The following is a 56,485-nucleotide window of genomic DNA, read 5'->3' as shown; positions in this document are numbered from 1 at the left end:
CGACACGCGGGCCCTACTTCGCGGCGGCGTCGCGGCGTGCGGCGACCTTGCTCGGCAGCGACCACAGTTCGATGAATCCCTTGGCCATGGTCTGGTCGAAGGAGTCGCCGGTGTCGTAGGTGGCGAGGTTGAAGTCGTACAGGCTGGTCGTGCTCGAGCGTCCCGTGACGACGGCGGTGCCGGCGTGCATTTTCAAGCGGATGTCGCCGGTCACGTATTTCTGCGTGTCCTCGATGAACACGTCGAGGCTCTTCTTCAAGCCGGAGAACCAGAGTCCGTCGTAAACGAGTTCTGCCCATTTGCTCTCGACGCCGCGCTTGTAACGGGCTACGTCACGCTCGAGGGTCATGTTCTCGAGTTCTTCATGCGCGGCGATGAGCGCTATTCCGGCGGGGGCTTCGTAGATTTCACGGCTCTTGATGCCGACCAGACGGTCTTCGACGATGTCGATGCGGCCGACACCCTGGTCACCGGCGAGACGGTTCATGAGCTGGATCATCTGCAGCGGACTGACCTTCTTGCCGTCAATAGCGACGGGCACGCCCTGCTCGAAGGAGATGACAACCTCGGTCGGGGCGCGGGTGACCGAGGGGTCCTGGGTGTAGGTGTAGAGGTCTTCGATCGGCGCGTTCCACGGGTCTTCGAGGAATCCGGTTTCGACGGCGCGACCCCAGACGTTCTGGTCGATGGAGTACGGGCTCTTCTTGGACTGCGCGATGGGCAGGTCGTGCTTGGCGGCATATTCGATGGCCTTGTCGCGGGTCAGTTCGAAGTCGCGCACCGGGGCAAGCGAGGTCAGCTCGGGGGCGAGGGCCGCGACGGCCGCTTCGAACCGAACCTGGTCGTTGCCCTTGCCGGTGCAGCCGTGAGCGACGCTGTCGGCGCCGAGTTCGATGGCGGTGGAGGCGAGGTACTTGGCGATCAGCGGACGGCTGATGGCCGAGACCAGCGGGTATCGCTTCTGGTACAGAGCGTTCGCCTTGAGCGTCGGCACGATGTAGTCGTTCGCGAACTCGTCCTTGGCGTCGATGACGATGGATTCGACGGCTCCGCAGTCCAGGGCGCGCTGACGGATCACGTCCATGTCTTCGCCCTCCTGTCCGACGTCGACGGCGAGGGCTACGACCTCTTTGCCGGTGGCATCCTTGAGCCAGCCGATGCCGACCGAGGTATCCAGCCCGCCCGAGTATGCGAGTACAACGCGTTCCGCCATGGNGCTACGACCTCTTTGCCGGTGGCATCCTTGAGCCAGCCGATGCCGACCGAGGTATCCAGCCCGCCCGAGTATGCGAGTACAACGCGTTCCGCCATGGTTCTCCCTAAATCTTGATCTGTCTAAAGTTTACGTGTTGCGCCGCAGCCCCCGGTCGCCCGCCTGCACTGCGGACGGGGCCCAGGCCCCGTCCACGGGCCCAGTTTATAAACTGGGCCCCGGGACGGGGCCTGGGCCCCGTCCCAAAGGCGAGGGGTCGGTCAGGCGGCGTTTTGCGCGAGCAGCCAGACCAGCAGCGCCTTCTGGGCGTGCAGGCGGTTCTCCGCCTCGTCCCAGATAATGCTCTGCGGGCCGTCGATGACCTCGGCGGTGACCTCGTAGCCGCGGTCGGCCGGCAGGCAGTGCATGAAGTGCGCGCCCGGCTTGGCCAGGCCCATGAGCTCGGCATCGACCCGGTACTGACCGAGGTCGCCGAGCCGCGCGGCCTTCTCCTCTTCTTTGCCCATCGACACCCAGGTGTCGGTGATGACCACATCGACGCCCGCGACAGCCTCACGCGGGTCGGTGAAGAGGGCGACCGAGCCGCCGGTGCGGGCGGCGATGGCCGTCGCATCCGCTACCACCTGGTCGGTCGGCGTGTAACCGACCGGTGAGGCGATGCGCACGTGCATGCCGGCAGTGGCACCGGCGAGCAGGTAGGACTGGCCCATGTTGCAGGCGCCGTCGCCGAGAAAGGCGAGGTTCTGGCCCGCCAGGTCGCCACGGTGTTCGCGAATCGTGAGCAGGTCGGCGAGCAGCTGGCAGGGGTGGAAGTCGTCGCTGAGCGCGTTGACGACGGGCACCGTGGTGCCGAGCGCCATTTCTTCGAGCCCGGCCTGGCCGTAGGTGCGCCAGACGATCGCGGCGACCTGGCGTTCGAGCACGCGGGCGGTGTCGGAGGCGGTTTCCTTGCCGCCGAGCTGGCTGTTCGCGGTGCTGATGATGAGCGGGCTGCCTCCGAGGTCGGCGATGCCGACGGCGAAGGAGACCCGGGTGCGGGTGGAGGACTTGTCGAAAATGACCGCGACGGTCTGCGGGCCAGCGAGCGGGCGCACCGCGAATCGGTCTCGCTTCAGCTCCAGGGCCAGATCGAGAATCTCGGCCTGTTCGGCCGGGGAGATATCGTCGTCGCGCAGGAAATGGCGGGTCACGGTGTCACTTTCGGTTGTCGTTGTTCAGTTGCAGAGCGGATGCCGCTCCACCGTCTTAAAATCACACGCGCCGGCGTAAAACCGGCGCAAAGTGGGATTCGTCCAGCCTAGAGGCTGGCGAGGGCGCGCCCGAACCGCACTTGGAAGTCGGCGATTTCGGCGTCGCCCACGATGAGCGGCGGGGCGATGCGAATGCTGGTCTCGTTGGCGGCGTTCACGATGAGTCCGTTGGCCAGGGCGGCCGCACCGAGCTTCAACGCGACCGGTTCGGCCAGGCCGACGCCGAGCAGCAGGCCGCGTCCGCGAACCTCCTCGATCAGCGGCGAGTGGAAGCCGAGGATGATCTCGCGCAACTGCTGGCCTCGCCGGAAGGCGTTCGCGGCGAGGTCGTCGCGTTCGATCACGCCGAGCACGGCGTTTGCTGTCGCGGTGACGAGCGGGTTGCCGGCGAAGGTCGAGCCGTGCTGGCCTCGCCGAAACAGGTCGGAGGCCCAGCCGAAGGTGACCAGCGCACCAATGGGAACACCGCCACCCATCCCCTTGGCGATGGTGACGGCATCCGGAAGAATCTCAGCGTGGTTGTAGGCGAACCAAGCGCCGGTGCGGGCGATGCCGGTCTGGATCTCATCGATGATCAACAGAACGCCGTGTTCGGTGCAGAGTTCGCGGGCGCGTTTGAGAAAGCCGTCGGGCAAGTCGATGACGCCGGCCTCGCCCTTGACCGGTTCCAAGAACAGGGCGGCGACGGTGTTGTCGATCGTCGCTTCGAGGGCCTTGATCGTGCTGTCGATGTGTTCGACCCCGCCGGGAACCGGTTCGAACGCCTCCCGCATGTGTGGCTTGCCCGAGAGCGCGAGTGCGCCCATGGTGCGACCGTGAAAGGAGTCGTGCAGCGAGATGATGCGGTTGCGATGGCCCGTGTTATTCAGCCGGGCCAGTTTGAACGCGGCCTCGTTGGCCTCGGCGCCGGAGTTGCAAAAGTAGACGCGACCTTCGTCGCCAGCGCCGGTGATGCGCTTGAGGCGTTCGGCCAGTTCAACCTGCGGCGGCGTGGCGAAATAGTTGGAGACGTGGCTGATGGTGCTGATCTGCTTCGTGACCGCCGCGACGACCTCGGGGTGGGCGTGACCGAGCGAGTTCACGGCGATTCCGGCCAGAAAGTCGAGGTACTGGGTGCCCAACTCGTCCCAGACGTAGCAGCCTTCACCGCGCACGAGCATCGCCAGTGGCGGGCTGAACGTGCGCATCATCGAATCGGCGAACCGGTTCTGCCAGGGTTGGTCGGTCATGCGGGTACTACCTCCGTGCCAATGCCGCTTCCAGTGAAAATTTCGAGCAGGATCGAGTGCGGCACTCGCCCGTCGATGATCGCGGCCTTGGCGACTCCGCCGTCGACAGCGTCGAGGCAGGCCGTCATCTTGGGAATCATGCCCGATTCCAGCTCGGGCAGCAGGCCACGCAGCTCGAGAACGTCGATGATCGATACGAGCGAATCCCGGTTCGGCCAGTCGCGGTAGAGCCCCGCAACGTCGGTGAGAATCACGAGTTTGGCCGCGCCGAGGGCGATCGCGAGTGCGGCAGCAGCAGCGTCGGCGTTGACGTTCAGGGATTGACCCGGGACATCCGCGTCTGGGGAGATCGATGACACCACCGGAATGCGGCCGGCCGCGAGCTGCGCGAGCACGGCTTCGGGGTCGACGCCGACGACGTCACCGACGAGTCCGAGGTCGACCTCGACGCCGTCGATGACGACGCCACGACGCCGTCCGCGAAACAGACCAGCGTCCTCACCGCTGAGCCCGGCGGCGAGCGGACCGTGCTGGTTGATGTGGCTGACCAGGTCGCGGTTGATCTGGCCGGTGAGCACCATGCGCACGACGTCCATCGCCTCTGGGGTGGTCACCCGGTAGCCGCCGCGAAACTCGCTCTCGATGCCGAGGCGTTTCAACATGGCCGAAATCTGCGGGCCGCCGCCGTGCACGACGACCGGACGGATGCCCGCGTAGCGCAGGTAGACCATGTCTTCGGCGAAGGCACGCTGCAGGTCTTCGCTCACCATGGCATTACCGCCGAACTTCACGACGATGATCTGGTCGTGAAAGCGTTTGAGCCACGGCAAGGCTTCGATCAGCGTTGCCGCTTTAACGGATGCTTCGGCCTGGCTGGTCTCGTCGGGCTTGGTTATGGGTGTCTCGGTCATGGTCAGCTCGAGTACGCGCTGTTCTCTTCGACGTAGTCGTGGGTGAGATCGTTGGTCCACAGGGTGGCCGTTTCGTCCCCCGCGTGGAGGTCGATCAGCACGGTGACCGAGCGCTTCGTGAGGTCGACGAGGTCGCGCGGCTGGTCGGGCTCCCCCGCGGTACACACCTGCACACCGTTGATGGCGACGTCGATGCCGTACGGGTCGAAGGCGGCGTCCTTGACCGGGACGGTTCCGGCTGCGGCGAGCACGCGGCCCCAGTTCGGGTCGTTGCCGAAGATGGCCGACTTGAACAGGTTGCTGCGGGAGACGGCGCGGGCCACCGTGACGGCTTCGTCTTCGGAGACCGCGTTGGTGACAGTGATCGCCACGTCGTGCGCGGCGCCCTCGGCGTCGCCCTGCAGCTGAAGGGTGAGGTCGCGGCAGATCTCGACGAGCGCTGCGGTGAATTCGGCCAGGTCGGCGCTAACGCCGCTGGCCCCGGAGCAGAGCAGGCTCACGGTGTCATTGGTCGACATGCAGCCGTCCGAGTCGAGGCGGTCGAAGGTCACTCGCGTGGCCGAGTGCAGCGCAGTGTCGAGCTCGGCCGAGTCGAGCACGGCGTCGGTCGTGATGACGACGAGCATGGTGGCCAGTCCGGGCGCGAGCATACCGGCCCCCTTGGCCATGGCGCCGATGCTCCAGCCGGCCGGGGAAATGTGCGCGGCCTGCTTCGGCCGGGTGTCGGTGGTCATGATGGCCTGCGCGGCCAGGAGGCCGGCGGCGGGGGTGGTGGCGGCATCCGTTTTGATGGCGAGGGTCGCGTCCCAGACGCCCGCGGTGACGAGGTCGAGGTTGAGCTGCTCGCCGATCAGGCCGGTGGAGCAGACCAGAACGTCGCCGGAGGAGAGGTCGAGCCGCTTCGCGACCGCTTCGGCGGTGGCGTGCGTGGTCTGAAAGCCGATGCTGCCGGTGTAGCAGTTGGCCCCGCCGGAGTTGAGCACGATCGCGCTGACCTGGCCATCGCTCATGACTTGGGTGCTCCAGATGACGGGGTTGGCCTGGCAGCGGTTGCTCGTGAACACGGTCGCGGCGTTCTGCAGCGGGCCGAGGTTCTGCACGAGGGCGAGGTCGAGCCCACCGGACTTCTTCAGGCCGGCAGTGACGCCGGCGGCAGCAAAACCGGCGGGAAGGGTGACACTCACGGAGCAACTCCATTCATGGTCAAACCGAGTGTTTCGGTCAGACCGAGGGCAATATTGGCGGATTGGATGGCAGCGCCGGCGGTGCCCTTGACGAGATTGTCGATCGCGGTGATGGTGACGACCCGGCCGGCTGCTTCGTCGACGGCCAGTCCGATCAGTGCGGTGTTGGCGCCGAGTACGTCGGCCGTGCGCGGAAAATGTCCGTCGGGCAACAGGTGCACGAACGGTTCGTCGGCGTAGGCGTCCTCCCAGGCGGCGCGCACGGCGGCGGCGCTCGTTCCCGGCACGAGTCGAGCGGTCGCCGTGGCGAGGATTCCGCGGGACATCGGCACGATCACCGGGGTGAAAGAGATGGTGGCGTCGGGGGACGAAGTGGATGCTGCGTTGGTCGGGTCGGCGGGGCCCACCGCCGCGGCCCAGCGCAGCGACTGCGCGATCTCCGGAATGTGCCGGTGCGTGCCGCCGACCGCGTACGGGTTAGCTGAACCCAGGATCTCGGCCGCGAGGTTCGGCAGCTTAAGGCTCTTGCCGGCGCCGCTCGGGCCGACGGCGAGCACGGCCACGAGGTCCTGCGCTTCGATCACGCCCGCGTGGATTCCGGGGGCCAGGGCGAGGGTGACGGTGCTGGCGTTGCAGCCGGGAGCGGCGATGCGGCGAGCGCCGACGAGCCGGTCGCGCTGTTTGCCGGCGCCGATGGGCAATTCCGGGACACCATAGGTCCAGGCGCCAAAGTAGTCGCCGCCATAGAAGGCCGCCCAGTCGTCGGAATTTTCCAGGCGGTGGTCGGCGCCGCAGTCCACCACGAGGGTGTCGGCGGGGAGGTGGGCGGTGATCTCGCCGGACTTGCCATGCGGCAGGGCGACGAAGACGACGTCGTGGCCGCTGAGATTCTGCGGCGTCGTGTCGACCAGGGTGAGGTGGGCGAGGGAACGCAGCGAGGGTTGAACGTCGATCAAGCGCTGCCCGGCGTTGCTGTGCGCGGTGACCGTGCGCACCTCGAATTCGGGGTGTCCGGCGAGCAGCCGCAGCAGTTCGCCGCCCGCATACCCGCTCGCGCCCGCCACTGCCACCGAAAAAACCATGTGTTAAACCTAGCGCGGCCCTGGCCGCCCCGTTTCCGCGCCGGGCGCGGCGTCATGCGCGGGTCGGGGCGCATCCGCGTGCTGCGCCGCACCCCACCGCGCACGGCTCGTGGCACCCGGTCGGCTCGTGGCACCCGCCCGGCTCGTGGCCCGAGTTCGGGAAGCTCGCACGTGGTCAAACCAGTGCCACGTTCCCCAACACGTGCCGCGAGGAACGGATGCACCTCCTGCACATCACCCCTTGGCACGAATACTCCACAGATCGTCTCCAGGTCACGGCTCACCCTCGTGCCCGCGGCACACTGGCCACATGCGCGAGATCTTTGAGACCTGTGAGGCCCTGCACGATGGTCTGATCCCGGCGGAGGCACTGCGCGCCTCGGGCATGAACTCCCATGCCGTGGATTCACTTCTCAAACGCGGCGAGCTCGTGCGGGTGCGACGGGGGTGCGACGGGGGTGGTATGTCCTCGGCCCGCGCTGGGAGGAGATCGGTGCAGATGGTCGATACCGCCTCCTCGTTCGGGCGACAGCGGCCCAGGCCAAACGTGACTTGATGTATTCGCACCATTCCGCCGCCGCACTGCACGGACTGCCGCTGATTGGCCAGTGGCCCCAGGGCGTGCATGCCATCGATCCCGACACCGCCGGTGGCAGCAGCTCGAGGCTCCTCACGACTCACCGAGGGCCGGTCGACCCATCCCCCGTGATCATCGACGGCATCCGAGTAACGAGCCTGTCGCGCACTCTGATCGATGTGGCCGCGACGTCGAGCTTTCTAGTCGGAGTCACGATGATCGACCACGTTCTACATTGTGAAGCAGCCCGGATGGCCGCCGCCCAACGGTCCGGGAGTGTTGGGGCACCACCGATCACTCATGCAACCCTACTGACCGAGCTGGATGGGGTGCAGCCGAGAAATGGGCACCGGGCGGCCGAGAGGGCCATCGCATTTGCCGATGGGCTCTCAGCTAACCCCGGCGAGTCGCTCGGGCGCGTGCGGTTCGAGGAATTGGGCTTCGCGATTCCCGAATTGCAAGTGCGTTTCGACGTGGGCGGGCGCACCTGCTACGTGGACTACTTCTGGCGAGGGGTGCGCAAGATCGGCGAGTTCGATGGCCACATCAAGTACACCCGTGCGGCAGTTATGGCCGGTCGCGACACCGTACAGGTTGTCGTCGACGAAAAGGACCGGGAGAGCGTTCTACGGCCGGAGGTCAACAGCTTGGACCGGTGGGGATGGAAGCTCGCGCTCTCGCCGCAGGCGTTTTATCGCTTCCTGATGGACAAGGGTGTGCCGCGAGCACCCACAAGACGCGACAGGTGACGACGGCACGCGCCTGACTCACGAGAGGGCTCGTGGCACTCGTTGGGGAAGCCCGCACGTGTTCAAACCAGTGCCAACTTCTCAAACACGTGCCACGAGAGGCGGATGCCGCGCAGCCGGTCCCGATAGGGCGACTCGCGGCATCCGCTGCCCGCGGGCGGCACAGACACAGGCACCAGCGCTACTCGCGCAGGGTGGCTCCGAACTGGTCGGCGGCCAGGGCCACGCCGGCCAGACGGGCGGCGCTCGCCTCGGCGGCGGTCAGCGTGCGCTCCTCGCCGCGAAAACGAAGCGCGAAGGTGAGCGACTTGTGGCCGGGTTCAACACCGGCACCCCGGTAGTCGTCGACCAACACGATGCTCTCGAGCAGCCCACCGGCCCCCTCGGCGACGGCCGAGCGCAGGGCCGCAGCCGGTACGGAGGCCGCGACGACGAGCGAGAGGTCCTGCGTGGCGGCGGGCATCGTGCCAATGGGCGTGACCGTGAGATCCCCGTCGGACTGCCCGAAGACGAGTCCCAAGTTGATCTCGGCGACAGCGACGACTGCGGGCAGGTCGTAATCGTCGGCGACTGTGGGAAGCAGCTCGCCGGCGAATCCGACCGACACCGTCGAAGCCGCGGCAGTCGCAGCGCCGGGCACGGTCACGAACAGCTCGGCCGTGCGGCCGGGGTGCATCGCCGGGTGCAGGCCCTGGCGCACCTCGATGCGAACCCCGGCAGCCAGAGCCACCTGCTGCACGGCGGCCAGCGCCGACTGCCAGCCGGCAGCAACGGCGGGCTGGTTCGGCTGGTGCCGCACGTCGTTGCCGACGAGAACGAAGCCGACCAGTAGCGGCTGCGGAACGATTCCCGCGTTCAGGGCCGCCTCCACCTCAGCGCTCGGGCGCTCTCCCCCAGCCGGAAGCACGGGCGTGCCATAGGTCACTCCGGGTTCGGGCCGAAAAACCAGTCCCTGCTCGTAGATGGCGAGATCCACGAGGCCGCGCGAGCGGTTGCGGTGTGCGATCTGCAGCAGGCCCGGCAGCATCGTGGTGCGCAGGAACGGCGCCTCCCCGTCAAGCGGGTTGGCGACCTTCATCTGCGGCACCGAAACCGAACCCGCCCCCGAACCCGCCAGAGCGGATGCCGCACCCGCGTCGGTAACGCCGGCGTCAGCATCCGCTTCGCCAGCTGGCACAGAAACAGACGCCGCACCGGCCGAAGCAGCGGCGGGCGCAACGGCCACGCCAAACAGGTTGTTCGCCGCTTCCGACACGAACGGATAGGTCAAAACCTCGGTGTGACCGGTGGCCGCGAGGGTCTGCGCGACCGTGCGGCGCAGTGTCTGCGTGCGGGTCAGGCCGCGGCCGGGCGGCGCGACGGGCAGCACGGAGGGAATGCGGTCGTAGCCGACGATGCGGGCGACTTCCTCGGCGAGCGTCCACTTGTCGGTGAGGTCGGGGCGCCAGCTCGGCGGGGTGACCTGCAGGTCACCATCGGCCTCAACCAGCGAGGTGCCGATCTGAACGAGGGCATCGCGTACTTCGTCATCGGTGTAGGCAAGGCCGATGAGGCCGGACACGAACCCGGTCGGCAGCAGAATCGGCTCGGGGGCCGGTGCCACGTCGTAGACCGAGCCGAGGTCGTCGGCGACTCCCCCGGCGAGGTCCACGAGCAGCTGTACGACGCGGGCGGCGGCAACGGCGGCCACGCGGGGGTCGACGCCGCGTTCGAACCGTTTGCTCGCCTCGCTCGGCAGCTTGTGACGGCGGGCCGAGCGCGCGATCGACACCGGGTCGAAGTTGGCGGCCTCGACGAGTACGTTGACGGTCGTCGAGGTGATCTCGGTGCTCGCCCCGCCCATCACGCCGGCCAAGCCAATCGGCCCGGATTCGTCGGTGATCAGCAGATCTTCGACGTTGAGCGTGCGGCTGACTGCGTCGAGCGTTGTAAATTTCTCACCGGCGGTCGCGCGACGCACGATGATGCCGCCGGCCAACTTGTCGAGGTCGTAGCCGTGCAGCGGCTGGCCGAGCTCGAACATCACGTAGTTGGTCACGTCTACCACGAGGGAAATGGAACGGATGCCGACCAGCCCCAGCCGGGCGATCATCCAGGCCGGAGTCGGCCGGGTCGGGTCGACGCCGCGCACAACGCGGGTCACGAAGACGGTAGAGCCGATCCGGTCCCGAATCGGAGCCTGATCGTCGATGGTGACCGGGAAGCGGGTGACCGGGGCCACGACGGTGAGAGCGAGGGCAGGGTCGCGAAACGCCACGCCGGTGGCGTGCGAGTATTCGCGGGCGACGCCGCGAATGGAGAAAGCGTAGCCGCGGTCGGGGGTGACGTTGATTTCGACGGCGCTGTCATCCAGGCCGAGCAGGGGAATAGCATCCGTTCCCACCGCGGCGTCGATGCCGAGGTTCTTCAGCAGCAGAATGCCGTCGTGCTCGTCGCCGAGGCCGAGTTCACGGGCCGACGCGATCATGCCGTCGGAGACGTGGCCGTAGGTCTTGCGGGCCGCGATCGGAAATGGGCCGGGCAGCGAGGCGCCGGGCAGGGTCACGACGACCTTGTCGCCGACGGCGAAGTTGTGGGCGCCACAGATGATGCCGTGAACGGCTGGGGCGCCGTCAGCGGCGAGTTCACCGTCGGGGGCAACCCGCACCTGGCACCAGTTGATGGTTTTGCCGTTGGTCTGCTCTTCGCCGACGAATTCGAGTACTTCGCCGACCACGATGGGGCCGGAGACCGCGATTCGGTGAATGTCTTCCTCTTCGAGGCCGACGCTCACGAGGGCAGCATGGACGTCTTCCGGCGTGGTGCCGGGCGCGAGGTCGACGTATTCGCCGAGCCAGCTCAGTGGTACGCGCATTAGAGGTTCATTCCGAACTGCTGGCTGAACCGGATATCGCCCTCGACCATGTCGTGCATGTCCTTTACGTCATTTCTAAACATCACAGCTCGTTCTACACCCACGCCGAACGCAAACCCGGAGTACACCTCGGGGTCGATCCCGGCCGAGCGCAGCACGTTGGCGTGCACCATGCCGCAGCCGCCCCACTCGATCCAGCGTGCGCCGTCCTTGAAGGTGGGGTGCCAGACGTCGAGCTCCGCGCTCGGTTCGGTGAAGGGGAAATAGTTGGGACGCAGCCGCACCTTGGCCTCCGGGCCGAACAAGGCCTGCACGAAGTGGTCGAGCGTGCCGCGCAGGTTGGCCATGGTGAGGCCCTTGTCGATGGCGATACCCTCGATCTGGTGGAACACCGGCGTGTGGGTGGCGTCGAGCTCGTCGGTGCGAAACACGCGTCCGGGCGCGACCACGTAGACGGGCAGTTCGCGGCTGAGCAACGCGCGCAGCTGCACCGGCGAGGTCTGCGTGCGCAAAACGAGGTGGGCATCCGTCGGTTCGACGAAGAAGGTGTCCTGCATGGCGCGGGCCGGGTGGTCCTCGTCGAAGTTGAGGCCGTCGAAGTTGAACCATTCGCTCTCGAGCTCCGGCCCTTCGGCGACTTCCCAGCCCATGGCCACGAACACGTCGGCGGCCCGTTCCATGAGGAGCGACGTGGGATGCCGCGCCCCGGCTTTCCAAGCGGATGCTGCTGCGGTCACGTCCACCGTTTCAGCCAGGAGCCAAGCGGCTGCTTCCGCCGTGCCGATCTCGTCTTCGCGAGCGGTCAGCGCTTTGGTGACGGCGCCGCGGGCCTGGCCGACGAGCTTGCCGGCAGCGGCTTTCTGGTTGCCGGGCACGCTGCGCATGAGGGCATTGAGCTTCGACAGCGGAGAGGACTCCCCTGCGTGCTCGCTGCGTACGAGCTTGAGCGCGGCGGTCGTAACGGCTTCGGCGATGGCGGCCAGTGCGGCGTCAACCGCGGCGTTGACGGCGGCGTTGGAGATCAACGGCGCAGCTGGTTCAGATGCTGGTGGATCTACTGGTGTGGTGGGCTCTGGGGGAACGCTGGGAACAGACACAAGGCCCAAGTTTAGTGCGTACTGCGCGCGGGCCCGCCCGAGGCGGCGCCGGGGCGGCGCCGGGGCGGGCATCCGCGCGCCGCGCGACCGGAGAGCTAAGCGGCCTCGTTGACCAGTTCCTGTGCCTTGATGTTCTTTGCGGGACCACGCTTGGTACGCACCTCGATGAACTTGGCGAGGCCGGCAAGGAGCAGACAGAGCGAGATGTAAATGGCCGCGACCACGATGGTCGATGGAATGATGGGCGACCCGATCTGCGACTGGGTGCCGTACATCTTGGCCAGGTACAACAGCTCCTGGTAGGTGACAATGAAGCCGAGGGCGGTGTCCTTGAGCACGACAACGAGCTGCGACACGATAACCGGCGCCATGGCACGCAGGGCCTGCGGCAGCAGAATCATGCGCATGACCTGGGTCTTGGTCATGCCGATCGCGTAGGCAGCCTCGGCCTGACCCTTGGGCAGCGATTCGATGCCGGCCCGAAAGACCTCAGACAGCACGGAGCCGTTGTAGAGCGTGAGCCCAGTGACGACAGCGATAAACGGTGTGACGAACGTGTAGCCGAGCGGCGGAAGGCCGTAGTACATGATCATGATGAGGATCAGCAGCGGAACAGCTCGGAACAATTCAACGAAAACGTACGTGGGCGCGCTGATCCATTTATGCTTCGATACCCGGCCGACCAAAAGGAGCAGGCCGAGCGTCAGGCTGAGCACGGCAGCGAGACCGAAGGCCTTCAGCGTGGCCACCGTGGCTTCTACAATTTTGCCCTGCGCGTACGGAAGGGTAAAGATGTTCCACTTTTGCGCGGTGAACTGGTCGGTCTCAATGAAGCGGTAAACGATGAAACCGAAGATGCCGAGCACAACGATCAGGGTCAAGACCCCGATGTAGCGGTGGCGCACGCGTGCGCGGGGGCCGGGAGCGTCAAACAGCACGTTACTCATCGGAGCACCTTCAAACGGTTTTCCAGCACCCGCTGAACGAACGACAAAACGGCCACGAGCAGAATGAAGATCAACGCGACCCAGAGCAGCACCACGATGGCGGGTTCACCGCGCTCCGAGAGGTTCGCGCGAATGTAGCCGGCCTCGGCGACGGAGAATCCAGCCGCGACCGTGGTGTTCTTGAGCAGGGCGATGAAGACGCTCATCATGGGCGGAATCACGGCGCGAAATGCCTGCGGCAGCAGAATATGCGACATGCTCTGGCCGAAGGTGAGTCCGATGGCCCGTGCGGCTTCCGCTTGGCCGAGCGGAACGGTGTTGATGCCGGCGCGCAGCGTCTCGGCAACATAGGTGGCGGTGTACAGGCCCAGGGCGAAGATGGCCAGGGTGGTGTAACTGACGGTAGGAAGATCAAGTTTGGGGTACCCGAAGGCGAAGAAAAACATGATCAGGGTCAGCGGGGTGTTGCGCACGAGGTTGACGTAGCCGGTGCCGACCCACCGCATGGGGGCGACGGGGGAAACGCGCATGGCGCCGACGATGGTTCCGAGAATCAGGGCGAAGAGGGCGGCCCAGAGGAACACCTGCAGCGTCAAAGCGAACCCGTCGACGAAGACGTCGAGGTTATTGAGCAGTGTGTCCATGGGCCGAACCTCTCCTTTCGTTCTAGATGGTGACAAGCATTACTGCTGGTTGGTGGCGACGGTCTCGACGCCACCAACCGTGAGCGGATTTCTTAGTACGCGTCAACCTTGGGCTGCTCGACGACCGTGCCCGACTGACCCAGGGTCTCGTCGTAGATGGCCTGCCAACTGTCATTGCCATTGGTGAACATGTCGTTGATGAAGCCGCGCAGGGCGTCGTCACCCTTCGGCAGGCCAACGCCGTAGTTCTCTACCGAGAAGGGCTCACCGACGACCTTGAGGTTGTCGGGGTCTTGCGAGGCATAGCCGAGCAGAATCGCCTGGTCGGTCGTGACCGCGTCGGTCTGGCCGTCCTTGAGCGCTTCAACACACTGCGAGTAGGTGTCGAAGGAGTTGGTTTTCGTGTCGGGGAAGTTCGCGACGATGTTCTGCAGCGGCGTCGAGCCCGTCGCGGAACAGACCGTCTTGCCGGCCAGGTCATTCTCGCTCTTGATCGAGTCGTCGTCGGCGGCCACCAGAAGGCCCTGGCCGGTGATGAAATACGGTCCGGCGAAGTCGATCTGTTCCTTGCGCTTGTCGGTGATCGAGTAGGTTCCGACGTAGTAATCGATGTCACCGTTCACGATGGCGGACTCGCGGTTCGCGCTCGGGATGGCCTTGTACTCGATCTTGTCCTTGGCGAAACCGAGCGATGCGGCAACCCACTCGGCGATCTCAATGTCGAAGCCGCTGCGTTCTCCGGTCGTCGCGTCGAGGAAGCCGAGGCCGGGCTGGTCTTCCTTGACACCGATGACGACCTTGTCGGCGGACTTCATCGCGTCGTAGGTGGGGCTGCCGGTCAAGGACACGTCGCTGGCAACCGCGAAAGGGCCTGTCGCAGCGGGAGCGTCCGATGTTCCGGTGCCCGCGGTGTCTCCGCCGGAGCATCCGGCGAGAAGCAGTGCCGCCGTGGCTGCTGTGGCCAGGAGACTGAGTTTCTTACGCATTGTGATTTCCTTTTCTCGTTGGGAAGGGAGCTGTCAGGGTGGATTGCGGCGACCCTGTGGCCGGTGCAACAGCTCAGATCGTGAGCTGGCACCGGGCTAGTGGTCGAGAATCTTGGAGAGGAAGTCCTGGGCGCGGGTGCTCTGCGGGTTCGTGAAGAATTCCTCCGGCGAGGTCTCCTCCACGATTTCGCCGTCAGCCATGAAAATGACGCGGTCCGCGGCCTTTCGGGCGAATCCCATCTCATGGGTGACCACGATCATGGTCATGCCCTCGTTGGCGAGGTCGACCATGACCTCGAGCACCTCGTTGATCATTTCGGGGTCGAGGGCGCTGGTCGGCTCATCGAGCAGAATCAGTTTCGGCTCCATGGCGAGCGCTCGGGCAATGGCCACGCGCTGCTGCTGGCCGCCGGACAGCTGGGAGGGCATTTTGTGCGCCTGGTTGGCCACGCCGACGCGTTCCAGCAGGGCGAGACCCTTCTTCTCGGCGTCCGCCTTCGACAGGCCGCGCACCTTGATCGGTCCGAGGGTGACGTTGTCGAGCACGGTTTTGTGCGCGAACAGGTTGAACGCCTGAAAAACCATGCCGACATCCGCACGCAGGTGGGCCAGCTCTTTGCCCTCTTCGGGCAACTTGACGCCATCGATCGTGATGACGCCGTCATCGATGGTCTCGAGGCGGTTGATGGCCCGGCAGAGGGTCGACTTACCCGACCCACTCGGTCCGATGACCACTACCACCTCGCCGCGGTTGACCACGGCGTTGATGTTCTTGAGAACGTGCAGTTCCCCGTAGTGCTTGTTGATGTCTTTGACGACGACTAGCGGTTCCCCCCGGCGAACGGTGATGTTCGACGTAGCCGGGGACGAATCTGATGGCTCCATACCCCCTAACCTAGGTCAGAACGCGGGTCTAGGCATGCCAAATGCCCGGACAGTAACGCATTTGTAACAGTCCGGGTCGTGACGATTTGTGATAGTGAACGCGTCAGGAGCGCGAATGCACCGCGCAGTCGGGCTCTACTAAAGTAGGGTCTACCGTCGGTGCAATTGGGGCTTTCGCTTCCTTCGAACAGATGGCTGTCTCAGCAGGCCTGACGCTCCCGTGGCCCACCACGAAACTGCGATGGGCCACGGTGGGAGTCGTTACGTGCGATAGAAACAGTGGCGAGATTGCGTGTTCGCAGTGTAGGTCGCTCCTACCCATGTCCAAACTGCATCAATGACCATGCAATAGTCTCCTGGGCCGGTGTAAGGAAGGCTAATTCCGATTCCCGGATAGGATCCGGCGGGTCTGTTCTCGTATCGAACCACTTCAGCCGGCGCCACGCCGCTGCTATAAATGACCAGAGTCACAGTGTCATCGTTGCACGTTACGCGTGGATACATCGTTATGTAACCGTGTGCATCAATTTCGGATGACGCTGACGTTCGGCAGTCGGGTGCCGCCGCATGGGCAGGAGTGGTCGCCAACAGGGTCACAGCCAGAGCCATGACTCCGACGGCGGCAATTGTGCGCTTGCGGTGCATCAGCTTCATTGTTTCCTCTTCCTACTCGGAGTCAAAGTTCCTAGAACGGGCATGATTGACCAGTTGAAGTTGATCTGGTGTGGCGCTGGCCGGTCGTCTCATAGGTGACGATAGTGCGCGCACAGATGTCACTGGTTGCCGTCGGATAGCCGACGTCAATTCCTACGCAGTCAGACAGGAAGTCGGCAGCACACTCCGTGTAGGACGATCCTTCGTTCCAGCCCTGTACGTACAAGACAACCGTCACGCCCACAATGTTGCCTTGCTCTATCTGACACATCGCTTTTCCGCTAGCGGTTGCATATCCTCCTGTTTGGCTGATGCTTGCGCTGGGCGTACATTTGGCCTCAAATGCAAGCGCGGGCGTCGCGCCCAACCCTCCAACCCCCATCGCAAGCAATATTCCCGCCACCGCTGAGAATGCCAATTTTGTTAGTTTACGCATCGGACTCCTTCGTTTATAAGCGCGAAAAGCCAGGTTAGGATCGAAATTGTTGCGAAGTCAATGACCGTCGATACGTTTAGGTCACGTCCGATCACCTGCGGGTCGCCAGACTGCGCCAAGTCCAGGAGCTGAATTAAGGGCCTGCTTTCAACGCGTCGCGACAGATTTACTGAAAGGCAGGCTTGGCCAGCCAGAAAGCGGGAACCAAGCGCCCGACTGCCTCAGAGTGAGGGGAGCATGGGCGCCTGACTGCGAGGCACGGGCTCAGGCGCGCTGGGCGAACGCACTTTCATACAGGCAGATTCATGCTGCGGTCGCCAGGTTCATCGACTCGGCTTCGCCGTATATCGGGGCACTGAAGCTGCGGTGAACCCGGGCGAGGTCTTCGTCGGTCAGACCGCGAGCTTCGTTGCCGAACAGCCACACGGTCGGAGCTGCGAGCAGCCCCTCGTTGCGGCCGGTGAGCAGGTCGGAACCCTTGATGTCGGGCGCGAAGAGCTGCAGGCCGGCAGCGCGGGCACGGTCGAGCACGCCGGAAAGGTCGGCCGCGATGGCGACGGTGAGGCAAGATGGAGCCGGTCGAGGAACGGACGACCTTGGGGTTATTTACGTCGACGCGTTGTTAGCGCCGGGCCAAAACAGGGCTAATAGTGCAGTTCCAGCGGTCGACGCCCATGCCGAGACCCAGCTGCCGTCCGCATAGGGCTTTTCGAGCACGTTGATAAAGTTGCGGAATTCGGTTTCGTCGTGCTTCGCTGACTGCGATATTGACGAACTCGAAATCACCCGCGCTCTGGTTGGCCAGTCCGGCCAGCATCACATTGTCGGCGGTCGCTGCCGCGACCTCACCACTGCGCAGAGGGCCAAGGCCACTGGAGCAGGCGTCCAAGGCGACGATACCTGTCGTGAACGTGACGATCTGTGATCCGTAGCGGGTCAGCATCCGCTCATTGATAGGGGAGAGTTCATGCTTTCTGTTGTTTCGGTATGCGTAAGAAGAGCGCGACCGCGAGCGCCGTGGCGACGCAAAGTGCCGCGTTGACGACTATGGCACCGAGCACGCCGTCAAGTACTGTCGCCGGAGTCTCGATCCCGAGCCGGTGAACCCGCGCCGCGACGATCGCACTCATGATCGGAATACCCAGGGTGATGCCCACTTGCTGGCTCATGGTGGCCAGGCCGGTGGCCAGGCCCTGCTCTCGATCGGGCAGTCCCGAGGTCGCGGTGACCATGAACCCGACGATGACGACCAGGTTGGCCACGCCACCCACAAAGGTAGCGATGAGCAGCAGCACAATGGAACTTCCGTTCGTACTGAGCAACAGCAGGGATCCAGTCGCTGCTGCCTGCACGACAAAGCCCCAGACGATCGACGTCTTCGTGCCCCAGCGACCGATGATGCGGGGGCCAACGATTCCGCCGAGCACGGTCCCGATCCCGAGCACAGCGAACGAGAGTCCAGCCATCAGGGGCGAGTAGCCCAGCGTCTTCTGCAGGTACAACGTGAGTAGAAACACCAGCGACGTCTCGGTGACGAAGGCGAGCATGCCGGCAATGTTGCCCCAGGCGATGGTGCTGCGGCGAAGAACGGCAAACGGTACGAGCGGATGCTCCGCCTTGCGTTCCACAGCCCAGAAGAGCATCAGAAGCAGCACGCCCGCTCCGAGCGATCCCACGGTGACCGGGTCCGTCCACGATGTCTGCGCCGCTGAGGACAGTCCGTAGACAATGGCCAGGAGCCCCGCCGTCACGGTGATCGCCCCGGGCAGGTCCATTTTCGATCGGTTAGCCGGTCGCGATTCGGCCACAACCATCGGCGCCAGCACAACGACGGCGAACGCTATGGGAACGTTGATGAAGAACGCCCACCGCCAGGAGAGCAGGTCGGTCAGCACACCGCCAAGAATCGCGCCGGTGGTGAAGCCTGCGGCCATCAGGGCTCCGTTGAGCCCGAGGGCCTTCTCCCGCAACTTTCCCTCGGGAAAAGTTGTCGTCAACAGTGACAGTGCCGCCGGAACCACAGCGGCCGTTGCCAACCCCTGCAGAGCGCGCGCGATGAGCAGCAGGGCAGGAGACGTTGCCAATCCCCCGATGAGCGACCCGACGCCGAGCACCGCCATGCCCAGAACGAAGAGACGCCGGCGACCGACGAGGTCCCCGACGCGGCCGAAGAGCAGCGTGAACCCGGCCGCGCAGAGGGCGAATGATGTAGCCACCCACTGCAGGGTGTCCAGGCCGAAGCCGATCTCATCGCCGATCGCCGGCAATGCCACGTTGAGAATAGAGAAGTCGACAGCGAGGGTGAAACTCGCCGTCAGGAGCAGCACGAGGATCAGCCTTTGCTTGCCGGTCATGCTCGTGGATGACGTCGCCGCGCCCGCCACAGTGGGTGGCGGTGTTGCGTTCGTCGTCTCGCGGACGCCGTTCGTTTGTGTCATGGGGTGCACCTTCCGGTTGCCAGTGGCGGTTGTCTTTTTCCTGCCTCCAGCCTGTGCACTCCGGCCGGAAACAACCACACCGCGTCGTGCGTATCCCTGGCAAGGGTAGGTAGTCCTCGCTCGGGTAGGACAGACTGAAAATATGACTGGCCCCACAGAACTTGGTGAATTTCTCCGGATCCGACGTTCCGGGTTACAGCCGGAGGACGTCGGGCTTCAGAATTACGGCGTCCGGCGCGTTCCCGGACTGCGCCGGGAGGAACTGGCGATGCTCGCCGGAGTGAGCATTACCTACTACACGCGTCTCGAGCAGGGCCTGAGCAGCAATGCCTCGGAATCGGTGCTTGAAGCCATCACCAGGGCGCTCCAGCTGAATGAGGCCGAGCGCTCGCATCTGATGGATCTCGCCAAGCCGACGAGAACAAAACGTCGCAGTGGCGCGAAACCAGACAAGGCCAGGCCCGGAACCCTTCGCCTGATCGAATCGATGTCGAGCATGCCGGCCGTTGTGTTGGGCCGCCGCAGTGAGGTTCTGGCGTGGAATTCGCTCGGCCATAAACTCGTCGGGTCGCACCTGGACTTCGAGAGTCCGCACTGCCCCGCCGACCGGCCCAATATGACGCGGATGCTGTTTCTCGATGCCCACACGCGCGAGTTATATGCAAGCTGGTGCGAGGAAGCGACACGAGCGGTCTCGTCACTGCGCCTGTTGGCTGGACGTTTCGACGACGACCTGGACTTGATTTCGCTGGTCGGCGAGCTGACCGTAAAAAGTCCGGAATTTGCGAAACTGTGGGCGAAGCATCCGGTTGAGAATTGCATGTCGGGTCTGAAGTACTTCCAGCATCCTTCCGTCGGTTCGATGGAATTGGACTTCGAGGTGCTCACCTCACCGGATGAATCGGGCCACCGAATATTGATGTACACCGCCGAGCCGGATTCTCCAAGCGCGGCGGCGTTGCAGCTTTTGCAGGCCACGGCGGCCTGACTCTCGGCCGCAGAGGGGGTTTCCGTCCAGGTCGGAAACCACCCTGAGGCCGGTGCAGACCTACTCGGTCAGAACCGGTACCGGCGCCGCGACCGGCACCCGACGAGGTCTGGACCAGCGGTCCATCGCCGGCTTTTCGACCAGGGCATACAGCCCCCATCCTCCGAGCAGGGTCGCGCCGAAGAAACCAACCACCACGAGCAGGGCAATCGGGCTGGAATAGGTCTCGTTCCCGAGCAGAATTCGCCCGAAGAAGATCACGACGCCCTGGCACAGATAGAAGCCGAACGAGGTATTGCCCAGCCACTGCATGACTCGGCTGGCCAGGAAGGCGTTCCCGCCCCTCAAGTCGGCGGCAGCACTGGTGCAGATCAGGGCTCCGATAGGAATGATCATGGCCAGCGTGAACGAGTACACAAAGGGCACAACTTGGGCGACGCCGTAGCCCACGAGGCAGAGCAGGAGAGCCTGGTACATCTTGAGGGGAATCCACCGCCCCGACAGCACGATCAGGGCCAGGATCGAGCCGAAAATGAACTCGAACAGACGCGGGGGCGGAAAGATATAGCCGAACCAGAACTGGGTGACCGAAATGGGTGTCAGGGCCGAGACCGGCGTCGCGGGAATGAGGTAGAGCGTGACGAGCTGCACCCCGGCCATGCACAGCACCATGACTCCCGCCCACGCCCAGAGGTGCCTGGGCGGAATTCGCCGCAGAAGGTTGATGATGAGCGGGAACAGCAGATAAAAGAGCAGCTCACTGCACAGGGTCCAGGACGGCGGGTTGACTGCCACATAGACCGATCCATCGGGCGAGTACGAGTTCAGCAGGAAGAGATTCGATATCGCCCCTAGCGGTGTCGTCAAGGCCGCGGCGAACAACACCATCGCCAGTACCCACATCACGATGTGGTTGGGAAAGATCTTGAGGAGTCGACGACGCCAGAAGCGCACGAACGGTTCCCCCGGTCTCGACGCCCACGCGAGCAGGAAGCCGCTAAGCACGAAGAAGAACGAAACTCCCGCGTAGCCCGCCTTGCTGAAGATGGACTCGAGGGTGTCCCCGAGCTCCTGGTCCTCGAACGGGTTGATGGCGTTGTTCGGTGGGATGGGCGAGTTCGACAGGGTGATGTGGAAGCAGAACACCAGGAGCGCTGCAAAAAAGCGCAGCCCGGTGAGCGACGGGAGCTTGCTCCGGACTGCATGGGGCACAGGCTGTAGGTTCGCGCTCATCGCCGAGCCGCCGCTCGGTCTTCAGCGGATGCTGCTGGCAGTTCGATTCCGAGCCGGTGGCCGAAGAAGCCGGTCGGATCCCACTCCAGTTTGGCTTGCTGGAGGCGGGGATAGTTGTCCTTGAAGTACAGCTGTTGCCAACCAACGCCGGAACGATTGTGCTCCGCCATGGCAACGTCCGTGTCGGGATAGTTGATGTAGCAGCCGTCCGTGTCATCACCGGGAACAGGGACTCCACCGGTGGCTGCGAACATGCCCTCGTAGGTGTCTCGCTCCCACCCGAGATAGTAAGCGTCTTCGGCCTGGTCGGACCAAAACGTCTGCAGGCAGAGCTTGAACGATGAGTTGCGCTGCGCGTTTGCCGTGGCGTGTTGTTCGACGGCATTCACCTGCCCACCGAAGGAGAACAGCACCATCATGGTGTTGGGGTTGGTGAAGCCGGGCTTCGTCATCTGCTGGTAGAGCACGCGGAGCTGCTCATTCGAAAACCGCTTATTCATGTAGGCCGACTTGTGCGCCCCCCGGCTGGTGGGATTCGTGATGGTGGGGTTGTCTGTTCCCACGAGTCGGGTGGCCTGCAACCAGGGGATCTCCTGGGGAGTGAAAAAGTCCGGAACGGCCGGAATCTCCCCGTTCGCCGTCGTGACCGGTTGTGGGGTGATTGCGACGCCAGCGAGGATGGCCGCCAGGTATTCCTCGAGTACAGCGCGCGCCTGGGGCGCGCCCGAGTCGATCTGGGTGAACATTCCCAGACTCCCGTGTGCCTTGTGGCTGACGTTGAACAGGCTGCTCAAATTCGCCTCTGGTGTTCCCGGCGCGCGATGCCTCTCGTGCCAGTCACCGAAATTCGTGAGCAAACGGCTGAATTTCTGCTCGTCCAGCTGGTCCCAGGGCAGGCTGATGGCGCTGACAAGAACCTTCGACGGTGCCGGGATGAGCTGCTTCTGGGGAGAAGCACCCCTGGCTCCCGGTGAACGAAACCAATATTTCGTGATGAGTCCGAAATTGCCGCCACCCCCGCCGGTATGGGCCCACCATAGGTCGCGTTTGTCCCCGACATCGTCTCGGGTCGCAACAACGGTTTTTACCGTGCGATCGGCGGCGACGGTCACCACCTCCACGGCATACAGGTGATCGACGGTGAGTCCGTGGGCGCGGGACAACAATCCATACCCACCGCCGGAGATGTGCCCACCAATTCCGACGCTGTAACAGATGCCCCCGGGGATGGTGACTCCCCAGTTCTTGTACAAGGTCTCGTAGACGTTCATGATGCGGGCGCCCGGCTCAACGGCGAAAGCCCGCATGCCTTTGTCGTAGTACACGGCGGTCATCGGCGAGAGGTCCAGGATGACCTGAATCTCCGGGTTGCAGACGAAGTCGGCAAAGCAATGCCCGCCGCTGCGGATCGACACCTTCTTCGTCTGGGCGACGGCATCTCGGAGTGCTGATTCCGCATCCGTCGTTGTGGTGATGAGTCTGACGTAGTCAGGGTTCGCCACAAATCGCTGGTTGTTTCCGGTCATCAGATCGGCGTACCGCCCGTCCCCCTTAGGCACAGTGGACCCGTCGGGGGTGTTGGGGCCGGACGATGACGGAATCGAGCCGGTCAGCGTATCGGGCGTGGCCGCGGACAGCGAGCCAGGTGACAGCGCCAGGGCTGCTCCGGCAAGGGTGCCGGTTGAACCGGTGAGGAACAACCGACGGTTGAGCGGGGAAGCTATTGAGCGCTTCACAGGAATTCTCCTGCCGCGGGTGCTCGAACGGTCAAATTTTGGTGCAGGGTGATCTGCGCCTTCGGTGCGACAAAATAGTGCGCGACCGAGTATGAGATGGTGGCGAAGTCGTCCACGCCACTTCCGCTAAAATCGCCCGCCACGATTCGAGCGACCGATTCGCGCGATACCCGCCACTTCAGGAACAAGCCCCGCGCTGCGTCGACCGCCTTGTAATACATCGCGCCCTGCCACGGATCAGGTCCGCGCAGCCCGACCAGAAATTCATCGTCACCGTCCCCATCGAAGTCGCGACACATGACCGTGTGGCCCGTTCCCTCCCCGTTCTCATTCGGGTCACCGTAGATATCGAGCACGTGCCGCCTCCACTCGCCCGGGACCCCGTTTTCGGGCGCCGTGCGGGCATACACCGCCACGGTATTTCCGTGGAATGGCTCGACAGCGGCGACGTACGCCAGAGCATTCGTTCCGAGACGTCCCCCGTCGACATCCCCGCTGCCCTTGAAGGTGGTCTGCTCGAACTGTGATTCCTCGCCGTCACCGACGTGCTCCCAGGTCCACTCCCCCGCAACCGCGTCGTAGTAGAGCCAGGTCACACCCTCATCCGATGCCATCAGGATGGAATCAAGGTCGGACCCGGGAATCAGGCCTTCCTTTCGGGCAACGCCATGGATCATTCGAAAGTCCCGGTTGGAGACGACCTCCATCGGCCACTCCGCAGCAGACCTGACATCCGCTGGTTGGGTGAAGAGCACGATGGGGAGCACGGCATGCACGCCCTCCACGGCCACGATCGGAAAGCCGATTATCTGCATCACATCGTTGCGTGTGAAGTGACCCAGGCGCAGGCGGTGCATCCCCGTGGCGCGACCAACATAGTGGCGCATCCATTGCTCACTCGTTTCGGCTGCGTTTCCCGGGTTTTCCAACCAATCGATCTTGCCGCCCTCCGGGTCGGCGTGGTGGATCGTTCCGCCGGGGCCGTAGAGCTGGTAGCACACGGCAAGATCGGCCAGACCGTTACCGGTAATGTCGCCGTGGTCCATCCCCACGGGTTCTTTTACCTTGTCCACAACAAGGCGCTTCTGCCACCCAGGGTTCTGGTACCAATAGATCTCACCGAGCGAGAGGCCGTAGCCGACCAGGTCCGGTCGACCGGTTCCCGTGATATCAGCGGCCTCAAGCCAGTACCCGTCGCGAAGGAAGTCGGTGACCGTCTCGGAACCGAAACGCGGTTCGAGGATACGAGACCCGTACGCGGACATCGTCATGCTGCGACTCTCACCGGCTCGGCCCCGGGAACAAAGGGCATTACAGCCGGTCCCCGGCCGAAGAAGTGCGCCACCGCGGCGACGGTGCGTTGGGTGGCGCATCCGTCCCCGTACGGGTTGATGGCCTCGGCCATCTCACGATACGCATCTTCGTCGTCGAGAAGGTGCCGCACCTGTGCCACGATGTGCGGGCGGGACCGGCTGACGAGTCGGGAACTGCCCGTCAGGATCGATTCCTGTCGCTCGGTGATGTCGCGCAGCACGAGCGTCGGCTTGCCGAGGGCCGGGCCTTCTTCTTCAGCCCCCGAACTGTCCGACAAGATGATGTCGCTGCGAACGAGCAATCGGCAGAAGCTCAGATACGGGAGCGGATCCACGATCGTGACGTTGTCGAGGCCGGAGAGGATGGGAAGCATGATCGAACGCACGAGGGGGTTCAAGTGCAGGGGCACGACAATCCGCACCCCAGGATCCTGGGCGATATCGAACAGTGCGCCCGCGATTTCCCGCATCGGCTGACCCAATGATTCCCGTCGGTGTGAGGTGGCGACGATCACGCGACGCGGATCGTCGTCCAGGTCCTCGAGCGCGGCGTCTCCATAGGAACCGAGGTTCTGCAGCCCCCATTCAAGGGCATCCACGATGGTGTTTCCGGTCACGACGATCCGATTCTCTGGGATTCCCTCGCGAATGAGGTTGGCGCTGTTCCCCATCGTCGGTGCGAGGTGCAGGGCGGCGATTTGACCCACGAGCTTTCGGTTCACCTCTTCCGGATACGGAGATAGGTTGTTACCGCTCCTGAGACCGGCTTCGACGTGGATGATCGGAATCTGTTGGTGCAATGCGGCCAGCGCCCCAGCCAGAGTGGATGCCGTATCGCCGTGAACCATGACCGCGTCCATGCCGGCCAGGTGATCGCCGTCGCTGATGCCTTCGAGGATGCGGTGGGTGACCTGGCTGAGGGTCTGCTTGTCGCGCATAACCCGGAGGTCGAGATCGGGGGTGATACCAAATTCGGCCAGCGTCGAATCCAACATCTCCCGATGCTGCCCGGTTGAAATAAGTATCGGCGTGAATCGGGCGTCTTCCTGCAACGCTCTAATGATGGGTGCGAATTTCACGGCTTCGGGCCGGGTTCCAAAAATTAATCCGATGGTCTTCATGGTGCTCCTCAAGAGGTCGAGCCAGGTTTCGCAAGGGTGCCCCGCACTATGACGAGGACTCCGAATTCAGATCCGGTGGTATTCGACGGCAAGCCACACGCAGTCGGTGTCGGCGTGGTATTGGTGCCAGGGGTAGTGGAAGGTTCCGCCGACTCCGATGCAGAACGGAGTCGGGTTGGTATTCCCCGGGCTGAGCAACTGATCTTCGTAGAGTGTGTCTTCGTTTTCGGACATGAATTTCTGCATTCGGCCGCGCCCGAGCACCTGGGTGTGCACCTCGATGAAGTCGTGTTGATTGTGAATGCCGCAGTCAGTGCCGGCCGGGCTGAACCAGAGGTTGGCTCGCACCTCGAAGCGGGACGTCCCGATGGCGTTGTCAGTGATGCCGAGTATGTCGGCGCAATTCAGCTCCACCGTCCCCAACCGGTCCTGCGGCGATTTCAGAAGGACCGGAGAACCAAACTGGGAATCATAGAAGTTCGTCCACCCACGGTGTACGAGTTGAGCTTCCTGCACGGCTGGTGATTCTATGGTCAGGACGATGAGTTTCTCGCCGGCGACCGTGCCCTGCCGAAGAATCGTAGATGAGAGGGCGGGGAGGATGCTCCGTTGGGAACCGGAGGTGAACGCGCGGGTGGGTGCCACGTTCACGACGATGCCTGCTCCGACGATCGGCACTTCTGCCGGATCGTCGAGCACGCGGGCTGAAATAAGATCGCTGGTGAAGTTAAGGAGTCTCGCTCTTTCCATTTCTTAGGTCCCTCAGTTTGGCCTCTGCGAGGCTTTTAGGACACAAGATGCCGCTTCAGCGGCCCGGGAAGAGAACTGAAACAACGCGGTCACCTGCGCCGATCAACAGCTCTGTTACAACGCCCCCAGTATGGGTGGTGGTATTCCCCAGTATCCACACCCTGTCAGTGATAGGCAGCGCAGGGAGAGGCGGTGACCCGCCGTTCTTGTCAGGATCGACCTATGAGATTCGGCGCGATGACAGCAGCATCCGTGCGGTGGTCCGAGTCGGAAGTGCAGGCCGAAGACGGGTATCGCATCCCGCTCAGAATCTATGACGGTCCCCGAGCCGGCCTGGCCACACTGGTATGGGCGCACGGCGGAAGCTGGACGCGCGGTTCCCTTGAGGACTGGCACGCGGCATGCCTGGCCCTGACCTCCCTGTGCGGCCTTCGTATCGTCAATGTCGGCTATCGGCTGGCTCCGCGGTGGACGCACCCCACCGCCCTGAATGACCTACTCAGGGTGGTGCGGTGGGCGTCCGCGCATCTGACAGACCCCGCGAGCCAGCTGGTGATTGGCGGGGACAGCGCCGGAGGCACGATTGCCGCTGGCGCTGCATTGTGGTGCCGTGATCACGGAATTCCCCTCGCGGGACAAATACTGGCCTACCCACCCTTGGACCCAGAGTGCACAGCGCCTTCCTACCTCGCCATGCCGGCACGATTCCCGGAGCGTCGCCAGCTTCAACAAGCGTGGGCTCGCTACCGGGGGCCACTCGCCGACCGAATGGGTGAGTCCTACCTGACACCGCTGAACGGGTCAGACCTGTCCGGACTCTGTCGCACCGCCCTCATCACGGGGACCTTCGATCCTGTCTCAGACGACGTGCGATCCTACGCCGCAAACCTGCAGCGCGACGGAGTTCCTGCCCTTCTGCACATCGATCCGGCGCTGGAGCACGGCGACTTTCTGTTTCAGAGAGGACCGCGGCCCAATCCTGTGCACGTCTGGATCAACACAGTGCTGGACACCTGGTTCGACACCACACACGACCACAACAGAATGAGGACCCCACGATGACCAGCCCATACCCGATTGACCTCTCGGTGACAGACAATGCTTCAGCCCTTCTCCGGCACTTCGCCGATCTCCGCGACGGCACGCACGGTCAGGCGCACAGTCGTGCCGACAAGGAGGCTCTGTTCGCGACCACAGCGACGCTCATGGATTCGCCGTGCCGCTCAGCGCTGACAGAACTGAATGCGGCGCTCTTGCTGAACACTGGAACGATCCACAGCACCGGTGTGGCCCGAACGCAGGACGGCGGGCTCGGCTGCTCGTGGACGCTGTCGTGGCCCCGTCAGGTAGCCGCAGAGATCCCTCCGATCACTCTGACGGCCTACTTCGGCCGCAACTTTCACCATCCACATCTCCGCGGAGGGACGGTGCGCGACTGGCCTCTCAACGTATTCACCCCCCTGCAGGCTGCGGGCGAGCTGCCGACGTTACGCGCGATAGCGGCCGCCGAACTGCACAACCTGGTCTTCCTCGCGGATTTCCGCATCGTGCCGGCAACCGGACCTGCTGAAGCAGTTTCGCCGTGGTGAGGCTGTCGATTCTTGACCAGTCGCCGATCGCCGAAGGCACGACCGCTGCTGCGGCAATCCGCGACACGGTGCGGCTGGGGACGGTGGCGGCCGAGCTCGGTTATGAGCGTTTCTGGGTGGCCGAGCATCACGACTCCCCCAGTTTCGCCGGCACTGCACCGGAGATTTTAGCGCTCGCGCTCCTCGAAAACACGAGCGGGATCCGGATCGGTACCGGCGGGGTGCTGCTCGCTCGGTACACTCCGGCGAAGGTGGCCGAGACGTTCAATATTCTGGCTGCCTTGCACCCAGGGCGAGTCGATCTGGGGATCGGGCGGGCCGGCGACCGCGACGGTTCATACCCCGCGAAGGTTGTTGAGTTGCACGAGAGGCTGGGTCTCCTGCCCGATGATCCGGAACGCACGGATCTTCGACTCTGGATGCTGGGTGCCGGCCGCAGCACTGCCCCGGTCGCCGGAGCGATCGGAAGCGGCTACGCGCACGCCCACTTCTTGAATCAGGAATCCGCACAGGCTGCCCTGCACGCCTATCGAGACAGTTTTCTTCCCACCGTCCATCGCCTTGAGCCCGAGCCTCTTCTTGCCGTACGAGTCATCACAGCGGAGCACTCCAGCGTCGTGTCCGGGTTGCGGGAGATCGCCCTGCTGTGGCGGTCACGCAAAGACCTGGGTGATGACAGCCCGTTCCCCGCCATGAACGTGTCCTTGGCGCACCGCTGGAGCGGGCACGAAACGACCCGCCGCGCTGCCAACCAGTCATCGATTATTTCGGGAACACCACAGGACGTGAGACGTCAGCTTGAAGATCTGGCCCGCCTCCACGGTATCGACGAGATCATGGTCAACAGCCCGATTGCCGGGTATGCCGATCGAGAAGCTTCGTACGCCTTGCTCGCTGAGGCTTTTGCCCTGGTGCGGAAGTGATGCTCAGGCGCGCTGGGCGAATGCACTTTCATACAGGCAAACGGATGCCGCGGTCGCCAGGTTCATCGACTCGGCTTCGCCGTAGATCGGCACGCTGACACTGCGGTCGACCCGAGCGAGGTCTTCGTCGGTCAGGCCGCGAGCTTCGTTGCCGAACAGCCACACGGTCGGAGCTGCGAGCAGCCCCTCGTTGCGGGCGGTGAGCAAGTCGGAGCCTTTAATGTCGGCGGCGAACAGCTGCAGGCCGGCGGCGCGGGCACGGTCGAGCACGTCGGAAAGGTCGGCCGCGATGGCGACGGGCAGGTGAAAGATGGAGCCGGTCGAGGAACGGATGACCTTGGGGTTGTACAGGTCGACGCTGCGACCGGTGAGGATGACGGCGTCGGCGCCGGCGGCATCCGCTGCGCGAATGATGGTTCCTGCGTTTCCCGGGTCGCGTACCTCTTCAAGGATGGCGACGAGTTTGGGTTCGGCGTTGAAGATCTTCTTCACCGAGGTGGGGAACTGGTGGCAGACGGCCACGAAGCCCTGCGGGGTGACCGTGTCGGCCATGGCCTCGAGCACCTCTTCAGAGACGAACTCCACCTCAACCTGGGCGTCGACCGCTTTCTGGGCGAGGTCGGAGTAACGATCGAGCGCGGTCGGTGTGGCAAACAACTCCACGACCAGCTCTGGACGAAAGGTGAGGGCTTCGGAAACGGCCTGTGGGCCTTCGAGCAGAAACAGACCGGACTCGAGGCGCGCGTCGCGCTTAGCAAGTTTTGCGACGGCACGGACGCGCGGTGAACGTGAATTATCAAGCATGTACCCCAGTTTAGGTGCACAGCGAATGCGTACAAAAAAGGAGCGGGTGACCAGGTCACCCGCTCCTTGTTTTGAGCCGTTCACGACATTCACGCCCAGGAGGCAGCCAGTGATGAACGGTTCGGTTGACGCATTACGCCGTGACGGAGACCTTCGGTGCCGAGGTGTCGGCGGGAAGAGCAGCCTTGGCGCTCTCAACGAGGGCGGCGAACGTCGCTGCCTCGTTGACGGCCAGGTCGGCGAGGATACGACGGTCAACCTCGATGCCAGCCAGGCCGAGGCCCTGGATCAGACGGTTGTAGGTGAGGCCATTCGCGCGCGACGCAGCGTTGATCCGCTGAATCCACAGGCGACGGAAATCGCCCTTGCGTGCGCGACGGTCACGGTAGCTATAGGTGAAGGAGTGAGTGAGCTGCTCCTTCGCCTTGGTGACCAGGCGTGAACGCTGACCGCGGTAGCCCTTGGCGCGTTCGAGAATAACGCGGCGACTCTTGTGGGCGTTTACGGCCCTCTTTACTCTTGCCATTTTCTACAAATCCTTATTCGTATTTACGAGGCCTGGTTTCCGGTGTTGGAATTTACAGACCGAGAAGCTTCTTGATGACCTTCTGGTCTGACTTGGCCAGCACCTGGTCTTGGTTCAAACGGGACTTGCGCTGCGTGCTCTTGACCTCGAGGTTGTGTCGAAGTCCGGCCTGCTGCTTCATGATCTTTCCGCTGCCGGTGACCTTGAAACGCTTCTTGGTTCCGGAGTGGGTCTTCATCTTAGGCATCTGGTTCCTCCTGTTTCGCTGCCTTGTCGGCAACCTTGTCTGCCTTATCGGCTACCTTGTCTGCCTTCTCGGCAGCCTTGTGGGCGTTGATCTCAGCCTTGGCTTCTGACTTGTTCTTCAACGGGCCAATCACCATGACCATGTTTCGACCGTCGATCGTCGGAGTAGATTCCACGGAACCGTACTCGGCGACATCCTCGGCAAATTTTTGGAGCAGTCGTACGCCCTGATCGGGTCGGGACTGTTCGCGGCCACGAAAAAGAATCATGGCCTTGACCTTGTCACCGCTCTTCAGGAAGCCTTCGGCGCGTTTGCGCTTGGTCTCGTAGTCGTGCGTATCAATCTTGAGACGGAAACGAACCTCCTTGAGGATCGTGTTCGCCTGGTTGCGCCTGGCCTCCTTGGCCTTCTGCGCAGCCTCGTACTTGAACTTGCCGTAGTCCATGATCTTGGCCACGGGCGGCTTGGCTTCGGGTGCAACTTCGACGAGGTCGAGGTCGGCATCCTGTGCCAGGCGCAAGGCAACATCAATCGCCACGACCCCGACCTGCTCGCCGTTGGGACCAACGAGACGAACTTCGGGGACGCGTATACGGTCATTTGTACGGGGATCGCTGATGCGTCTCTCCTCTTGGTTAACTTCGTGATCACAACCAGCCAGCGGATGCTGACCAGGGACGAAGAGAGGAAAATCACGCGTTTTCCACACCAACTTTTTCGTTGACGTGTTCCACACGACACCCTGTCTACCCTCGCCCTGCCACCTTCCCGGAAGAGGTGATAACGCGACGGCGGAGTGCAATCTACCCGGTAACCTTGACGAAGCGGTATGCGCGGGTGGGAGATTCTCCACTTTCGTACCGAGACTATTGTCCCGGAACCAAAGATTAGCCTAGCAGAGGAATGCAGTGAGCCAAAGTTTTGAGCACGATACGAGTTTTGAGCAGGATGCAGCACAAGCCACACGCGATATCGCCGATGTGGCCGCTGTGGAGATCATCACCACGGCCGCGGTGCACCTGATGAGCGCGGCCGCCGTGAAGTGTGGACTGGCCGAAGACCCCGACGCCCAGATCGACCTCGACGAAGCCCGCAAACTCATCACGGCCCTCGCCGGGCTGGTCACGGCAGCGGCTCCCGACATCGCCGATATGCATGCCCGCAGCCTGCGTGACGGACTGCGTTCCCTGCAACTCGCGTTCCGCGAGGCATCCGCCATTCCCGACGCCATCGGCGAGGGCCCCGGCGAGAAGTACACCGGACCGGTCAACTAGCCCATTTTTTTTCCAGCGGATGCCGCGGTCGCCCCGACCGACGGCATCCGCTTTGTGTTGTGAGCACCCGAGCGGACCCCGAGCTAGATCTGGCAGCGGGGGCACCAGAATGTGTTGCGCTGCTCGACATCACTCCGGCCCAGGGTGCCGCGACTGATGCGGGTACCGCAGCGCCGGCACGGCTGGCCGCCTCTCCCGTACACCCACACTTGCGCTCCGCGGCGCAGGTTGCCAGTGGTCGTGCGTTCGTCGCGGTCCTTGTTGGCCAGAAGCAGACGGCGGGCCAGCGCGACGAGCCCGGCGATATCGCTGACCTCAGCCATGGGCCGGGTCGGCAGCAGTCCACGCAGAAAACAGAGCTCGTTGACGTAGACATTGCCGAGTCCGGCGAGATTGCGCTGGTCGGCGAGCGCGAGAATAACCGGTTGGTCGGGCCTGGCAGCGAGTCGATTGGTGGCCTCGGCACCGTCGACCGCGCTCCAATCGGGGCCCAGCAGGTCGGGCCCGAGATAGCCGACCACCTCCGACTCGGCGCGGGTCGGCACGAGTTCCAGAATGCCCAGCTCGAAACCGACGGCGACCCACTCGAGGGTCTGCAGCACGATACGCGCCTGGAACGCCGGCCGGTGCCAGCGCGTGCCCGGCCGGTAGAGGTGCCAGGCACCCTCCATTTTGAGATGCGAGTGGATACTCGTCTCGCCGACCCGATGCAGCAGGTGTTTGCCGTAACTCACGACCTCGTGCACGGTCTGCCCGGTCAGGTCGACGGTGGCGAAGGCCGGCACCCGAATGTCGCAGCCGGTCAGGATGTTTCCGCGCAGGGCCTGGTCGAGGGAACGGGCCGTGCGGTAGACGGTATCGCCCTCAGGCACGCAGCCTCAGCCCCTTCGGCGTTTCGGTGAATCCGGCGGCGCGCAGGGCCGCGCCGAGTTCGGTGCCGATCACGAACACGCCGTTGGCCGTTTCCACGGCGATCTTCTGGATGCGCCCGGCAGTGACGAGGGCAGCCAGACTGGCGGTCGCTGCGGCGAGCACGGCAGCATCCGTCTCGTAGACAACCACAGTCTTGCCACCGCGCTCGACATAGAGCACGAGGCCGCCGTCGACGATCACGACCAGTGCTCCCGCCTTGCGACCCGGGCGGTGGGTGGTGTCCCCGGGCAGCGGCGGCCACGGCAGCGCGGCGCCGTAGGCGTTCGCCGGGTCCGCTGCGGCCAGGGTCACCGCGACGGCTGGCGAGGTGCGTCGGGCAGCGGACGGGTCGGATGCCCCCGCAGCGAAGGTGCGCAGCCGGTCGATGGTGCCGCCGGTGGCGAACTGGGCTGCGCCGAGCCCTTCGATGAAGTAGCCGCGACGGCAGCGGGCCATTTCTTCGAATCCGGTGAGCGTGCGGTAGACGAGCGAGAACCCCCCGGCGACACCCTCGGCCATCACCGCGCCGCGGGTCACGACGCCGTAGCGTTCCAGCAGGGTCTCCCCCAGTGCGTGCGCACGACGGGTCGGCGAGTCATCGGCCACCGGCAGGATCGACCACCGCCCCGACACCATTGGTGGTCCGCTGCGACTCGGCAGACTGGGCCGCGGCATCGATCGCCCGCGATGCAGGCGCGCCCGGGGCACGGCGCGGCTCTGCCGGTGCGCGGTATGCCCGCCGGCCAGGAGCGAGCGAACCGGGGCGAAGGTGTCGTTGTTGATCAGCCCGGCCCAGACCAGGTCCCACAGCGCCTGCACCAATTCCTTGTCGTCCTGGCTGCCCACGGCATCGGCGAGCTGGCGAAAGAAGTAGGCCCCGCCGCTGCCGAGGGTCGCGAGGATCTCCTGCTGCAGGGGCGTCGTGTCCACATCGATGGGCAGTGGCAGCGTGAGCTGGGCGGTTTCGGCGAGGTGCAGGCTGACCCAGCCGTCATTGCCGGCGAGGGTTCCCGCGCCCGCCCAGAGTACTTCGCCCGCGTTGGTGAGTTCGTCGAGCATGCCCGGCTGGTAGTCGCTCACTCGGGCTGGCAGAATGAGCGTCTCCCAGGCGGACGCCGGTATGCGCGCTCCCTCGAGCTGTTCCACAACGGATGCGACGCCGTCGATTCCGCGCAGCTTACCGCCCACGTGTTGCCAGGCCGGCAAAAACCGGCCGATAGCCTTCTGATCGACGGGTTCCACCTCGTGCCGAAGCGCGGCGAGGGAACGGCGGCGGAGGCGGCGCAGCACCTCGGAGTCGCACCATTCCGGGCCGGTGCCGTTCGGTCGGAATTCGCCGGCCACGATGCGTCGGGCATCAGCGAGGCGGCCGAGGGCAATCTGCACGACGGCCTCGCCCAGCCCGAACCGCTCGGCGACAGCCCGCGTGGTGAACGGTCCATGCGAGCGAGCAAAGCGGCTCATCAGGTCGCCGAGCGGGTCCTTGACGGATTCGGTAAACGCTGCCGGTACACCGATTGGGAGCGGAACCCCGAGTGCGTCGCGCAACCGGCTGGCGTCTTCGACGGCCGCCCAGCGGTCCTGGCCGCCGATGCTCACCCGGATCGCGCGGCGGGAGTCGACGAGGGCGTGCAGGGCGTCGTCGACGACGAGCGAGTCGGCGGCGGGCTGCGACTCGGGCGTGAGCATCCGCTCGGCCACTTCGACGGTGCTCAGCGGGCCGAGCGTGCGCAGCAGGTCGGCGACGCCTTCCACGCCATTCACTAAATAGTCGGGGGCGAGCCGTTGCAGCTCCCGGTCGGTCTGGTCGATGACGGTGGGGTCGAGAAGTTCACGCAGTTCCACCCGCCCGAGCAGTTCGGCGAGCAGGCTCGAGTCGATTGCGAGGGCCGTGGCGCGCCGCTCGGCCAGCGGAGTGTCGCCCTCATACATGAACGCGGCCACGTAGCCGAACAGCAGGGTGCTGGCGAACGGGCTGGCGGTCTCAGTTGTGGTTTCGACCAGGCGCAGTTCGCGGGAGGCGATCTGCCGGGCCAGCGCCCCGAGGGCCGGCAGGTCGTAGACGTCCTGCAGGCATTCGCGCAGGGTCTCGAGAATGATCGGAAAAGTGGGAAAGGTGCGGGCCACGTCGAGCAGCTGCGCGGCTTTTTGCCGCTGCTGCCAGAGGGGCGAGCGGACACCGGGCTTGTACCGGGGCAGGAGCAGGGCCCGAGCGGCGCACTCGCGAAACCGGGAGGCGAACAGCGCGGAGCCGCCGACCTCGTCGGTGACCAGCTGTTCGAGCTCGTCGGGATCGAACACGAACAGGTCACTGCCGGGCGGTTCGGTTTCGGTGTCGGGGATGCGCACGACGATGCCGTCGTCGCTAGCGACGCAGGAGCCATCGATTCCGTAGCGCTCGCGCACGCGGGCCCCGACGGCGAGTGCCCACGGTGCGTGCACCGGCGTGCCGTATGGCGAGTGCAGCACCACGCGCCAGTCCCCGAGTTCATCGCGGAACCGTTCGACCACGAGCGTGCGGTCAGTAGGCAGCTGGCCCGTTGCACCGCTTTGCTCGCCCAGGAAGGCAAGCAGGTTACTGATGGCGCGCTGATCGAGGCCGCCCACGGCACAGCGCTCCCGCGCCGCATCGGCCGGCAGGCTCCCGACTTCGCGCACGAAAGCACCGATGGCCTGACCGAGTTCGGCCGGGCGGCCGAGGCCGTCACCCTTCCAGAACGGCAACCGCCCCGGCTGCCCAAACGCGGGCACGACGAGTACCCGGTCGTGGGTGATCTCCTGGATGCGCCAGCTCGTGGTGCCGAGCGCGAAGACATCGCCCACCCTCGATTCGTAGACCATCTCTTCGTCGAGTTCGCCGACCCGTTTGCCGGTGATCTGCTCGCCGCCGACCATGAAGACGCCGAACAGACCGCGGTCAGGGATGGTGCCGCCGCTGGTGACGGCCAACCGCTGCGCGCCGGGACGGCCGGTCAGGGTGCCGGCGTCGCGATCCCAGACGATGCGCGGGCGCAACTCGGCGAACTGGTCAGAGGGGTAGCGGCCGGCGAGCAGGTCGAGGGTGGCCTCGTAGGCGGAGCGGGGCAGCGTCGCGAACGGTGCGCTGCGCCGAACCATGTCGAACCAGGTCTCCACGTCGATCGGTTCGAGCGCGCAGGCCGCGACGGTCTGCTGGGCCAGAATGTCGAGCGGGTTGGTGGGAACCCGCAGCGATTCGATCGCGCCGGCCACCATTCGCTCGGCCGCGACCGCCGCGTGGATCAGGTCTGCCCGGTGCTTGGGGTAGATCACCCCGCGACTGATCTCACCGACCTGGTGCCCGGCGCGGCCGAGCCTCTGCAGCCCGCTCGACACCGACGGCGGTGACTCGACCTGCACGACCAGGTCGACGGCGCCCATATCGATGCCGAGTTCCAGGCTCGACGTGGCAACGACACAGCGCAGCCGGCCCGATTTCAGGTCGTCTTCAATGAGCGCGCGTTGTTCTTTGCTGACCGAACCGTGATGTGCGCGGGCGAGCAGCGGCTCGGCGCCATCGGTTTGGCCGCTCGCGCCCATCAGTTCGGCTGGCGGGCGAACGGCCGGAGGACTCCACACAACACCTCCGTGCACCACGGGAACCAGAGCGGAGGCCGCCAGCCTCTCGGCATAGATTTCGTTGAACCGGGCCGTCAGGCGTTCGGTGAGCCGTCGCGAATTGGCAAACACGATGCTCGAGGAGTGTGCCAGCACTTCGTCGACGATGGCCTCTTCGACGTGGGGCCAGATCGATCCGGTCTGCGGCGCCGCGGCCGACGTGACCCCCTCGCGTTGAGGCACCGGCCCGAGGTCGCTCATGTCATCGACCGGAACGACCACACGCAGATCGAACCTTTTCAGCGCGGGCGGCGACACGATCTGCACCGGGGCGGCGCCGCCCAGAAACCGTGCGACTTCGCTCTGCGGGCGTACCGTAGCCGACAGTCCGATTCGCTGGGCCGGCTGATTGAGCAGTGCGTCGAGTCGTTCGAGGGACACGGCTAGGTGGGCGCCGCGTTTGCTCGCCGCGACCGCGTGCACCTCGTCGATGATGACCGTCTGCACACCGCGCAGCGATTCGCGGGCCGCCGACGTGAGCATCAAAAACAACGACTCCGGCGTAGTGATGAGAATGTCGGGCGGCGTGGTGATCAGTTTGCGGCGGTCGGCGGCAGGTGTGTCTCCGGAGCGCACCCCGACCGAGACGTGCGGCGGCTCGAGCCCGAGCCGCTCAGCGGCGCGGCTGACGCCCACCAGGGGCGCGCTGAGGTTGCGTTCCACGTCGACGCCGAGTGCTTTGAGCGGCGAAATATAAAGCACACGAGTGGCGGGTGCATGCTTGGTTTGCTCTGTTCCTGGTGCTGACTCGGTATAGAGCCGGTCGATGGCCCACAGAAACGCGGCCAGGGTCTTCCCTGATCCGGTCGGAGCCACGACGAGGGCGTGCGAGCCCTGCGAAATAGCGTTCCACGCCCCGAGTTGAGCCGCGGTCGGCGCGTCGAACGCTTCGGTGAACCAGGCCCGGGAGGCCAAGGAGAAACGATCGAGAACGTCGGTCATAGGGTTATTGTCGCCTACCCCACCGACATTCGTGCTGCGCAAAATCTAGGCCGAGGCGATGAGCTTCACCCGCAGCGAATCGACACCGGTCGTAATGACCTCGCTCTCCGACCAGCGAGTGCCGAGCCGGCTCAGAATGGTGTCCAGGTCGGGCTGGGTGAGGCCGTCGACCAGTTCCAGTTGTACCACCAGTTCGGGCCCCTCCAGCCGCCCCAACGGGTCGCCGGCTGAGAGCTGAACGGTCAGCACCGACAGCTCCGTTGCGATGGATGCGGCGAACGCGTCGGCCACATGATGGCTGGCATAACTCGGTGTCCAGGGCAGGGATTGGGCGATCGCCCAGAGCGCCGGTCGCCGGATGACGAATTCGCCGGGCGAGGTGGGGTCGAGCACCACGAGGTCGGTGTTTTCCTGCGCGGCGGCCAGGGCGACGCGCACGGCATCCGCTGGAACGGGTCGGGCGAGGGGATTCCAGGCCGTCATGGCGGCCGTGGAGGAGAAGGCGGGTAACACGGTGCGGCCGTCGGGACCGGCCACGGTGATGATCGACAGCTCCTGGGTTTTATCGATCGTCTGCCCGCGTGCGTTCAGGGCGGCCTCGCCGAGCTTCGTCACCAGCGGAATCAGCAGGCGGGAACCGCGGATGGCGTCGATGACGCTTTCTTCGCCCGCTTCCCGAGCCTGAAAGCGGGTGAGCGCCTCGGCAAGCGCGGCGGGGGCTGACCCGTCATCGCCGGCGTCCAGATTGGCCTCGAATCCTCGGCCGGCCCAGGGCTGACCGGCCGAATCGGCCAGCTCGCTCGGCTCACCGGGCTGGCCCGGCGAGCTTTGGGAACCGGGCTGGCTCTGTGAACCCGGTCGACCGGAGGGATCGCCCGTTGAGCCGAGGTTGCGCGCCTTTGCCATTAGTCCCCCGCGACGTCCAGGGCCTCGGCCAGAGTGAACGCGCCGGCATAGAGCGCTTTGCCAACGATGGCACCTTCCAGGCCGAGCGGCACCAGCTTGCGCAGCGCTTCGATGTCATCGAGGCTGGAGATACCGCCGGAGGCGATGACCGGCTTGCGGGTGCGATCGAGTACCTGGCGGAGCAGGTCGATGTTCGGGCCTTGCAGGGTGCCGTCCTTCGTGACGTCGGTCACGACATATCGAGCACAGCCGGCCTCCTCCAGCCGTTCGAGCACCTGCCAGAGGTCGCCCCCGTCCTTGGTCCAGCCGCGGGCCGCGAGGGTCGTGCCGCGCACGTCGAGTCCCACGGCCACGGCCTCGCCGTATTGCGCGATCACGCTGGCCGCCCACTCCGGGTTTTCCAGGGCCGCGGTTCCGAGGTTGATGCGTTTGACGCCCGTTGTCAGTGCTGCTTCCAGCGATGCATCATCGCGGATACCACCGGACAGCTCGATGTTGACACCCTTGACCTGGCGAATGACCTTCTTGATCACGCCGGTGTTGGTGCCGCGGCCGAATGCCGCATCGAGGTCCACGAGGTGAATCCATTCGGCGCCCTGTCTGGCCCAGTCGGCCGCAGCATCTACGGGGTCACCGTAGTTCGTTTCCGTACCCGCCTCGCCCTGCGTCAGGCGCACGGCCTTGCCTCCGGCCACATCGACGGCGGGCAGGAGGACGAGCCTCGGTGTCTTGTTGAACTCGCTCATTGGTGTCCTCGGTTGTGCGGTCGCAGGCTGCGGCCAATTTCATAGTGGTGGGGCGGATTGTGCAGTCTAGGCGCGCAGTTCTATTAGCGCAGGGTACCGATCCAGTTTTTCAACAAGCGGATGCCCGCCTCGCCCGATTTCTCCGGGTGGAACTGGGTTGCGGTGAGCGGACCGTTCTCGATCGCGGCCAGGAACGGCGCTCCGTGTTCGGCCCAGGTGAGCCGTGGTTCGGGGAACGGGGGCATGACCTCAAGCGTCCAGGACTGCGCGGCGTAGGAGTGCACGAAGTAGAATCGCTCGTCTTCGATCCCGCGAAACAGCTCGGAGCCCGGCGCGCTCGTGACGGTGTTCCAGCCCATGTGCGGCAGGATCGCGGCGGGAAGTTCGGTGACCGTTCCGGGCCATTCGCCGAGGCCCTCGGTGTCGACGCCTCGTTCGACCCCGTGCTCGAACATGACCTGCATTCCCACGCAGATTCCGAGCACCGGGCGATCGCCGGCCAGGCGACGGTCGACGATCTCGTCGCCGCGAACCGCTTTGAAGGCCTGCATGACGGCGCTGAACGCGCCAACACCGGGCACGACGAGGCCGTCGGCTTCGAGCGCGACCGTGCGGTCGCTCGTCAGGGTGACGTCAGCGCCGGCCAGTTCGAGCGCCTTGACCGCGGAGTGCACGTTGCCGGTGCCGTAATCGAAGACGACGACCCGAGTCACAGGGCTCCCTTGGTGGAGGGGATGCCCTGCACGAACGGGTCGAGGGCCTTGGCGAGACGGAACGCACGGGCGAAGGCCTTGAACTCGGCTTCGGCGATGTGGTGCGGGTCGCGGCCGCCCAGCACGGTGACGTGCACGGTCAGCCCGGCGTGAAAAGTGATCGCTTCGAAGACGTGACGCACCATGGAGCCGGTGAAGTGTCCGCCGATGAGGTGGAATTCGAAGCCGGCCGGCTCGCCGGCGTGCACGAGGTAGGGGCGACCCGAGATATCGACGACGGCCTGGGCGAGCGCCTCGTCGAGTGGCACGAGGGCATCACCGTAGCGGGAGATGCCCGACTTGTCGCCGAGCGCCTGGCGAATGGCCTGGCCGAGCACGATTCCCACGTCTTCGACGGTGTGGTGCACGTCTATTTCGATGTCACCGCTGGCGCGCACCGTGAGGTCGGTCAGGGAGTGCTTGGCGAAGGCTGTCAGCAGGTGGTCGTAAAACGGCACCGAGGTGTGGATATCGCTGACGCCGGTGCCATCGAGGTTCAGTGAGAGATCGATGCTGGATTCACTCGTCTCCCGTTGCAGGTGTGCGACGCGGGGCGCGGAAATGCCAACAGGTGAGCTCATAGCGCTAGTTTATCGGTCGTCCGAGGCGGGCCAGAGCGTCAAGGAACAGCGAAGTCTCCTTCTCGGTACCCGCCGTCACCCGCAAGTGGTTCGGGATACCGACATCACGAATGAGAATTCCCTCCGCCAGCAGCGCCTCAAACGTCTGCTGCGGGTCGGCCACTCCCCCGAATAATACGAAGTTGCTCCAGCTTCGGTGCGGGGCATAGCCCAGACCGGCCAGCTCGACCACGAGCCGATCGCGCTGTCCACGAATATCGTCGACCATGGCGAGCATCTCCGCGCTGTGCGCCAGGGCAGCGTTTGCGGCCGCCTGGGTGAAGGTGGAGAGGTGGTACGGCAGGCGAACCAGGCGCAGGGCATCCGTTACCGCCGGATCGGCAGCCAGATAGCCGACCCGCGCACCGGCAAAGGCAAAGGCCTTGCTCATTGTGCGTGAGACCAACAGTCGCTCCCGGCCTGGCAGCAAGGTGAGCGCACTCGGAGTTCCGGCGGGCGCGAACTCGGCGTAGGCCTCGTCGACGACGACGATGCCATCGGTCGCGTCGTAGGCGGCGGCGATGGTCTCGAGCGAGAGCGGGGTGCCGGTGGGGTTGTTCGGTGAGCAGAGAAAGATGATGTCCGGATTGGTGCGAGTGATCTGGCTCACTGCGGTGGCCGGCGACAGCTCGTAGTCGGCATCGCGCGTGCCGGCAATCCAGGTGGTGTCGGTTCCGGCCGCGAGGATCGAGTACATCGAATAGGTGGGGGCAAACCCGAGCAGGGTGCGCCCAGGTCCACCGAAAGCCTGCAGTACCTGCTGGAGCACTTCGTTGGAGCCGTTGGCCGCCCAGATGTTGTCGGAGGTGAGTGCCTCGCCAAGATACTGCGCGAGTGCCTCACGCAGGGCGGTGAACTCGCGGTCGGGGTAGCGATTCACCGAGCGGATGGCCTCGGCCAGGCCGGCGAGAATGTCGCGGGCCACTGCTTCGGGAATTGGGTGCGTGTTCTCGTTGACGTTCAGGGCCACCGGAACGTGCAGTTGCGGAGCACCGTACGGGGTGAGGCCTTGCAGGTTGGTGCGGAGCGGAAGATCGTCGAGAGTGGTCACACTCTCCATGCTACGACCCTGTGCTGGCGCGCATTGCTACTTACGAGTTGGCGGGCAGTTCGAGTCGCTGACCGGGCTGGAGCGTTTCGACGGTGAGCGCGTTCAGTCGTTTGATGTCGGCGACGACGTCGCGCGGGTCGGCGGACGGCGAGACCTCTTCGGCGAGGTCCCACAGGGTTTGGCCGGGTTCGACTGTGATGAACCGGGCAGACCCGACGTCGGTCGGCGAGTAGGCCAGCGTCGCCACGATTCCGGAGTCGGTCGTGTACGACGTGAGGTCGATGCCCGTGGCGGAATTGGATGCGCCGGCCGCTCCCCCGTTGAGGGCGAATGCGACGGCACCGATGACGAGGGGCACGGCTGCGAGGGTCGTGAACACCACTCGCCCACGCCGGGTGAGGTGCAGACGGGTGCCGGGGGTACGAGAAGCGCCGTATTCACGGGCTGTGGGTGCAAGTGCTGTGGTCATGTCAAACCTCCAAGGTAGGCGGGCTGCGAGTCTCGTATCCGGCCCTCGGCCGGGAAGGCCGGATACGAAACTATGTTCCGAATATAACTTCGAACAATCGAACATGCAAGCTTTTTCTGATCCTCACCCCGAATTTCGCGCAACACACTCGAATAAGTGTTTGTTTCAGGGCTCGGAACTGGATAAACTTTCGATAGGCCAATTGCTTGATTTACACTCAACCAGACACCACCGACATCCCCGTGTGACACGGTTTCAGACCACGCGGGGCCAACTCCAGGAGGGCACATCGTGACACAGGACACCAGCGGTACCCGTGACAAGGGCGGCACCCGGCGCCGCAAGAGTTTGAGCCAGCGGCAGCTCGCTATTCTCGACGTGATTCAGCGTTCGGTGAGTTCGCGCGGGTACCCGCCGAGCATGCGTGAGATCGGTGACGCGGTCGGGCTCGCCTCACTGTCGAGCGTGACCCATCAGCTCAATCAACTCGAACTCAGTGGCTACCTGCGCCGCGACCCGAATCGTCCGCGGGCACTCGAAGTTCTCATCGAGATTCAGCGCGCTCCCGAAGATGTCGGTACCGGTGACCAGGACAGCTTCCACCCCGGCGTTCAGGTCGGCGACGCCGCGATGGTGCCCCTCGTCGGTCGTATCGCCGCGGGAATCCCGATCACGGCCGACCAACAGATCGACGAGATTTTCCCGCTCCCCCGCCAACTCGTTGGGCAGGGCGAGCTGTTCATGCTCAAGGTCGTGGGTGAGTCCATGATCGACGCCGCCATCTGCGACGGCGACTGGGTCGTGGTTCGCCAGCAGAAGACCGCGGAGAATGGCGAGATCGTCGCGGCCATGCTCGACAACGAGGCCACCGTGAAGGTTCTGCGAAAGCGCGATGGCCACACCTGGCTGCTGCCGCGCAACAGCAACTTCGAACCGATTGTCGGCGACTTTGCGGACATCCTCGGCAAGGTCGTCGCGGTGCTGCGTTCGGTTTAATCGACGAAGGCCCGACCACCAACCGGTGATCGGGCCTGTTTTCGGTCTGCCCCGCTAGACGCCGACGGTGGCATCGAGGCGTTCGCGCACCACCCGCGTCGCGGCGAGCATGTTGTGCAGCGACTGCACGGTCTCGTCGTAGCCACGCGTTTTCAGTCCGCAGTCCGGGTTCACCCACACTTGGCGTTCGGGAATGGATTCCAGGGCGGTGTCGAGCAGGATGGTCAACTCGTCCACACTCGGTACGCGCGGCGAGTGGATGTCGTAGATGCCGGCGCCGATGCCGTGGTCGAAGCCGCCCGCCTCGATTTCCCGCACAACTTCCATGCGTGACCGGGCCGCTTCGATGCTCGTGACGTCGGCGTCGAGGTTGCGGATGGCTTCGATGACAACACCGAATTCTGAGTAGCAGAGGTGGGTGTGGATCTGGGTCGCATCCGCGACCCCGGCCGTGGCGAGCCGGAAAGACCCGACCGACCAGTCCAGGTAGTCGGCCTGATCCTTCTTCTTCAGCGGCAGAAGTTCGCGCAGGGCCGGCTCGTCGACCTGAACGATCTTGATGCCCGCGGCCTCGAGGTCGGAGATTTCATCGCGCAGGGCCAGCGCCACTTGGCGGGCGGTCTCGCCCAGCGGCTGGTCGTCGCGCACAAAGGACCAGGCCAGAATCGTCACCGGGCCGGTGAGCATGCCCTTGACCGGCTTGGTGGTGAGGCTCTGCGTGTAGACCGACCAGTCCACGGTGATCGGTGCCGGGCGCGACACGTCGCCCCACAGAATGGACGGCCGGGTGCAGCGACTGCCGTAAGACTGCACCCAGCCGTTCTCGGTCACGGCGAATCCGTCGAGGTTCTCGGCGAAGTACTGCACCATGTCGTTGCGTTCGGGTTCGCCGTGCACGAGCACGTCAAGTCCGATCTCCTCTTGCAACTGCACAACGCGGCCGATCTCGGCGCGCATCAGCTCGCGGTAGGCATCCGCTGCCAGGGTTCCCTTGAGGAACTGTGCGCGTACTCGGCGAATGTCGGCGGTCTGTGGGAAGGATCCGATCGTGGTCGTCGGCAGTGGCGGAAGGTGCAGCGCCGCCTCCTGGGCGAGGAGTCGATCGGCGTAGTCGCCACGAGTGAAGTCGGCTTCGTTCAGCGCGGCGGCACGGCCGCGCACGGCTCCGTCACGCACGCCGGGAGCGCTGCGCCTGGCCTCCAGGGCCGCCTCGGCCTCGGCCAGCGGCGCCACGATGGCCTCACGTCCGGCGGTGAGTCCGAGCGCGAGGGTGGCGACCTGACCGACCTTTTGGTCGGCGAAGGCCAGCCATCTGGTCAGTGAGCCCGGCAGCGATGTCTCGTCGCCAACATCGTGCGGCACGTGCAGCAGTGACGTCGAAGTGGACACGGTGACCGATTCGGAGAGGGCACGCACGCTCTCGGCGGCCTCGAAGGCACCGGCGAGATCGCCGCGCCAGATGTTGTGCCCGTCAATGACGCCGGCGACGAGGGTCTTGTCGGCCAGTCCGGGGACGGCCCGGGGCAGGGTGCCCCGCACCAGGTCCAGCCCGATCGCCTCGACGGCGGTGGCCGCAAGCACCGGCAGGGCGTCGTCGAGGCTGCCGTAGGGCGCGGCAACAAACAGGGCGGGCCGGCCGGTCAGTCGACCAAGCACTCCATAAGCGGATGCGACGGCCGCCAGCGTCTCCGCGCGCGGCACGTCGATGGATTCACTGACCAGGCCCGGCTCATCGAGCTGCACCCAGTCGGCTCCGGCATTCGCTAACCGCGCCAGGAGCGCCGCATACACGGGAAGGAGATCGTCCAGCCGCGACAGGGGCGAAAAGCCAGCCGGGGCTTCGTCACTGGCCTTGCTGAGCAGCAGGAAAGTGACCGGGCCGACGAGCACCGGACGGGTGAGGAACCCGGCCGCTTTGGCCTCGATGAATTCACGTACGATGCGGTCGCCGGCCAGCGAGAACGCGGTCTCCGGTCCGATCTCGGGCACGAGGTAGTGGTAGTTGGAGTCGAACCACTTGGTCATCTCGAGGGGCAGGTTCTCGCCCGCGCCACGGGCCAGCGTAAAGTATCCGGCCAGGTCGAGGGTGCCGTCAGCGGCGACGAGCGAGGCGAACCGGGCGGGAACCGCGCCGACGGCAACGATGGTGTCGAGCACCTGGTCGTAGTAGGAGAACGACTCGGGGATCGACGAGTCGGTGCGGCCCAGCCCGAGACTGGCGAGCCGATCGCGGGTCTGCTGCCGCAGCCCAGCGGCGACGGCCTCCAGGGCCGGCGCGTCGATCGTCCCCGACCAGAACGCTTCGACGGCTTTCTTCAGTTCGCGCCGTCGGCCGATGCGTGGGTAGCCGAGGATGGTGCCGGTGGGAAAGGTGCTGGAAACTGGCGAAATGGGCATGGTGATTCCTTCACTGGAGCGATGATGGCTGGAACGGTCGGAGGAACGAACGTGGTGGGTGGGCCTCGCGCCTGAGCGGCGTGCGGCCTAGGGCATGGCAGCGGGCACTGGCAGTGCCCCACACCCTTCGAGAACCTTCAGCACGGTGTCGTGCTGGTTGAAGGCGTAGAGGTGAAGCCCGGGGGCGCCGCCCGCGAGAACGTCCTGGCCGAGGCGTACGGCGTAGTCGATGCCGATCTGGCGCTGGCCTTCGTCGGTCGGTTCGACCTCGAGCTGGATGGACAGTTCGGCGGGCAGCTTCTCGCCGGAGAGCTGCAGAATACGGCGCAACCGGTTCGGGCTGGTCACCGGCATGATGCCGGGAAGGATCGGTAAGAGCACTCCGGCGGAGCGAGCCCGCTGGATGAAGCTCAGGTAGTCGTCGGCGTGGAAGAACAGCTGGGTGATCGCCAGGTTGGCTCCGGCGGCCTGCTTGGCCAGCAGGGTGTCGATGTCTTGGGTGACCGATCGCGAGTTCGGGTGGCCGTTGGGGAAGGCCGCAACGCCGATGCGTACCTTGCTGCGTTCCGTTTTCACCCCGCGGGCACCGGGCAGGCCCGGAATCACCGTCTCGATGTACGGCACCCGTTCGATCTGCACTCGATGGATGAGCTGGACCAGCTCCCCCGCGCTGTGCAGGTCGCCGAGAAAGGTGGTGTCGCCCTCATCCGCGCCCTGCGGCGCGTCGCCGCGAATGGCCAGAAAACTGCGGATGCCGGCGTCGAGAAACTCGCGAATGAGGCGGCTGGCTTCTGTGTGCGAGGAGCCGACGCAGGTGAGATGAGCCATGGCATCCACTGAGGTGTGGTCTTTGATGTAGCGCAGCACGTCGAGCGAGGAATTGCGCGACGAACCGTTGGCGCCGTAGGTGACCGAGATGAACTCGGGGCCGGCGGCGGCAAGGTGATCGATGGTGCGGGTGAGAGCGGATGCTGCGGCCACCGATTTCGGCGGGTACACCTCGAACGAGAACGCCGGGCGGGCGTCACACGCGTTGGGCGTTGGGGCGGTCATGGGTCCTCATTCGGCAGAAACGGTACAGCGGGTGATGGCCGGGCGGCCGCGGACACACCAGAACACTGGTGGGTTTTCGCGGGCGGGTGCCGGGCTCGGCTGTCGCTCCATGCCGGGGAATGGATTCCGTCGGCAACGATTGATTAGACACTAACAACACCAGCGCCGGGTCGCACCAATGTGACAGTTCGTGTCATTGGTGCGCCGACGGGCGGTGGGAATCAGGCGGAGAGCGTGGGCAGAATGACGAAGGGGGCGAACTGCGGCTCGATCTCGGGAGTGACGAACGCAGTGACGTGGGTGCCGGTCTCGATGTACTCGGTCGTCTCGATGCGGCCCACGTCGTGCAGAACGGCGATGAGGTCGCCGCGATCATAGGGAATGAGCAGGTCGAGTTCGATCTGCGGTGTCGGCAGCAGCAGCGCAACGGCAGCGAGCACGGTGTCGATGCCCTCACCGGTGCGGGCCGACACGAATGTTGCCTTCGGCTCCAGGCCGCGCAGTACCAGCCGGTCGTCGTCGCTGATCAGGTCGCTCTTGTTGAAGACGACCAGTTCGGGAATATCGCGGGCGCCGACCTCGGAGATGACGTCGCGCACGGTGGCGAGCTGGGCCACGGGGTCGGGGTGGGAGCCGTCGACGACGTGCACGATGACGTCGGCGTCGGCGACTTCTTCCAGGGTCGAGCGAAAGGCTTCGACCAGCTGGTGCGGCAGGTTGCGCACGAAACCGACCGTGTCGGTGAGGGTGTACAGACGCCCGTCGGCGGTCGTCGACTTGCGCACGGTGGCGTCGAGGGTCGCGAACAGGGAGTTCTCGACCAGCACTCCGGCCTTGGTGATGCGGTTGAGCAGGCTGGACTTGCCGGCGTTGGTGTAGCCGACGATGGCGACCGAGGGAACGGCATTGCGCTTGCGGTTGGCGCGTTTGGCCTCGCGGGCCGGCTTCATCTCGACCATCTGCTTACGCAGTTTGGACATCCGGGTGTGAATGCGGCGTCGGTCGAGTTCGATCTTGGTCTCACCGGGGCCACGGGAGCCCATGCCGGCACCGGTGCCACCGACCTGGCCACCGGCCTGGCGAGACATCGAGTCACCCCAGCCACGCAGGCGCGGGAGCATGTAGGCCATCTGGGCGAGTTCGACCTGCGCCTTGCCCTCTCGGCTCTTGGCGTGCTGGCTGAAAATGTCGAGGATGACGGCTGTACGGTCGATGACCTTCACTTTGACCACGTCTTCGAGGGCACGGCGCTGGCTGGGCGCGAGTTCGGTGTCGGCGATGACGGTGTCGGCGCCGAGCGCCTTCACGATGTCGGCGACTTCCTGGGCCTTGCCCTTGCCGAGGTAGGTGCTCGGGTCGGGGGTGGCCCGGCGCTGCAGCAGACCGTCGAGTACGGTTGCCCCGGCGGTTTCGGCGAGGGCGGCCAGTTCGCGCATGGAGTTCTCGGCGTCATCGACCGTGCCGTGCGTGTAAACACCCACGAGAACGACGTTTTCGAGCCGCAGTTGGCGGTACTCAACCTCGGTGACGTCTTCCAGCTCGGTCGATAGCCCGCCGACTCGCCGCAGGGCGTTGCGGTCAGCACGTTCGGACTGGTCGCCGTCGTGCTCGCTACCGTCGTACTCGCCGGATGCGTGAGTTTGCAGGGCCTGGGCTGCCCCGCTGCGGAACAGGGAGTAGCCGGCAGCCTTGCTGTCGGCGCTGGCCAACACGCGCGCGACGACATCGTCTGCGTCTGGGGCTTCTGCACCTGTGTTTACTACCGCGGTGTTTTCTACCGCGTCGTTGCCCGAGGGCGCCGTTGGATCATTCATCCCATTAACCTTAGTTCAACGAAGTTGAAAGGTTCCTCTTATGTCGTCCGACCACTATTTTTCTCCGGCGCCCGGCACCGTACTGAAAACCCGCCAGATCACGGTGCAGTTGCACGGCCAGGATCGGCTCCTGACGACCGCCAATTCGGTCTTCAGCCCCGCCCACATCGACGGTGGCACCGAGGTTCTACTCAAGTACGCCCCCGAGCCGCCGCTGACCGGTCACTTTCTCGACCTTGGCTGCGGCTGGGGCCCGATCGCCCTGCACCTCGCCATGGCCTCCCCCAACGCCACCATCTGGGCCGTCGACGTCAACGAGCGTGCCCTCGATCTCGTGCGCACGAACGCCGCCGCGCTCGGCCTGACCAACATCAACGCCGTGCTCGCCGCCGATGTGCCCACCGACATCAGCTTTCGCACCATCTGGTCGAACCCGCCCATTCGCGTCGGCAAGGACGAACTGCATGGGCTCATGACGACCTGGTTACCCCGCCTCGAATCAGAAGCGAATGCCTGGCTCGTCGTGCAACGCAACCTCGGTTCGGATTCGCTCCAGCGTTGGCTCGCCGCCGAACTCCCCGACAACTTCGAAACCACGCGTGAGGCCATCAGCAAGGGTTTCCGAGTGCTGGCAGTGCACCGCGACTAACCCAGGTTCAGAACCCCGTCGAAGACGAGCTCTGCCGGCCCGGACAGCGACACGTGCTCGCCGTCCTCGGCGGGGAACATGCGCACTCCGAGCACGCCACCGGGAACCTCGACCCGCCACTGGTGCGGCGCCGATTTGCCGGCCCAGTGCCGAGTGGCGAGGGCGGCCGCGACCGCTCCGGTGCCGCAGGACAGCGTCTCCCCGCTGCCGCGTTCGTGTACGCGCATGCGGAAGCGCCCGACGCCGTTGACGACCAGCGGTTCGTTGGGCACGACGAATTCAACGTTCACGCCGTCGGCCGGCTCGGGATCGAGTTGCGGAATGAACGTGAGGTCGGCCGCGTCAAGTTCATCGTCGTCGGCGAGGGCGACGACCGTGTGCGGGTTGCCAACATTGATGCCGAGTCCCGGCCGCGCCACGGGCAGGTTCTTGGTGCGCACGAGCGGCTCGGTGCCGTCGAGCTTCCATCGGCCGAGGTCCACCTGAAAGCCGGAGGCGTTGCGCTGTACGTCCCGCACGCCCCCGCGAGTGCCGATGGTCAGGGTGTCGCCGGGCAGCAGCTCGGCGAGGTCGTTCTCAATCAAGAATTTGGCATACACACGGATGCCATTGCCGCACATTTCCGAGACGGTCCCGTCGGCGTTCCAGTAGTCCATGAACCACTCGGCAGCGTCGTCTTCAGCGAGAGCGGCCGCGCCGTCAGGCAGGTTCTTGCTGCGAACCGCACGGATGATGCCGTCCGCACCGACGCCGAACTTGCGGTCGCACACAGCACGAATCTGCGTCGGCGTGAGCTCCGTTGTCCCGTCGGGATCAGCGAACAGCACGAAGTCGTTGCCCGTGCCGTGGCCCTTGGTGAAGTTCAGAGTGATGCCCATGCTGCCAGTTTACGGGGCGGCCGCTGCGAGACTTTCCGCGCAGCTCAGAGCGGTCGTGCCGGGAGGGCACTGGGCGCACTGCCCAGGTCGACGTGTGCGAGGGCGTCATCGACCCGGTCTGCCGCATCGGATTCGACCCAGTGGGCGTGCGCGTAGCGTTTAAACCAGCTCACCTGCCGGCGGGCATAACGCCGGGTCAGCTGCTGGGTCGCTTCGACGGCCTCCGCTTGGCTGCGCGTGCCGTGCACCTGGCCGAGTGCCTGCGCGTAGCCGATCGCGCGGCTCGCCGTCACTCCATTTTCGATGCCGGCCGCAAGCAGCCCTCGGGCTTCGTCGACGATGCCGGCCGCCCACATCCGCTCGACCCGGGCATCAAGCCGCGGGGTGAGCTGCTCGCGCGGCGTACGCAGGCCGAGCAGCACGGTGGGCTTCCAGTAGACCGGTTCCTCGGGCAAGGCCGCCAGATGCGGGGCGCCAGTGAGCTCGACGATCTCCAGGGCCCGCACCAGTCGGCGACCGTTGCTCGGCCCGATCCGCAGGGCGGCCTGCGGGTCGACGGCCTGCAGCCGGGTGTACATCAGGCCGGGTCCGCTCGTGCTGAGTTCGGCTTCAAGCCGGGCGCGCAGTATCGGATCGGTGCCGGGAAACTGAAAGTCGAACACGACCGACGAGACATAGAGGCCCGAGCCGCCGACCAGGATGGGCACAGCCCCGCGCGCGCGGATCTCGGTGATGACGGCGCGGGCATCCGTTTGGTAATTGCTGACGGTGGCCTCGTCGGTCACGTCCAGCACGTCGAGCAGGTGGTGCGGAATGCCGCGGCGTTCGGGCACGGTGAGCTTCGCCGTGCCGATGTCCATGCCGCGGTAGAACTGCATGGCGTCGGCGTTGACGATTTCAACCGACTGTCCGCGCTGGATCAGCCTTTCGGCCAAGTCGAGGGACAGCTCCGACTTGCCGGTGCCGGTCGACCCGACGATCGCAATCAGAGCCGCTGGGTCGGCTGTGACAACTGGTACTGTCGACACGGCTACTAGCGCTCGTCGTCGTTCACGTTATAGATGGGGATGGTGGTAGAGCCACCCTCGAGCCGCAGGCCGATCGTCGGCAGACCGAGCGAAATGGGGCCGGCGCCACCGGTTGCGCCGCCATGAGCGGGTACTCCGCAGGATTCGGCTTCCATGCGGTCCCACGCCTCGCCGGCCCGAGTCGTTCGGATGCGGAGCGGCGCACCGTCGGTGGAGTCTGCGATGAGGTGGAACGGTGCGGCCTGGGTGACGACGACAGTGACCATATCGCCGGGACGGGGACGGGGTGAACCGGCTGGCACGTCGAAGTGCACGAGGCGGCTGTCGGGCGCGCGGCCACTCAGCCGGTGGGTATCGCTGTCCTTGCGGCCCTCGTTGGCGACGAGCAGTTCAACCTCACGGCCGATCATCGCCTGGTTCTCTTCGAGGGAGATGCGCTCCTGTAGGGCCGCGAGTCGCTCGTAGCGGTCCTGCACGACGGCCTTTGGAACTTGGTCAGGCATTGTCGCGGCCGGAGTGCCAGGGCGAATGGAGTACTGAAAAGTGAACGCCGTCGCGAACCGGGCCTGTTCAACAACCCGCAGGGTTTCCTGAAAGTCCTCTTCGGTTTCGCCGGGGAAACCGACGATGATGTCGGTGCTGATGGCCGCGCTCGGCATCTGGGCACGCACCCGGTCGAGAATGCCGAGGAACTTCGCACCGCGGTAGGAGCGTCGCATCGACTTGAGGATACGGTCGGAGCCCGACTGCAGCGGCATGTGCAGCTGCGGCATGACGGCCGGCGTTTCCGCCATGGCGTCGATGACGTCGTCGGTGAACGCGGCGGGGTGCGGGCTGGTGAAGCGGATGCGCTCCAGCCCCTCGATCTTGCCGGCCGCGCGCAACAGCTTGCCGAAAGCGAGCTTGTCGCCGAATTCGACCCCGTAGGAGTTCACGTTCTGGCCGAGCAGGGTGACCTCGATGGCACCGTCATCGACAAGGGCCTGGATCTCGGCGAGAATCTCGCCCGGGCGGCGGTCTTTCTCCTTGCCGCGGAGGGCCGGCACGATGCAGAACGTGCAGGTGTTGTTGCAGCCGACCGAGATCGAGACCCAGCCGCTGTAGCTGGAGTCCCGTTTGGTGGGCAGGGTCGAGGGGAAGGTCTCGAGGGATTCGAGAATTTCGAGTTGAGCCTCACCGTTGTGCCGGGCCCGTTCAAGCAGGCTGGGCAGGGAGCCCATGTTGTGGGTGCCGAAGACGACGTCGACCCACGGTGCCTTTTCGAGGATGGTGGTCTTGTCTTTTTGAGCGAGGCAGCCGCCAACGGCGATCTGCATGCCCGCGTGCTTGCGCTTGACCGAGGCGAGGTAGCCGAGGTTGCCATAGAGCTTGTTGTCGGCGTTCTCACGCACGGCACAGGTGTTGATCACGACAATGTCGGCCTCGCCGCCATCGGCCGAGACGTAGCCGGCCGCCTCGAGCGAACCGCTGAGCCGTTCGGAGTCGTGCACGTTCATCTGGCAGCCGAAGGTGCGCACCTCGTAGGTGCGCGCGCGCCCCGACTCGTCGATCGCGGCTGCCGAGGGTGTGATCACGGTTCGGCGGGCTAGTTCGGGGGCGACGATACTCATAGTAGGTATAGTTTACGCGAGCAATTCGGTGTGCGGGCCGTGAGCCAGGCCCGCGCCTGCATCAGCGGCCAGCATCAACGAAAACGCACCCGGGAGGCGCCGCCGCCGCCACGGCTGTCCATGGCTGCTTTGACGGCGAGTCGCACCGCTGCCGAGCTGTAGCCCTTACGCATGAGAAAGCCGGTGAGGCGACGGTCGATGGTCTGGTCGTCGAAGCGTTCCATCTGCCCGATGCGCTTGGTGGCCAGGTCGATGGCGCGTTCGGCTTCGTCGTCGGGAAGTTCTTCGAGCTTGTCCATCATGACGCCCGGGTCGAGTTTGCGCCTGCGCATTTCGGCTTCAACGCCGGTGCGGCCGAGGCCCTTGCGTACGTTGTGGCTGTGGATGATCTGGTCGGCGAGCTTGGCTTCGTCGAGGTAGTTCAGCTCAATGAATTTCTCGATGATCTCGCTGGCTTCACCGGAGTCGACCCCGGTAGCGTTCAGTACCAGGAGGGCTTCGACCGTGGAGAGGGAGCGGCCGCGCAGCCGGTGCAACAGCACCTTTTCGGCCCGCTCCCGCTGATCGGCCGCATCAGCGGCAAAGTCTGCTGCGGTGGCTTCGTCGTCGACCTGGTCGCTGTCGATACTCTCGGCCTCGTTATCGGCGGCGGCCTCTGCCTCCCGAGCGGCAGCCGCCGCGGCGGCGAACCTGTCGGCCGCCGCCGGGCGGGGTTCGAGCGGCGAGCGGCGTTTCATGCCCGGTGCCGCACCGGGCAGGTAGGTCACGGGAGCCAAACCGGAGTCGGCGCGTTCTGCTGCATCGTCCGGGGGTTCGAAGTGCACCATTAGCGTGACCTACCTTTTGTTGTCGTTGCGGAACTGATGTTTGGTGTGGCGCGGCCGGTTAGGCGGTCTTGCGGGCGGGGGCCGCCTTGGTGACGACAGGGCCGCCGACCAGCACGGCTGCGGCATCCGCTTCGGCCTTAGCCTTGGTTTCGGCCTCCAGCGCGATTGCGGCAGCGGCCTTTTCGGCGGCTTTGGCCGCGATGCCCTCTGGACCGACACCGAGCTTGATCAGAATCTTGCGCTCGATCTCGTTGGCCATGTCAGGGTTCTTCATCAGGAAGTTGCGCGAGTTCTCTTTACCCTGGCCGAGCTGGTCGCCGTCGTAGGTGTACCATGCGCCGGACTTCTTGACGATGCCCTGGTCGACACCGAAGTCGATCAGGCTGCCCTCACGGGAGATACCGATGCCATACATGATGTCGAACTCGGCCTGCTTGAAGGGCGGCGCCATCTTGTTCTTGACGACCTTGACCCTAGTGCGGTTACCGATGGCATCCGTGCCGTCTTTGAGAGTTTCAATGCGGCGAATGTCGAGGCGCACCGAGGCGTAGAACTTGAGGGCTTTACCGCCCGAGGTGGTCTCGGGGCTACCGAAGAACACACCGATCTTCTCGCGCAACTGGTTGATGAAGATCATGGTGGTGTTGGTCTGACTGAGGCCACCGGTGAGCTTACGCAGGGCCTGGGACATGAGCCGGGCCTGCAGGCCGACGTGCGAGTCACCCATCTCGCCCTCGATCTCGGCGCGCGGAACCAAGGCGGCAACGGAGTCGACGACGATGAGGTCGATGGACCCGCTTCGCACGAGCATGTCGGCGATTTCGAGGGCCTGCTCACCGGTATCGGGCTGGGAGACGAGGAGGGCATCGATATCGACGCCGAGCTTCTTGGCGTACTCCGGGTCGAGGGCGTGCTCGGCGTCGATGAAGGCGGCGATGCCGCCGTTCTTCTGCGCGTTCGCGATGGCGTGCAGGGTGAGTGTGGTCTTACCCGAGGATTCCGGGCCGTAGATCTCCACGATGCGACCACGCGGTAACCCGCCTATGCCGAGTGCGACGTCGAGAGCAACCGACCCGGTAGAAATGGTCTCGACGGGGGCGCGCTCGTCGCTGCCGAGGCGCATGACCGATCCCTTGCCGAACTGACGATCGATTTGCGCGAGGGCGGTTTCGAGGGCTTTCTCGCGGTCCGCTTGTGATGCCATGGTGGTGATCTCCTTGGGTTCTGCACTGTCGCCGGTTGTGAACGGCGCTGCGGGTGTGCGTGGTGGCGCCTGTAGGCTGTCGGCCCGCGCAGGGTCGGACCCTGATGCACGTTTCGACAAGGCATTTGCCGACTTTCTCTGACAAATTCGACTGTACGCCGCACCTCCGACACTGGTCGGGAGCACGATCAAACGGTGCGCAATCTGTCAGATTGTCTGCTGTGGAGGAGCCTATCAAGCCCGAACAGGTATTCGACCATTGTCGGGAATGTTTTTGCGGCGTGTCGAAATATCGGCCTAACCCGAGGAGGCTGAACGACGCTACTGGCGCGGAGCAGGAATGCCGGCACCGTGCCAGCGGCTGCGCGGCACATCGACTTCGGCGCAGAGCGCCAGCCAGACCTCGCGGGCGGGAACACCAGCAGCGAGGGCCTGATCAGCGGTACGCCCATCGAGCGGGGTGAGAACGAGGTCACGGGTGAGCACGCGCCCGTAGGCGTCGCCGAACTCTTCTTTCATCGCGGTGCGAAATTCACTGAGTCGCACGACACTCCTTCAACCTGAAATGACAACCACCGCCGACACTCTGTGTCGACGGTGGTTGATGATACTGAAAATCCTAGGAACGCTACCGGTTGATGACTAACGCACCATGAGATCGGCATCGAACGTGTTGACGAACTCGTCCGGTACCGTGTCGGGGAACTGATCGATTCCCTCGATGACGGCGAGACGGTCGCCAACTTCGCGCATGATGACCGAGATCGGGGTTTCCAGTGCATCGGCGACAGAAGCGAGAATCTCCGAAGAGGCCTCTTTCTGTCCTCGTTCTACCTCACTGAGGTAGCCGAGCGCGACGCTGGCTTTGCTTGCGACCTGACGCAGGGTACGCCCCTTTTGCAGGCGGAAGTCCCTGAGCACATCGCCGATTTCCTGACGAACAAGAATCATCGGAACCTCCTTCTTATGCCTAATAACTACCGGAATGCGATGCTGGATGCTTACAATACTGCATTCATCCGACACGTTGACACTACCGAGAATCACTGGGCTTTGCTTGTGAATGTCTTCGATGTAACCAGCCCGTAACAGGAACTATTCCGCGTCACCCTGCGCTATCAGCGCACGCACAGCATCGATCGCATGGCTCACGGTTTCGGCGCGAATCTCTCCCCGGTCACCATGGAGGTGCAGTGGAACAGCCCAGGATCCAGTGCCTTTGGAGAGACCGATGAACACCGTTCCAGCCGGGTGTCCCCCGTCGGGGCCGGGCCCGGCGACACCGGTCGTCGACACACCGATGTCGGCGCGTACGCCGTTCACCGCGAGCAGGGTGCGCACCCCGCCGGCCATCTGCTTGGCGACGTCGGCGTGGACGGGGCCGTGCACGTTCAGCACACTGCTGTCGACGTGCAGCAGGCTGCGCTTCAGGGCAGTGTCGTAGGCAACGACTCCCCCACGCACCACAACGGATGCCCCGGGAATGCGCACGAGCTCAGCCACGAGCAGTCCGCCGGTCAGCGACTCGGCCACGGCGATGGTGAGGTGATGGGTGGTGAGCTCGGCGATCAGCTCGGCCGTCGCATCCGCTGGCCCAGCCGACTGGGCCGGGTGAGTTACGGGGAGTGAACCCGTGACCGTGGCCGGGTCAGGCAACGTCGTGCTTTCGCAGGCGCCAGGCCGAGATCAGATAGTCGAGGCCGGAGACTACGGTGAGCACGAGCGCGATGGTCATGGTGGCCGTGTTGAGCCAGTCCACCCAGTCGCCGAACACCTGGTTAAACGGCAGCAGGGCGAGCGAGATCGACACGGACTGGGCAACGGTCTTGAGCTTGCCGCCGCGACTGGCCGGAATGACCCGGTCGCGCAGCATGACGAAGCGGAACACCGTGATGCCGATCTCTCGCACCAGGATGACGATGGTCACCCACCAGGGCAACTCCCCCAGAATAGACAGGCAGACCAGGGCGCCACCGGTGAGGATCTTGTCGGCGATCGGGTCGAGAATCTTGCCGAGGTCCGTGACGAGGTTGTGGCGGCGGGCGATCATGCCGTCGATGCCGTCGGTGGCGATGGCGATGATGAACAGCACGGCGGCGACCCAGCGCAGGGTGTCCTGAGGGCCGTCGGCGGCCAGCAGCATCCAGACAAAAACGGGGGCGAGCAGGATGCGCACGACCGTGATCAGGTTGGGAACGTTCCAGTTACTGGGCCGGGTGACGGATGCTTGTGCTGATGCCATGGTTCAGTCCCTGCCGGTCAGTTTCCAGGCATCCTCGTCGTCCAAGGCGCCGTCCACCTCAGGATACCCCTGTGACATTTTCTCGACCGGGTCATCGGCGTAGCGTGGGTCGG

At 64.8% G+C, this 56,485-nt stretch carries 56 protein-coding genes and 1 pseudogene (2 of these 57 only partly in view); 9 read left to right on the top strand and 48 right to left on the bottom strand.

Annotated elements, in window-relative coordinates:
* From argH to argC, 8 genes and pseudogenes are all read right to left on the bottom strand, one after another.
* Positions 1-6, bottom strand: partial view of an argininosuccinate lyase gene (gene argH / locus CXY78_RS07840; RefSeq protein ID WP_104088879.1) — the 5' end (the start) only. The gene continues 1,425 nt to the left of window position 1, outside the view; 6 of the gene's 1,431 nt are visible here — the first part of the coding sequence; its start codon is at positions 4-6; the stop codon falls past the left edge of the window.
* A gap of 7 nt (positions 7-13) precedes the next feature.
* On the bottom strand, positions 14-1,213 hold the full coding sequence (locus tag CXY78_RS07835) for an argininosuccinate synthase (RefSeq protein WP_092341079.1): 1,200 nt from the start codon (positions 1,211-1,213) through the stop codon (positions 14-16).
* 14 nt (positions 1,214-1,227) lie between these two features.
* Positions 1,228-1,311, bottom strand: a pseudogene (locus CXY78_RS22090) (argininosuccinate synthase domain-containing protein); the annotation flags it as partial.
* Between the two features lie 162 nt (positions 1,312-1,473).
* Positions 1,474-2,403, bottom strand: coding sequence for an ornithine carbamoyltransferase (gene argF / locus CXY78_RS07830; protein ID WP_104088878.1), 930 nt, complete (start codon positions 2,401-2,403; stop codon positions 1,474-1,476).
* 107 nt (positions 2,404-2,510) lie between these two features.
* The gene (locus tag CXY78_RS07825; protein WP_104088876.1) at positions 2,511-3,692 is read right to left on the bottom strand and encodes an acetylornithine transaminase; all 1,182 of its coding nucleotides are present in this window, start codon (positions 3,690-3,692) and stop codon (positions 2,511-2,513) included.
* The gene (argB, locus tag CXY78_RS07820) at positions 3,689-4,603 is read right to left on the bottom strand and encodes an acetylglutamate kinase (RefSeq protein ID WP_104088875.1); all 915 of its coding nucleotides are present in this window, start codon (positions 4,601-4,603) and stop codon (positions 3,689-3,691) included. Before argB ends, CXY78_RS07825 begins: the two co-directional genes overlap by 4 nt.
* Before the next feature lie 2 nt (positions 4,604-4,605).
* The gene (gene argJ / locus CXY78_RS07815) at positions 4,606-5,787 is read right to left on the bottom strand and encodes a bifunctional glutamate N-acetyltransferase/amino-acid acetyltransferase ArgJ (protein WP_104088873.1); all 1,182 of its coding nucleotides are present in this window, start codon (positions 5,785-5,787) and stop codon (positions 4,606-4,608) included.
* Positions 5,784-6,869, bottom strand: coding sequence for an N-acetyl-gamma-glutamyl-phosphate reductase (gene argC, locus CXY78_RS07810; protein WP_104088872.1), 1,086 nt, complete (start codon positions 6,867-6,869; stop codon positions 5,784-5,786). The genes argJ and argC overlap by 4 nt, the downstream gene beginning before the upstream one ends.
* Positions 6,870-7,179: 310 nt before the next feature.
* Between argC and CXY78_RS20995 the strand changes: the two genes are divergently transcribed.
* Both CXY78_RS20995 and CXY78_RS07800 read left to right on the top strand, forming a co-directional pair.
* Entirely contained in the window at positions 7,180-7,425 is a 246-nt protein-coding gene (locus tag CXY78_RS20995; protein WP_104088870.1) for a type IV toxin-antitoxin system AbiEi family antitoxin domain-containing protein, read from the top strand.
* On the top strand, positions 7,425-8,195 hold the full coding sequence (locus CXY78_RS07800; RefSeq protein ID WP_104088869.1) for a hypothetical protein: 771 nt from the start codon (positions 7,425-7,427) through the stop codon (positions 8,193-8,195). The genes CXY78_RS20995 and CXY78_RS07800 overlap by 1 nt, the downstream gene beginning before the upstream one ends.
* Positions 8,196-8,376: 181 nt before the next feature.
* Here CXY78_RS07800 and pheT read toward each other — a convergent pair whose 3' ends face one another.
* The 10 genes from pheT to CXY78_RS07755 all read right to left on the bottom strand — a co-directional run bounded on the left by pheT (position 8,377) and on the right by CXY78_RS07755 (position 19,136).
* Positions 8,377-11,049 (bottom strand): phenylalanine--tRNA ligase subunit beta, encoded by a 2,673-nt coding sequence (pheT, locus tag CXY78_RS07795; RefSeq protein WP_104088867.1) that lies wholly within the window; start codon positions 11,047-11,049, stop codon positions 8,377-8,379.
* Positions 11,049-12,074 (bottom strand): phenylalanine--tRNA ligase subunit alpha, encoded by a 1,026-nt coding sequence (gene pheS / locus CXY78_RS07790; protein WP_233206123.1) that lies wholly within the window; start codon positions 12,072-12,074, stop codon positions 11,049-11,051. Before pheS ends, pheT begins: the two co-directional genes overlap by 1 nt.
* 167 nt (positions 12,075-12,241) lie before the next feature.
* Positions 12,242-13,093: an amino acid ABC transporter permease gene (locus tag CXY78_RS07785; RefSeq protein ID WP_092341069.1), complete on the bottom strand. Its 852-nt coding sequence runs from the start codon at positions 13,091-13,093 to the stop codon at positions 12,242-12,244.
* On the bottom strand, positions 13,090-13,737 hold the full coding sequence (locus tag CXY78_RS07780) for an amino acid ABC transporter permease (protein ID WP_092341068.1): 648 nt from the start codon (positions 13,735-13,737) through the stop codon (positions 13,090-13,092). The genes CXY78_RS07785 and CXY78_RS07780 overlap by 4 nt, the downstream gene beginning before the upstream one ends.
* A 92-nt stretch (positions 13,738-13,829) precedes the next feature.
* Complete coding sequence (locus tag CXY78_RS07775; RefSeq protein WP_092341067.1) at positions 13,830-14,723, bottom strand: glutamate ABC transporter substrate-binding protein; 894 nt, start codon at positions 14,721-14,723, stop codon at positions 13,830-13,832.
* A 96-nt stretch (positions 14,724-14,819) separates the two neighbouring features.
* Positions 14,820-15,608 (bottom strand): amino acid ABC transporter ATP-binding protein, encoded by a 789-nt coding sequence (locus CXY78_RS07770; protein WP_092341066.1) that lies wholly within the window; start codon positions 15,606-15,608, stop codon positions 14,820-14,822.
* Positions 15,609-16,293: 685 nt separating this feature from the next.
* Positions 16,294-16,698 (bottom strand): hypothetical protein, encoded by a 405-nt coding sequence (locus tag CXY78_RS20715; protein WP_140425674.1) that lies wholly within the window; start codon positions 16,696-16,698, stop codon positions 16,294-16,296.
* 303 nt (positions 16,699-17,001) lie between these two features.
* The gene (locus CXY78_RS07765) at positions 17,002-17,229 is read right to left on the bottom strand and encodes a TrmH family RNA methyltransferase (RefSeq protein ID WP_233206119.1); all 228 of its coding nucleotides are present in this window, start codon (positions 17,227-17,229) and stop codon (positions 17,002-17,004) included.
* 91 nt (positions 17,230-17,320) lie between these two features.
* On the bottom strand, positions 17,321-17,641 hold the full coding sequence (locus CXY78_RS07760; RefSeq protein WP_104088864.1) for a hypothetical protein: 321 nt from the start codon (positions 17,639-17,641) through the stop codon (positions 17,321-17,323).
* Positions 17,642-17,663: 22 nt separating this feature from the next.
* Positions 17,664-19,136: an MFS transporter gene (locus tag CXY78_RS07755; protein WP_369827277.1), complete on the bottom strand. Its 1,473-nt coding sequence runs from the start codon at positions 19,134-19,136 to the stop codon at positions 17,664-17,666.
* Between the two features lie 142 nt (positions 19,137-19,278).
* On the opposite strand from CXY78_RS07755, the gene CXY78_RS07750 reads away from it, so the two are divergent.
* Complete coding sequence (locus CXY78_RS07750; RefSeq protein ID WP_104088863.1) at positions 19,279-20,124, top strand: helix-turn-helix transcriptional regulator; 846 nt, start codon at positions 19,279-19,281, stop codon at positions 20,122-20,124.
* Positions 20,125-20,184: 60 nt separating this feature from the next.
* On the opposite strand, the gene CXY78_RS07745 is transcribed toward CXY78_RS07750, so the two are convergent.
* The 5 genes from CXY78_RS07745 to CXY78_RS07725 all read right to left on the bottom strand — a co-directional run bounded on the left by CXY78_RS07745 (position 20,185) and on the right by CXY78_RS07725 (position 26,277).
* Positions 20,185-21,336 carry an acyltransferase gene (locus tag CXY78_RS07745; RefSeq protein ID WP_233206118.1) on the bottom strand — a complete coding sequence of 384 codons (1,152 nt, stop codon included), beginning with the start codon at positions 21,334-21,336 and terminating at the stop codon, positions 20,185-20,187.
* A gap of 17 nt (positions 21,337-21,353) precedes the next feature.
* Positions 21,354-23,093, bottom strand: a complete 1,740-nt coding sequence (locus CXY78_RS07740) for an FAD-dependent oxidoreductase (protein ID WP_233206117.1) — start codon at positions 23,091-23,093, stop codon at positions 21,354-21,356.
* Entirely contained in the window at positions 23,090-24,364 is a 1,275-nt protein-coding gene (locus tag CXY78_RS07735) for a VCBS repeat-containing protein (RefSeq protein ID WP_199182598.1), read from the bottom strand. The genes CXY78_RS07740 and CXY78_RS07735 overlap by 4 nt, the downstream gene beginning before the upstream one ends.
* Entirely contained in the window at positions 24,361-25,527 is a 1,167-nt protein-coding gene (wecB, locus tag CXY78_RS07730) for a non-hydrolyzing UDP-N-acetylglucosamine 2-epimerase (RefSeq protein WP_104088860.1), read from the bottom strand. Before wecB ends, CXY78_RS07735 begins: the two co-directional genes overlap by 4 nt.
* A gap of 66 nt (positions 25,528-25,593) precedes the next feature.
* On the bottom strand, positions 25,594-26,277 hold the full coding sequence (locus CXY78_RS07725; protein WP_134343665.1) for a hypothetical protein: 684 nt from the start codon (positions 26,275-26,277) through the stop codon (positions 25,594-25,596).
* 222 nt (positions 26,278-26,499) lie between these two features.
* On the opposite strand from CXY78_RS07725, the gene CXY78_RS07720 reads away from it, so the two are divergent.
* From CXY78_RS07720 to CXY78_RS07710, 3 genes are read left to right on the top strand one after another with little or no spacing between them, the layout of a single operon-like run.
* On the top strand, positions 26,500-27,339 hold the full coding sequence (locus CXY78_RS07720; protein ID WP_104088857.1) for an alpha/beta hydrolase fold domain-containing protein: 840 nt from the start codon (positions 26,500-26,502) through the stop codon (positions 27,337-27,339).
* Complete coding sequence (locus tag CXY78_RS07715; RefSeq protein WP_092341058.1) at positions 27,336-27,866, top strand: hypothetical protein; 531 nt, start codon at positions 27,336-27,338, stop codon at positions 27,864-27,866. Before CXY78_RS07720 ends, CXY78_RS07715 begins: the two co-directional genes overlap by 4 nt.
* Positions 27,860-28,789 (top strand): LLM class flavin-dependent oxidoreductase, encoded by a 930-nt coding sequence (locus CXY78_RS07710; RefSeq protein ID WP_092341057.1) that lies wholly within the window; start codon positions 27,860-27,862, stop codon positions 28,787-28,789. The genes CXY78_RS07715 and CXY78_RS07710 overlap by 7 nt, the downstream gene beginning before the upstream one ends.
* 3 nt (positions 28,790-28,792) lie before the next feature.
* On the opposite strand, the gene CXY78_RS07705 is transcribed toward CXY78_RS07710, so the two are convergent.
* From CXY78_RS07705 to infC, 4 genes are all read right to left on the bottom strand, one after another.
* Positions 28,793-29,593, bottom strand: a complete 801-nt coding sequence (locus CXY78_RS07705) for an RNA methyltransferase (protein ID WP_092341056.1) — start codon at positions 29,591-29,593, stop codon at positions 28,793-28,795.
* Between the two features lie 133 nt (positions 29,594-29,726).
* Positions 29,727-30,119 (bottom strand): 50S ribosomal protein L20, encoded by a 393-nt coding sequence (gene rplT / locus CXY78_RS07700; RefSeq protein WP_092341055.1) that lies wholly within the window; start codon positions 30,117-30,119, stop codon positions 29,727-29,729.
* A gap of 52 nt (positions 30,120-30,171) precedes the next feature.
* Positions 30,172-30,366 (bottom strand): 50S ribosomal protein L35, encoded by a 195-nt coding sequence (gene rpmI / locus CXY78_RS07695; RefSeq protein WP_092341054.1) that lies wholly within the window; start codon positions 30,364-30,366, stop codon positions 30,172-30,174.
* Complete coding sequence (gene infC, locus CXY78_RS07690; RefSeq protein ID WP_104088901.1) at positions 30,359-30,985, bottom strand: translation initiation factor IF-3; 627 nt, start codon at positions 30,983-30,985, stop codon at positions 30,359-30,361. Before infC ends, rpmI begins: the two co-directional genes overlap by 8 nt.
* 289 nt (positions 30,986-31,274) lie before the next feature.
* On the opposite strand from infC, the gene CXY78_RS07685 reads away from it, so the two are divergent.
* Positions 31,275-31,640, top strand: coding sequence for a DUF1844 domain-containing protein (locus CXY78_RS07685; protein ID WP_092341053.1), 366 nt, complete (start codon positions 31,275-31,277; stop codon positions 31,638-31,640).
* 83 nt (positions 31,641-31,723) lie between these two features.
* On the opposite strand, the gene CXY78_RS07680 is transcribed toward CXY78_RS07685, so the two are convergent.
* The 8 genes from CXY78_RS07680 to CXY78_RS07645 all read right to left on the bottom strand — a co-directional run bounded on the left by CXY78_RS07680 (position 31,724) and on the right by CXY78_RS07645 (position 41,674).
* Positions 31,724-32,512: a DNA-formamidopyrimidine glycosylase family protein gene (locus CXY78_RS07680; protein WP_104088855.1), complete on the bottom strand. Its 789-nt coding sequence runs from the start codon at positions 32,510-32,512 to the stop codon at positions 31,724-31,726.
* The gene (locus CXY78_RS07675; RefSeq protein ID WP_104088853.1) at positions 32,505-37,130 is read right to left on the bottom strand and encodes an ATP-dependent helicase; all 4,626 of its coding nucleotides are present in this window, start codon (positions 37,128-37,130) and stop codon (positions 32,505-32,507) included. Before CXY78_RS07675 ends, CXY78_RS07680 begins: the two co-directional genes overlap by 8 nt.
* A gap of 45 nt (positions 37,131-37,175) precedes the next feature.
* On the bottom strand, positions 37,176-38,036 hold the full coding sequence (locus CXY78_RS07670) for an SseB family protein (RefSeq protein WP_092341050.1): 861 nt from the start codon (positions 38,034-38,036) through the stop codon (positions 37,176-37,178).
* Complete coding sequence (gene priA, locus CXY78_RS07665; RefSeq protein WP_092341049.1) at positions 38,036-38,782, bottom strand: bifunctional 1-(5-phosphoribosyl)-5-((5-phosphoribosylamino)methylideneamino)imidazole-4-carboxamide isomerase/phosphoribosylanthranilate isomerase PriA; 747 nt, start codon at positions 38,780-38,782, stop codon at positions 38,036-38,038. Before priA ends, CXY78_RS07670 begins: the two co-directional genes overlap by 1 nt.
* Before the next feature lie 83 nt (positions 38,783-38,865).
* Entirely contained in the window at positions 38,866-39,495 is a 630-nt protein-coding gene (gene hisH / locus CXY78_RS07660; RefSeq protein ID WP_104088852.1) for an imidazole glycerol phosphate synthase subunit HisH, read from the bottom strand.
* Positions 39,492-40,115, bottom strand: coding sequence for an imidazoleglycerol-phosphate dehydratase HisB (hisB, locus tag CXY78_RS07655; protein WP_104088850.1), 624 nt, complete (start codon positions 40,113-40,115; stop codon positions 39,492-39,494). The genes hisH and hisB overlap by 4 nt, the downstream gene beginning before the upstream one ends.
* Positions 40,116-40,119: 4 nt before the next feature.
* Complete coding sequence (locus CXY78_RS07650; RefSeq protein WP_092341046.1) at positions 40,120-41,214, bottom strand: histidinol-phosphate transaminase; 1,095 nt, start codon at positions 41,212-41,214, stop codon at positions 40,120-40,122.
* Positions 41,215-41,245: 31 nt separating this feature from the next.
* Positions 41,246-41,674 carry a LysM peptidoglycan-binding domain-containing protein gene (locus tag CXY78_RS07645; protein WP_092341045.1) on the bottom strand — a complete coding sequence of 143 codons (429 nt, stop codon included), beginning with the start codon at positions 41,672-41,674 and terminating at the stop codon, positions 41,246-41,248.
* A gap of 291 nt (positions 41,675-41,965) precedes the next feature.
* Between CXY78_RS07645 and lexA the strand changes: the two genes are divergently transcribed.
* Positions 41,966-42,670, top strand: coding sequence for a transcriptional repressor LexA (gene lexA / locus CXY78_RS07640; RefSeq protein ID WP_092341044.1), 705 nt, complete (start codon positions 41,966-41,968; stop codon positions 42,668-42,670).
* Positions 42,671-42,724: 54 nt separating this feature from the next.
* Here lexA and metE read toward each other — a convergent pair whose 3' ends face one another.
* From metE to hflX, 3 genes are all read right to left on the bottom strand, one after another.
* Complete coding sequence (gene metE / locus CXY78_RS07635; RefSeq protein ID WP_104088849.1) at positions 42,725-45,067, bottom strand: 5-methyltetrahydropteroyltriglutamate--homocysteine S-methyltransferase; 2,343 nt, start codon at positions 45,065-45,067, stop codon at positions 42,725-42,727.
* An 87-nt stretch (positions 45,068-45,154) separates the two neighbouring features.
* Positions 45,155-46,120, bottom strand: coding sequence for a methylenetetrahydrofolate reductase (locus CXY78_RS07630; protein ID WP_092341042.1), 966 nt, complete (start codon positions 46,118-46,120; stop codon positions 45,155-45,157).
* A gap of 221 nt (positions 46,121-46,341) precedes the next feature.
* Positions 46,342-47,934, bottom strand: coding sequence for a GTPase HflX (hflX, locus tag CXY78_RS07625; protein ID WP_092341041.1), 1,593 nt, complete (start codon positions 47,932-47,934; stop codon positions 46,342-46,344).
* A gap of 40 nt (positions 47,935-47,974) precedes the next feature.
* Here hflX and CXY78_RS07620 point away from each other — a divergent pair, with 40 nt between their 5' ends.
* Positions 47,975-48,583: a class I SAM-dependent methyltransferase gene (locus tag CXY78_RS07620; protein ID WP_104088847.1), complete on the top strand. Its 609-nt coding sequence runs from the start codon at positions 47,975-47,977 to the stop codon at positions 48,581-48,583.
* Here CXY78_RS07620 and dapF read toward each other — a convergent pair.
* From dapF to CXY78_RS07570, 10 genes are all read right to left on the bottom strand, one after another.
* Positions 48,580-49,461 carry a diaminopimelate epimerase gene (gene dapF / locus CXY78_RS07615; protein WP_104088846.1) on the bottom strand — a complete coding sequence of 294 codons (882 nt, stop codon included), beginning with the start codon at positions 49,459-49,461 and terminating at the stop codon, positions 48,580-48,582. The two genes, CXY78_RS07620 and dapF, sit on opposite strands and share 4 nt — an antisense overlap.
* A 44-nt stretch (positions 49,462-49,505) precedes the next feature.
* Positions 49,506-50,489 (bottom strand): tRNA (adenosine(37)-N6)-dimethylallyltransferase MiaA, encoded by a 984-nt coding sequence (gene miaA, locus CXY78_RS07610; protein ID WP_092341038.1) that lies wholly within the window; start codon positions 50,487-50,489, stop codon positions 49,506-49,508.
* Positions 50,490-50,494: 5 nt separating this feature from the next.
* Positions 50,495-52,099 carry a tRNA (N6-isopentenyl adenosine(37)-C2)-methylthiotransferase MiaB gene (gene miaB, locus CXY78_RS07605; RefSeq protein ID WP_104088844.1) on the bottom strand — a complete coding sequence of 535 codons (1,605 nt, stop codon included), beginning with the start codon at positions 52,097-52,099 and terminating at the stop codon, positions 50,495-50,497.
* Between the two features lie 74 nt (positions 52,100-52,173).
* Positions 52,174-52,926 carry a regulatory protein RecX gene (locus tag CXY78_RS07600; protein ID WP_092341036.1) on the bottom strand — a complete coding sequence of 251 codons (753 nt, stop codon included), beginning with the start codon at positions 52,924-52,926 and terminating at the stop codon, positions 52,174-52,176.
* Between the two features lie 58 nt (positions 52,927-52,984).
* Positions 52,985-54,130, bottom strand: coding sequence for a recombinase RecA (recA, locus tag CXY78_RS07595; RefSeq protein WP_104088843.1), 1,146 nt, complete (start codon positions 54,128-54,130; stop codon positions 52,985-52,987).
* A gap of 321 nt (positions 54,131-54,451) precedes the next feature.
* On the bottom strand, positions 54,452-54,676 hold the full coding sequence (locus CXY78_RS07590; RefSeq protein WP_092341035.1) for a DUF3046 domain-containing protein: 225 nt from the start codon (positions 54,674-54,676) through the stop codon (positions 54,452-54,454).
* A 96-nt stretch (positions 54,677-54,772) separates the two neighbouring features.
* On the bottom strand, positions 54,773-55,081 hold the full coding sequence (locus tag CXY78_RS07585; RefSeq protein ID WP_092341034.1) for a helix-turn-helix domain-containing protein: 309 nt from the start codon (positions 55,079-55,081) through the stop codon (positions 54,773-54,775).
* Positions 55,082-55,225: 144 nt separating this feature from the next.
* Positions 55,226-55,786 carry a CinA family protein gene (locus CXY78_RS07580; RefSeq protein ID WP_338061578.1) on the bottom strand — a complete coding sequence of 187 codons (561 nt, stop codon included), beginning with the start codon at positions 55,784-55,786 and terminating at the stop codon, positions 55,226-55,228.
* Complete coding sequence (gene pgsA / locus CXY78_RS07575) at positions 55,779-56,372, bottom strand: CDP-diacylglycerol--glycerol-3-phosphate 3-phosphatidyltransferase (RefSeq protein WP_104088841.1); 594 nt, start codon at positions 56,370-56,372, stop codon at positions 55,779-55,781. Before pgsA ends, CXY78_RS07580 begins: the two co-directional genes overlap by 8 nt.
* Before the next feature lie 3 nt (positions 56,373-56,375).
* Positions 56,376-56,485: the final stretch of a DNA translocase FtsK gene (locus CXY78_RS07570; protein ID WP_104088839.1), read on the bottom strand. The gene runs 2,806 nt beyond the window's last position; the window shows 110 of its 2,916 coding nt (coding positions 2,807-2,916); its start codon lies off the right edge, out of view; its stop codon occupies positions 56,376-56,378.

It is taken from the genome of Cryobacterium sp. N19 (assembly GCF_002929595.1).
Classification (GTDB): Bacteria; Actinomycetota; Actinomycetes; order Actinomycetales; family Microbacteriaceae; genus Cryobacterium; species Cryobacterium flavum.
This window is presented reverse-complemented; position numbering and strand designations above follow the sequence as displayed.

Bases quoted from the DNA above. Each gene is read 5' to 3' on its own strand.
- CXY78_RS07785 (WP_092341069.1), bottom strand. From the start codon at position 13,093: ATGAGTAACGTGCTGTTTGACGCTCCCGGCCCCCGCGCACGCGTGCGC.
- CXY78_RS07715 (WP_092341058.1), top strand. From the start codon at position 27,336: ATGACCAGCCCATACCCGATTGACCTCTCGGTGACAGACAATGCTTCA.
- CXY78_RS07620 (WP_104088847.1), top strand. From the start codon at position 47,975: ATGTCGTCCGACCACTATTTTTCTCCGGCGCCCGGCACCGTACTGAAA.
- CXY78_RS07630 (WP_092341042.1), bottom strand. From the start codon at position 46,120: ATGACCGCCCCAACGCCCAACGCGTGTGACGCCCGCCCGGCGTTCTCG.
- CXY78_RS07770 (WP_092341066.1), bottom strand. From the start codon at position 15,608: ATGGAGCCATCAGATTCGTCCCCGGCTACGTCGAACATCACCGTTCGC.
- rpmI (WP_092341054.1), bottom strand. From the start codon at position 30,366: ATGCCTAAGATGAAGACCCACTCCGGAACCAAGAAGCGTTTCAAGGTC.
- CXY78_RS07755 (WP_369827277.1), bottom strand. From the start codon at position 19,136: ATGACACAAACGAACGGCGTCCGCGAGACGACGAACGCAACACCGCCA.
- wecB (WP_104088860.1), bottom strand. From the start codon at position 25,527: ATGAAGACCATCGGATTAATTTTTGGAACCCGGCCCGAAGCCGTGAAA.
- miaB (WP_104088844.1), bottom strand. From the start codon at position 52,099: ATGAGTATCGTCGCCCCCGAACTAGCCCGCCGAACCGTGATCACACCC.
- CXY78_RS07760 (WP_104088864.1), bottom strand. From the start codon at position 17,641: ATGCTGACCCGCTACGGATCACAGATCGTCACGTTCACGACAGGTATC.
- dapF (WP_104088846.1), bottom strand. From the start codon at position 49,461: ATGGGCATCACTCTGAACTTCACCAAGGGCCACGGCACGGGCAACGAC.
- priA (WP_092341049.1), bottom strand. From the start codon at position 38,782: ATGAGCGAGTTCAACAAGACACCGAGGCTCGTCCTCCTGCCCGCCGTC.
- CXY78_RS07705 (WP_092341056.1), bottom strand. From the start codon at position 29,593: ATGCTTGATAATTCACGTTCACCGCGCGTCCGTGCCGTCGCAAAACTT.
- CXY78_RS07725 (WP_134343665.1), bottom strand. From the start codon at position 26,277: ATGGAAAGAGCGAGACTCCTTAACTTCACCAGCGATCTTATTTCAGCC.
- hisB (WP_104088850.1), bottom strand. From the start codon at position 40,115: ATGAGCTCACCTGTTGGCATTTCCGCGCCCCGCGTCGCACACCTGCAA.
- pheT (WP_104088867.1), bottom strand. From the start codon at position 11,049: ATGCGCGTACCACTGAGCTGGCTCGGCGAATACGTCGACCTCGCGCCC.
- CXY78_RS07825 (WP_104088876.1), bottom strand. From the start codon at position 3,692: ATGACCGACCAACCCTGGCAGAACCGGTTCGCCGATTCGATGATGCGC.
- CXY78_RS07775 (WP_092341067.1), bottom strand. From the start codon at position 14,723: ATGCGTAAGAAACTCAGTCTCCTGGCCACAGCAGCCACGGCGGCACTG.
- CXY78_RS20715 (WP_140425674.1), bottom strand. From the start codon at position 16,698: ATGCGTAAACTAACAAAATTGGCATTCTCAGCGGTGGCGGGAATATTG.
- rplT (WP_092341055.1), bottom strand. From the start codon at position 30,119: ATGGCAAGAGTAAAGAGGGCCGTAAACGCCCACAAGAGTCGCCGCGTT.
- CXY78_RS07750 (WP_104088863.1), top strand. From the start codon at position 19,279: ATGACTGGCCCCACAGAACTTGGTGAATTTCTCCGGATCCGACGTTCC.
- CXY78_RS07735 (WP_199182598.1), bottom strand. From the start codon at position 24,364: ATGACGATGTCCGCGTACGGGTCTCGTATCCTCGAACCGCGTTTCGGT.
- argC (WP_104088872.1), bottom strand. From the start codon at position 6,869: ATGGTTTTTTCGGTGGCAGTGGCGGGCGCGAGCGGGTATGCGGGCGGC.
- CXY78_RS07650 (WP_092341046.1), bottom strand. From the start codon at position 41,214: ATGGAGAGTGTGACCACTCTCGACGATCTTCCGCTCCGCACCAACCTG.
- CXY78_RS07675 (WP_104088853.1), bottom strand. From the start codon at position 37,130: ATGACCGACGTTCTCGATCGTTTCTCCTTGGCCTCCCGGGCCTGGTTC.
- CXY78_RS07800 (WP_104088869.1), top strand. From the start codon at position 7,425: ATGTATTCGCACCATTCCGCCGCCGCACTGCACGGACTGCCGCTGATT.
- CXY78_RS07585 (WP_092341034.1), bottom strand. From the start codon at position 55,081: ATGATTCTTGTTCGTCAGGAAATCGGCGATGTGCTCAGGGACTTCCGC.
- argB (WP_104088875.1), bottom strand. From the start codon at position 4,603: ATGACCGAGACACCCATAACCAAGCCCGACGAGACCAGCCAGGCCGAA.
- recA (WP_104088843.1), bottom strand. From the start codon at position 54,130: ATGGCATCACAAGCGGACCGCGAGAAAGCCCTCGAAACCGCCCTCGCG.
- CXY78_RS07645 (WP_092341045.1), bottom strand. From the start codon at position 41,674: ATGACCACAGCACTTGCACCCACAGCCCGTGAATACGGCGCTTCTCGT.
- hflX (WP_092341041.1), bottom strand. From the start codon at position 47,934: ATGAATGATCCAACGGCGCCCTCGGGCAACGACGCGGTAGAAAACACC.
- CXY78_RS07670 (WP_092341050.1), bottom strand. From the start codon at position 38,036: ATGGCAAAGGCGCGCAACCTCGGCTCAACGGGCGATCCCTCCGGTCGA.
- CXY78_RS07600 (WP_092341036.1), bottom strand. From the start codon at position 52,926: ATGGTGCACTTCGAACCCCCGGACGATGCAGCAGAACGCGCCGACTCC.
- CXY78_RS07720 (WP_104088857.1), top strand. From the start codon at position 26,500: ATGAGATTCGGCGCGATGACAGCAGCATCCGTGCGGTGGTCCGAGTCG.
- CXY78_RS07835 (WP_092341079.1), bottom strand. From the start codon at position 1,213: ATGGCGGAACGCGTTGTACTCGCATACTCGGGCGGGCTGGATACCTCG.
- metE (WP_104088849.1), bottom strand. From the start codon at position 45,067: ATGCCCATTTCGCCAGTTTCCAGCACCTTTCCCACCGGCACCATCCTC.
- CXY78_RS20995 (WP_104088870.1), top strand. From the start codon at position 7,180: ATGCGCGAGATCTTTGAGACCTGTGAGGCCCTGCACGATGGTCTGATC.
- CXY78_RS07780 (WP_092341068.1), bottom strand. From the start codon at position 13,737: ATGGACACACTGCTCAATAACCTCGACGTCTTCGTCGACGGGTTCGCT.
- pgsA (WP_104088841.1), bottom strand. From the start codon at position 56,372: ATGGCATCAGCACAAGCATCCGTCACCCGGCCCAGTAACTGGAACGTT.